Annotated in this window: 57 protein-coding genes, 1 tRNA gene and 1 pseudogene (1 of these 59 only partly in view); 31 read left to right on the top strand and 28 right to left on the bottom strand. The window is 70.9% G+C overall.

Annotation, left to right across the window (positions count from 1 at the left end; genetic code table 11):
• Positions 1-31: 31 nt before the first annotated feature.
• The gene (locus tag ABD346_RS26970; RefSeq protein ID WP_344378375.1) at positions 32-838 is read left to right on the top strand and encodes a trypsin-like serine peptidase; all 807 of its coding nucleotides are present in this window, start codon (positions 32-34) and stop codon (positions 836-838) included.
• Between the two features lie 7 nt (positions 839-845).
• Here the strand turns inward: ABD346_RS26970 and lon are convergent, their stop codons facing one another.
• The 3 genes from lon to ABD346_RS26955 form a co-directional block, all read right to left on the bottom strand.
• Positions 846-3,269, bottom strand: coding sequence for an endopeptidase La (gene lon / locus ABD346_RS26965; RefSeq protein WP_344378373.1), 2,424 nt, complete (start codon positions 3,267-3,269; stop codon positions 846-848).
• Positions 3,270-3,396: 127 nt separating this feature from the next.
• A complete protein-coding gene (locus ABD346_RS26960; protein ID WP_344378372.1) occupies positions 3,397-4,638 on the bottom strand; it encodes an MFS transporter in 1,242 nt (413 codons plus the stop codon).
• A 97-nt stretch (positions 4,639-4,735) separates the two neighbouring features.
• Complete coding sequence (locus ABD346_RS26955) at positions 4,736-5,329, bottom strand: malonic semialdehyde reductase (protein ID WP_344378437.1); 594 nt, start codon at positions 5,327-5,329, stop codon at positions 4,736-4,738.
• Between the two features lie 145 nt (positions 5,330-5,474).
• On the opposite strand from ABD346_RS26955, the gene ABD346_RS26950 reads away from it, so the two are divergent.
• From ABD346_RS26950 to ABD346_RS26940, 3 genes and pseudogenes are all read left to right on the top strand, one after another.
• Positions 5,475-5,981: a MarR family winged helix-turn-helix transcriptional regulator gene (locus tag ABD346_RS26950; protein ID WP_344378371.1), complete on the top strand. Its 507-nt coding sequence runs from the start codon at positions 5,475-5,477 to the stop codon at positions 5,979-5,981.
• Between the two features lie 88 nt (positions 5,982-6,069).
• Positions 6,070-6,741, top strand: a complete 672-nt coding sequence (locus tag ABD346_RS26945) for a GNAT family N-acetyltransferase (protein ID WP_344378370.1) — start codon at positions 6,070-6,072, stop codon at positions 6,739-6,741.
• Positions 6,742-6,825: 84 nt separating this feature from the next.
• Positions 6,826-7,539: pseudogene (locus tag ABD346_RS26940) on the top strand (DUF3626 domain-containing protein); the annotation flags it as partial.
• Between the two features lie 6 nt (positions 7,540-7,545).
• Here the strand turns inward: ABD346_RS26940 and ABD346_RS26935 are convergent.
• Positions 7,546-8,328: a rhomboid-like protein gene (locus ABD346_RS26935; protein WP_344378369.1), complete on the bottom strand. Its 783-nt coding sequence runs from the start codon at positions 8,326-8,328 to the stop codon at positions 7,546-7,548.
• Positions 8,329-8,575: 247 nt separating this feature from the next.
• Here ABD346_RS26935 and ABD346_RS26930 point away from each other — a divergent pair, with 247 nt between their 5' ends.
• From ABD346_RS26930 to ABD346_RS26915, 4 genes are all read left to right on the top strand, one after another.
• Entirely contained in the window at positions 8,576-9,244 is a 669-nt protein-coding gene (locus ABD346_RS26930) for a spermidine synthase family protein (RefSeq protein ID WP_344378367.1), read from the top strand.
• A 90-nt stretch (positions 9,245-9,334) separates the two neighbouring features.
• Complete coding sequence (locus tag ABD346_RS26925; RefSeq protein ID WP_189962669.1) at positions 9,335-10,072, top strand: response regulator transcription factor; 738 nt, start codon at positions 9,335-9,337, stop codon at positions 10,070-10,072.
• Complete coding sequence (locus ABD346_RS26920; RefSeq protein WP_344378366.1) at positions 10,069-11,259, top strand: HAMP domain-containing sensor histidine kinase; 1,191 nt, start codon at positions 10,069-10,071, stop codon at positions 11,257-11,259. The genes ABD346_RS26925 and ABD346_RS26920 overlap by 4 nt, the downstream gene beginning before the upstream one ends.
• 281 nt (positions 11,260-11,540) lie before the next feature.
• Positions 11,541-15,371: a multifunctional oxoglutarate decarboxylase/oxoglutarate dehydrogenase thiamine pyrophosphate-binding subunit/dihydrolipoyllysine-residue succinyltransferase subunit gene (locus ABD346_RS26915; RefSeq protein ID WP_344378364.1), complete on the top strand. Its 3,831-nt coding sequence runs from the start codon at positions 11,541-11,543 to the stop codon at positions 15,369-15,371.
• A 95-nt stretch (positions 15,372-15,466) separates the two neighbouring features.
• On the opposite strand, the gene ABD346_RS26910 is transcribed toward ABD346_RS26915, so the two are convergent.
• From ABD346_RS26910 to ABD346_RS26900, 3 genes are all read right to left on the bottom strand, one after another.
• A complete protein-coding gene (locus ABD346_RS26910; protein WP_344378363.1) occupies positions 15,467-15,667 on the bottom strand; it encodes a DUF6191 domain-containing protein in 201 nt (66 codons plus the stop codon).
• Positions 15,668-15,773: 106 nt separating this feature from the next.
• Complete coding sequence (locus tag ABD346_RS26905) at positions 15,774-16,238, bottom strand: hypothetical protein (RefSeq protein ID WP_344378361.1); 465 nt, start codon at positions 16,236-16,238, stop codon at positions 15,774-15,776.
• 101 nt (positions 16,239-16,339) lie between these two features.
• On the bottom strand, positions 16,340-16,834 hold the full coding sequence (locus tag ABD346_RS26900) for a hypothetical protein (protein ID WP_344378360.1): 495 nt from the start codon (positions 16,832-16,834) through the stop codon (positions 16,340-16,342).
• A gap of 197 nt (positions 16,835-17,031) precedes the next feature.
• On the opposite strand from ABD346_RS26900, the gene ABD346_RS26895 reads away from it, so the two are divergent.
• Positions 17,032-17,214, top strand: coding sequence for a DUF6104 family protein (locus tag ABD346_RS26895; protein ID WP_003961784.1), 183 nt, complete (start codon positions 17,032-17,034; stop codon positions 17,212-17,214).
• A 49-nt stretch (positions 17,215-17,263) separates the two neighbouring features.
• Here ABD346_RS26895 and ABD346_RS26890 read toward each other — a convergent pair whose 3' ends face one another.
• Positions 17,264-18,082, bottom strand: coding sequence for a hypothetical protein (locus ABD346_RS26890; protein ID WP_344378359.1), 819 nt, complete (start codon positions 18,080-18,082; stop codon positions 17,264-17,266).
• A gap of 220 nt (positions 18,083-18,302) precedes the next feature.
• Between ABD346_RS26890 and ABD346_RS26885 the strand changes: the two genes are divergently transcribed.
• Together ABD346_RS26885 and ABD346_RS26880 are read left to right on the top strand one after the other, a co-directional pair.
• On the top strand, positions 18,303-19,346 hold the full coding sequence (locus tag ABD346_RS26885; RefSeq protein ID WP_344378357.1) for a DUF4097 family beta strand repeat-containing protein: 1,044 nt from the start codon (positions 18,303-18,305) through the stop codon (positions 19,344-19,346).
• 1 nt (position 19,347) lies between these two features.
• A complete protein-coding gene (locus tag ABD346_RS26880) occupies positions 19,348-20,385 on the top strand; it encodes a PadR family transcriptional regulator (protein ID WP_344378356.1) in 1,038 nt (345 codons plus the stop codon).
• 313 nt (positions 20,386-20,698) lie between these two features.
• Here ABD346_RS26880 and ABD346_RS26875 read toward each other — a convergent pair whose 3' ends face one another.
• Positions 20,699-21,664: a zinc-binding dehydrogenase gene (locus tag ABD346_RS26875; RefSeq protein WP_344378355.1), complete on the bottom strand. Its 966-nt coding sequence runs from the start codon at positions 21,662-21,664 to the stop codon at positions 20,699-20,701.
• Positions 21,665-21,811: 147 nt separating this feature from the next.
• Positions 21,812-23,017 carry an NAD(P)-dependent malic enzyme gene (locus tag ABD346_RS26870; protein WP_344378354.1) on the bottom strand — a complete coding sequence of 402 codons (1,206 nt, stop codon included), beginning with the start codon at positions 23,015-23,017 and terminating at the stop codon, positions 21,812-21,814.
• 618 nt (positions 23,018-23,635) lie between these two features.
• On the opposite strand from ABD346_RS26870, the gene ABD346_RS26865 reads away from it, so the two are divergent.
• The 3 genes from ABD346_RS26865 to ABD346_RS26855 are packed head-to-tail and all read left to right on the top strand — an operon-like array spanning position 23,636 to position 26,336.
• Complete coding sequence (locus tag ABD346_RS26865) at positions 23,636-24,598, top strand: ABC transporter substrate-binding protein (RefSeq protein WP_344378352.1); 963 nt, start codon at positions 23,636-23,638, stop codon at positions 24,596-24,598.
• Between the two features lie 30 nt (positions 24,599-24,628).
• Positions 24,629-25,564, top strand: a complete 936-nt coding sequence (locus ABD346_RS26860; protein ID WP_344378351.1) for an amino acid ABC transporter permease — start codon at positions 24,629-24,631, stop codon at positions 25,562-25,564.
• A gap of 4 nt (positions 25,565-25,568) precedes the next feature.
• Positions 25,569-26,336: an amino acid ABC transporter ATP-binding protein gene (locus ABD346_RS26855; RefSeq protein WP_053730660.1), complete on the top strand. Its 768-nt coding sequence runs from the start codon at positions 25,569-25,571 to the stop codon at positions 26,334-26,336.
• Between the two features lie 58 nt (positions 26,337-26,394).
• Here ABD346_RS26855 and ABD346_RS26850 read toward each other — a convergent pair whose 3' ends face one another.
• A complete protein-coding gene (locus tag ABD346_RS26850; protein ID WP_344378436.1) occupies positions 26,395-27,084 on the bottom strand; it encodes a class I SAM-dependent methyltransferase in 690 nt (229 codons plus the stop codon).
• 185 nt (positions 27,085-27,269) lie between these two features.
• Here ABD346_RS26850 and ABD346_RS26845 point away from each other — a divergent pair, with 185 nt between their 5' ends.
• Positions 27,270-27,884 (top strand): CGNR zinc finger domain-containing protein, encoded by a 615-nt coding sequence (locus tag ABD346_RS26845; protein WP_344378350.1) that lies wholly within the window; start codon positions 27,270-27,272, stop codon positions 27,882-27,884.
• Here the strand turns inward: ABD346_RS26845 and sodX are convergent.
• Complete coding sequence (gene sodX, locus ABD346_RS26840) at positions 27,803-28,228, bottom strand: nickel-type superoxide dismutase maturation protease (protein WP_344378348.1); 426 nt, start codon at positions 28,226-28,228, stop codon at positions 27,803-27,805. The two genes, ABD346_RS26845 and sodX, sit on opposite strands and share 82 nt — an antisense overlap.
• Positions 28,229-28,403: 175 nt before the next feature.
• Between sodX and sodN the strand changes: the two genes are divergently transcribed.
• Positions 28,404-28,799, top strand: a complete 396-nt coding sequence (sodN, locus tag ABD346_RS26835) for a superoxide dismutase, Ni (RefSeq protein ID WP_053730656.1) — start codon at positions 28,404-28,406, stop codon at positions 28,797-28,799.
• 135 nt (positions 28,800-28,934) lie between these two features.
• Here the strand turns inward: sodN and ABD346_RS26830 are convergent.
• Together ABD346_RS26830 and ABD346_RS26825 are read right to left on the bottom strand one after the other, a co-directional pair.
• Positions 28,935-29,009: transfer RNA gene (locus ABD346_RS26830), tRNA-Asp, on the bottom strand.
• Positions 29,010-29,059: 50 nt separating this feature from the next.
• The gene (locus ABD346_RS26825) at positions 29,060-29,587 is read right to left on the bottom strand and encodes a P-loop NTPase family protein (protein ID WP_344378347.1); all 528 of its coding nucleotides are present in this window, start codon (positions 29,585-29,587) and stop codon (positions 29,060-29,062) included.
• A gap of 79 nt (positions 29,588-29,666) precedes the next feature.
• Between ABD346_RS26825 and cpt the strand changes: the two genes are divergently transcribed.
• The 3 genes from cpt to ABD346_RS26810 are packed head-to-tail and all read left to right on the top strand — an operon-like array spanning position 29,667 to position 31,051.
• Positions 29,667-30,212, top strand: coding sequence for a chloramphenicol phosphotransferase CPT (gene cpt / locus ABD346_RS26820; RefSeq protein WP_344378346.1), 546 nt, complete (start codon positions 29,667-29,669; stop codon positions 30,210-30,212).
• Positions 30,213-30,234: 22 nt separating this feature from the next.
• On the top strand, positions 30,235-30,627 hold the full coding sequence (locus ABD346_RS26815) for a nuclear transport factor 2 family protein (protein ID WP_344378345.1): 393 nt from the start codon (positions 30,235-30,237) through the stop codon (positions 30,625-30,627).
• A 10-nt stretch (positions 30,628-30,637) separates the two neighbouring features.
• Positions 30,638-31,051 (top strand): VOC family protein, encoded by a 414-nt coding sequence (locus ABD346_RS26810; protein ID WP_344378343.1) that lies wholly within the window; start codon positions 30,638-30,640, stop codon positions 31,049-31,051.
• A gap of 8 nt (positions 31,052-31,059) precedes the next feature.
• On the opposite strand, the gene ABD346_RS26805 is transcribed toward ABD346_RS26810, so the two are convergent.
• From ABD346_RS26805 to ABD346_RS26790, 4 genes are all read right to left on the bottom strand, one after another.
• Positions 31,060-31,416 carry a GntR family transcriptional regulator gene (locus ABD346_RS26805; RefSeq protein WP_344378341.1) on the bottom strand — a complete coding sequence of 119 codons (357 nt, stop codon included), beginning with the start codon at positions 31,414-31,416 and terminating at the stop codon, positions 31,060-31,062.
• Between the two features lie 40 nt (positions 31,417-31,456).
• Positions 31,457-32,425 (bottom strand): DUF1648 domain-containing protein, encoded by a 969-nt coding sequence (locus ABD346_RS26800; RefSeq protein ID WP_344378340.1) that lies wholly within the window; start codon positions 32,423-32,425, stop codon positions 31,457-31,459.
• Between the two features lie 177 nt (positions 32,426-32,602).
• Positions 32,603-33,049: a DUF6304 family protein gene (locus ABD346_RS26795; protein WP_344378339.1), complete on the bottom strand. Its 447-nt coding sequence runs from the start codon at positions 33,047-33,049 to the stop codon at positions 32,603-32,605.
• A gap of 57 nt (positions 33,050-33,106) precedes the next feature.
• A complete protein-coding gene (locus ABD346_RS26790) occupies positions 33,107-33,688 on the bottom strand; it encodes a dihydrofolate reductase family protein (RefSeq protein ID WP_344378338.1) in 582 nt (193 codons plus the stop codon).
• Between the two features lie 135 nt (positions 33,689-33,823).
• Here ABD346_RS26790 and ABD346_RS26785 point away from each other — a divergent pair, with 135 nt between their 5' ends.
• Positions 33,824-34,435 (top strand): TetR/AcrR family transcriptional regulator, encoded by a 612-nt coding sequence (locus ABD346_RS26785; RefSeq protein WP_344378337.1) that lies wholly within the window; start codon positions 33,824-33,826, stop codon positions 34,433-34,435.
• 15 nt (positions 34,436-34,450) lie between these two features.
• On the opposite strand, the gene ABD346_RS26780 is transcribed toward ABD346_RS26785, so the two are convergent.
• From ABD346_RS26780 to ABD346_RS26765, 4 genes are all read right to left on the bottom strand, one after another.
• The gene (locus ABD346_RS26780; protein ID WP_344378336.1) at positions 34,451-35,056 is read right to left on the bottom strand and encodes a GNAT family N-acetyltransferase; all 606 of its coding nucleotides are present in this window, start codon (positions 35,054-35,056) and stop codon (positions 34,451-34,453) included.
• 23 nt (positions 35,057-35,079) lie between these two features.
• On the bottom strand, positions 35,080-36,303 hold the full coding sequence (locus tag ABD346_RS26775) for an MFS transporter (protein WP_344378334.1): 1,224 nt from the start codon (positions 36,301-36,303) through the stop codon (positions 35,080-35,082).
• A gap of 92 nt (positions 36,304-36,395) precedes the next feature.
• Positions 36,396-37,427: a family 2 encapsulin nanocompartment cargo protein polyprenyl transferase gene (locus tag ABD346_RS26770; RefSeq protein ID WP_344378435.1), complete on the bottom strand. Its 1,032-nt coding sequence runs from the start codon at positions 37,425-37,427 to the stop codon at positions 36,396-36,398.
• 76 nt (positions 37,428-37,503) lie between these two features.
• Positions 37,504-38,901, bottom strand: a complete 1,398-nt coding sequence (locus ABD346_RS26765) for a family 2B encapsulin nanocompartment shell protein (protein ID WP_344378333.1) — start codon at positions 38,899-38,901, stop codon at positions 37,504-37,506.
• Positions 38,902-39,150: 249 nt separating this feature from the next.
• Between ABD346_RS26765 and ABD346_RS26760 the strand changes: the two genes are divergently transcribed.
• From ABD346_RS26760 to ABD346_RS26745, 4 genes are all read left to right on the top strand, one after another.
• Positions 39,151-39,594: an RrF2 family transcriptional regulator gene (locus ABD346_RS26760; RefSeq protein WP_344378332.1), complete on the top strand. Its 444-nt coding sequence runs from the start codon at positions 39,151-39,153 to the stop codon at positions 39,592-39,594.
• Between the two features lie 116 nt (positions 39,595-39,710).
• The gene (locus ABD346_RS26755; RefSeq protein ID WP_344378331.1) at positions 39,711-40,913 is read left to right on the top strand and encodes a globin domain-containing protein; all 1,203 of its coding nucleotides are present in this window, start codon (positions 39,711-39,713) and stop codon (positions 40,911-40,913) included.
• A 146-nt stretch (positions 40,914-41,059) separates the two neighbouring features.
• Positions 41,060-41,650 (top strand): N-acetylmuramoyl-L-alanine amidase, encoded by a 591-nt coding sequence (locus ABD346_RS26750; protein WP_344378329.1) that lies wholly within the window; start codon positions 41,060-41,062, stop codon positions 41,648-41,650.
• 54 nt (positions 41,651-41,704) lie between these two features.
• The gene (locus ABD346_RS26745; protein WP_344378328.1) at positions 41,705-42,586 is read left to right on the top strand and encodes a 1-aminocyclopropane-1-carboxylate deaminase/D-cysteine desulfhydrase; all 882 of its coding nucleotides are present in this window, start codon (positions 41,705-41,707) and stop codon (positions 42,584-42,586) included.
• Positions 42,587-42,622: 36 nt separating this feature from the next.
• Here the strand turns inward: ABD346_RS26745 and ABD346_RS26740 are convergent, their stop codons facing one another.
• Entirely contained in the window at positions 42,623-44,221 is a 1,599-nt protein-coding gene (locus ABD346_RS26740) for a Na+/H+ antiporter (RefSeq protein WP_344378327.1), read from the bottom strand.
• A gap of 56 nt (positions 44,222-44,277) precedes the next feature.
• Here ABD346_RS26740 and ABD346_RS26735 point away from each other — a divergent pair, with 56 nt between their 5' ends.
• The 3 genes from ABD346_RS26735 (at position 44,278) to ABD346_RS26725 (ending at position 46,189) form a co-directional block, all read left to right on the top strand.
• Positions 44,278-44,538 carry a UBP-type zinc finger domain-containing protein gene (locus ABD346_RS26735; RefSeq protein WP_053729846.1) on the top strand — a complete coding sequence of 87 codons (261 nt, stop codon included), beginning with the start codon at positions 44,278-44,280 and terminating at the stop codon, positions 44,536-44,538.
• 290 nt (positions 44,539-44,828) lie between these two features.
• Entirely contained in the window at positions 44,829-45,242 is a 414-nt protein-coding gene (locus ABD346_RS26730) for an ATP-binding protein (protein WP_344378325.1), read from the top strand.
• Between the two features lie 14 nt (positions 45,243-45,256).
• Positions 45,257-46,189, top strand: coding sequence for an RNA polymerase sigma factor SigF (locus tag ABD346_RS26725; protein WP_344378324.1), 933 nt, complete (start codon positions 45,257-45,259; stop codon positions 46,187-46,189).
• Between the two features lie 37 nt (positions 46,190-46,226).
• Here ABD346_RS26725 and ABD346_RS26720 read toward each other — a convergent pair whose 3' ends face one another.
• On the bottom strand, positions 46,227-46,661 hold the full coding sequence (locus ABD346_RS26720) for a hypothetical protein (RefSeq protein ID WP_344378323.1): 435 nt from the start codon (positions 46,659-46,661) through the stop codon (positions 46,227-46,229).
• Positions 46,662-46,755: 94 nt separating this feature from the next.
• On the opposite strand from ABD346_RS26720, the gene ABD346_RS26715 reads away from it, so the two are divergent.
• Both ABD346_RS26715 and ABD346_RS26710 read left to right on the top strand, forming a co-directional pair.
• Positions 46,756-47,721 carry a diacylglycerol/lipid kinase family protein gene (locus tag ABD346_RS26715; RefSeq protein WP_344378322.1) on the top strand — a complete coding sequence of 322 codons (966 nt, stop codon included), beginning with the start codon at positions 46,756-46,758 and terminating at the stop codon, positions 47,719-47,721.
• A gap of 320 nt (positions 47,722-48,041) precedes the next feature.
• Complete coding sequence (locus ABD346_RS26710) at positions 48,042-48,299, top strand: WhiB family transcriptional regulator (RefSeq protein WP_004937597.1); 258 nt, start codon at positions 48,042-48,044, stop codon at positions 48,297-48,299.
• A gap of 152 nt (positions 48,300-48,451) precedes the next feature.
• On the opposite strand, the gene ABD346_RS26705 is transcribed toward ABD346_RS26710, so the two are convergent.
• Together ABD346_RS26705 and ABD346_RS26700 are read right to left on the bottom strand one after the other, a co-directional pair.
• Positions 48,452-49,918 carry a sensor histidine kinase gene (locus ABD346_RS26705; RefSeq protein WP_053729851.1) on the bottom strand — a complete coding sequence of 489 codons (1,467 nt, stop codon included), beginning with the start codon at positions 49,916-49,918 and terminating at the stop codon, positions 48,452-48,454.
• A 305-nt stretch (positions 49,919-50,223) separates the two neighbouring features.
• Positions 50,224-50,826: a TetR/AcrR family transcriptional regulator gene (locus tag ABD346_RS26700; protein ID WP_344378321.1), complete on the bottom strand. Its 603-nt coding sequence runs from the start codon at positions 50,824-50,826 to the stop codon at positions 50,224-50,226.
• A gap of 104 nt (positions 50,827-50,930) precedes the next feature.
• Here ABD346_RS26700 and ABD346_RS26695 point away from each other — a divergent pair, with 104 nt between their 5' ends.
• A complete protein-coding gene (locus ABD346_RS26695; protein WP_344378320.1) occupies positions 50,931-51,683 on the top strand; it encodes an SDR family oxidoreductase in 753 nt (250 codons plus the stop codon).
• A 322-nt stretch (positions 51,684-52,005) separates the two neighbouring features.
• Positions 52,006-52,791 carry a glucosamine-6-phosphate deaminase gene (gene nagB, locus ABD346_RS26690; protein WP_344378319.1) on the top strand — a complete coding sequence of 262 codons (786 nt, stop codon included), beginning with the start codon at positions 52,006-52,008 and terminating at the stop codon, positions 52,789-52,791.
• A gap of 368 nt (positions 52,792-53,159) precedes the next feature.
• On the opposite strand, the gene ABD346_RS26685 is transcribed toward nagB, so the two are convergent.
• Both ABD346_RS26685 and ABD346_RS26680 read right to left on the bottom strand, forming a co-directional pair.
• Positions 53,160-54,359: an MFS transporter gene (locus ABD346_RS26685; protein ID WP_344378318.1), complete on the bottom strand. Its 1,200-nt coding sequence runs from the start codon at positions 54,357-54,359 to the stop codon at positions 53,160-53,162.
• Positions 54,360-54,365: 6 nt separating this feature from the next.
• On the bottom strand, positions 54,366-54,386 hold the final stretch of the coding sequence (locus ABD346_RS26680) for a GNAT family N-acetyltransferase (protein WP_344378317.1). The gene runs 498 nt beyond the window's last position; the window shows 21 of its 519 coding nt (coding positions 499-519); its start codon lies beyond the right edge, outside the window; its stop codon occupies positions 54,366-54,368.

Genomic DNA, 54,386 nt, shown 5'->3' with positions numbered 1-54,386 from the left:
CTCGCGCGCGGCATGCGTAAGGATGGGGGGCATGCGCAGGTTGGGAGTGGTGTTCCGGGCGGTGGCCCTGGCCGCGGTCGTCGCGGCCGCCGGTACGGGGTGCGGCGGGCCCGCGGCCTCGGAACCGCAGCCGGAGAGTTCCCCGAGCGCCGCCCCGCAGGCCGCGCAGCCCGGCACCCAGACCACCGCCGTCCCGGCCGCGAAAGTGGCGTCGGTCGGCGTGCTGGTCAACAGCGACGGCCACTACTGCACGGCCAGCGTCGTGGACAGCCCGCGCGGCAACGTCATCGCCACCGCCGCGCACTGCACGGCCGGCGAGCCGCTCGACTCCCTGGAGTTCGCGCCGGGCTTCTCGGGGGCGGCCAAGGGGACGTATCCGTATGGGAAGTGGAAGGTGCGGGCCGTCCAGGTCGACGACCGGTGGACCGCGGAGCAGAGCGACGCGGTGGACTACGCCTTCCTCACGGTCGCACCGGACGCGCAGGGCCGCAGCGTGCAGAGCGTGGTCGGCGCCTCGACGCCCGAGTGGGGCGCGGGCCCCGACCAGCGGGTGACCGTCGTCGGTTATCCGGAGGAGAACCACAACCCCGACAACCGGCCGGTCATGTGCACCACCGACGTCCACCGGGATACCGACGAGCCCGCGATGATGCGCATGGAGTGCGGCGGCTTCTGGACCGGCACGAGCGGCAGCCCCTGGCTGACCGGCTACCGGTCACCGGACCGACTCGGCCGGATCATCGGCGTGTTGAGCGGCGGAGACACGGACGACGAGTCGACGGCGGCCCTGTTCGACGCGAAGGCCCGCTCGGTGTACGAGCGGGCCACCACGGCGTAGCTGTCACTCAGGCGGCTGCGGCGACCGCCACCTCCGCCGGCGAGAGGGCGATCTCCAGGACCTGGCGGACGTCCGTCACGGGGTGGACCTCCAGCTTCTCCAGGACCTCGGCGGGCACGTCGTCCAGGTCCGCCTCGTTCCGCTTGGGGATCACCACGGTCGTGATCCCGGCCCGGTGCGCGGCGAGCAGCTTCTGCTTGAGGCCGCCGATCGGCAGGACACGCCCGGTCAGCGACACCTCACCGGTCATCGCCACGTCGGTGCGGACCTGCCGCCCCGAAAGCAGCGACGACAGCGCGGTGACCAGGGTGATGCCGGCGCTCGGACCGTCCTTGGGGACCGCGCCCGCCGGGAAGTGGACGTGCACGCCCCGGTCCTTCAAGTCCCCCACCGGGAGCTCCAGTTCGGCCCCGTGCGAGCGCAGGAAGCTCAGCGCGATCTGCGCGGACTCCTTCATCACGTCGCCGAGCTGACCGGTGAGGGTCAGGCCCGCGGCGCCCGTCTCCGGGTCGGCGAGGGAGGCCTCGACGAACAGGACGTCGCCGCCGGCCCCGGTGACGGCGAGGCCGGTCGCCACGCCCGGCACCGCGGTGCGCCGCTCGGCCGGGTCCTGGGCCGACTCGGGCACGTGGTGCGGGCGCCCGATCAGGCTCCGCAGCTCGTCCGGGGTGATGGTGAACGGGAGTTCCTGCTGGTCCAGTTCGTGCTGGGCGGCCACCTTGCGCAGCAGCCGGGCGATCGAGCGCTCCAGGTTCCGTACGCCCGCCTCCCGGGTGTACTCCCCCGCGAGCTTGCGCAGCGAGGCGTCTTCGAGGACGACCTCGCCGGGCTCCAGACCGGCCCGCTCCAGCTGGCGCGGCAGCAGGTGGTCCCGGGCGATGACGACCTTCTCGTCCTCGGTGTAGCCGTCGAGCCGGACCAGCTCCATGCGGTCGAGCAGCGCCTCGGGGATGGCTTCGAGGACGTTGGCGGTGGCGAGGAACACCACGTCGCTCAGGTCGAGCTCGACCTCCAGGTAGTGGTCGCGGAAGGTGTGGTTCTGCGCCGGGTCGAGGACTTCGAGCAGGGCGGCCGCCGGGTCGCCCCGGAAGTCGGAGCCCACCTTGTCGATCTCGTCGAGCAGCACGACCGGGTTCATGGACCCGGCTTCCTTGATGGCCCGTACGATCCGGCCGGGCAGGGCGCCGACGTAGGTGCGCCGGTGGCCGCGGATCTCGGCCTCGTCGCGTACGCCGCCGAGCGCCACGCGGACGAACTTGCGGCCCATGGCGTGGGCCACGGACTCGCCGAGCGAGGTCTTGCCGACGCCGGGAGGGCCGACGAGCGCCAGGACCGCGCCCCCGCGCCGCCCGCCGACGACGCCGAGGCCCCGGTCGGCGCGGCGCTTGCGCACGGCCAGGTATTCGGTGATGCGCTCCTTCACGTCCTTGAGGCCGGCGTGCTCGGCGTCGAGGATCGCACGGGCGCCTCGGATGTCGTAGACGTCCTCGGTGGTCTCGTTCCAGGGCAGTTCGAGGACGGTGTCGAGCCAGGTGCGGATCCAGGAGCCCTCGGGCGACTGGTCGCTGGAACGCTCCAGCTTGTCGACCTCCTTGAGGGCGGCCTCGCGGACCTTCTCGGGCAGGTCGGCGGCCTCGACGCGGGCGCGGTAGTCGTCGCTCTCGTCCTCCTCACCGCCTTCCCCGTTGAGCTCGCGCAGCTCCTTGCGTACGGCATCGAGCTGGCGGCGCAGCAGGAACTCGCGCTGCTGCTTGTCGACGCCTTCCTGTACGTCCTTGGCGATGGACTCGGCGACGTCCTGCTCGGCGAGGTGCTCGCGGAGCTGCTCGGTGGCGAGCTTGAGGCGGGCGACCGGGTCGCTGGTCTCCAGGAGCTCGACCTTCTGGGCGGTCGTGAGGAACGGCGAGTACCCGGAGTTGTCGGCGAGCGCGGAGACGCCCTCGATCTGCTGGACGCGGTCGACGACCTGCCAGGCCCCGCGCTTCTTCAGCCAGTCGGTGGCGAGCGCCTTGTACTCCTTGACCAGCTCGGTCACCTGGCCCGGCAGCGGCTCGGGCAGGGTCTCCTCGACCCTCGTGCCCTCCACCCACAGGGCGGCGCCGGGCCCGGTGGTGCCGGCCCCGATCCGCACGCGGTGGCGGCCCCGGATGAGGGCGCCCGGGTCGCCGTCGGAAAGCCGGCCCACCTGCTCGACGGTCCCGAGCACACCGGTCCCGGCGTACGTTCCGTCGATCCGCGGCACGAGCAGCACCTGCGGCTTTCCCTGGCCGGACCGCGCGGCGGCCTGCGCGGCCTCGACGGCGGCCCGCACCTCGGCATCGGACAGGTCCAGCGGAACGACCATGCCGGGCAGCACGACCTCGTCGTCGAGCGGCAGCACGGGCAGGTCGGTCGGTGTGTACGCCGGGTACCCCGTGGACTCAGCAGCCATGATCTCCCCTTCGGCAGTCAAGTTGAGCTATGCCGACTCAATGCATGTGAGTCTGGGAATGTTCCCCGAGGCGTGTTCGCTCTGAGCGATCACGCGGGGCGGCCCCCGTGACCAGGCCCGAAACCCTTCAGCCGCCCAGGGCGACGGCCGCCGCGATCGCCGGGCCGAAGGCGCCGCCGAGCTGGTAGCAGAGGTTGAACAGACCGATCGCGGTGGAGCGCTGGGCGGCGGGCGCGGCCGTGGTGGCGTACACCGAGAGGGCGGCCTGGCCCGTGCTGGTGGCGAGCAGGGCCAGCGTCGCGACCAGCAGGAGCAGCGGCGCCCAGGGGGTCAGGACCGCGGTGAGCGGGGCGAGTGCTCCGACGGTGAGCAGGATCGCCACGACCCGGGGGCGGCTCATGCGGGCCGAGGCCGCGGCGAGCGCCATGGCGAGCGCGGAGCCGGCGAGCAGGGCGACCAGCTGGCCGGTCCCGATGGTGGCGGCCGACCAGTCGGTGCGCTCCCGCAGCAGCTGCGGGACGGTGAAGAGCAGCGCGAAGTACGAGGTCGCGAGCGTGCAGGCGAGTACGGCGGAGAGGACGAAGGCGCGGGTGCGCAGCAGGGTCACGGGCACGCAGCCGGTGGGGTGGGACCGGATGTGCAGAGCGAGCAGCGCGGCCGTCGCCAGCGAGGCGGCCACCGCCGGGAGGGGGTAGCGCGGCACGAGCACGAGGGCCGTCACCGTCAGGACGAGCAGGGCGGCGCCCCGGCCGTCGAAGGGGGCACTGTTCGGCGGCGCGGACAGGTCGGCGCGGCGCATGACGGCGGGCAGGGCGAGCAGGGCGACCGCGCCGACGGCCAGGGAGAGCCGCCAGGAAGCGGCGTCCGCGAGCACGGAGCCGAGCAGCGGGCCGACCGCGCCGAGGGCGCCGAAGCCCGCCGCGATCACGCCCATCCGGCGGACCGAGCCCGCCAGGCTCATGGCCGCGGCGATGAGGCCCGCGGCGCCCGCGGCCTGGGCAGCCCGGCCCGCCATGGCCAGCGGCAGCCAGGGCGCCACCGCGAGGACGGCGGTGCCGGCCGCGATCAGGGCGGCGCTCAGCTTGAGCATCGCGCCGAGGCCGCGGCGCCGCAGCAGGCCCGCCATCAGCGGGGTGCCCACCGCCATGGCCCAGGCGAAGACGGTGACGAGCCAGGTAGCGCCGGCCGGGGAGACGCCCAGTGAGCGGGCCATGGCCGGGAGGATCAGGACGGGTCCGTTGGCGCTCGCGGCGGCCGGAGTGGCCAGCAGCGCCAGCCACAGGGCAGGGACTTGGCGCGGTGCGGGGGCCGCGGACGGTATCGCCGGGGTGATGGTGCGGGGGCGGGCCGGGGTGTGCACAACAGACATGGCGGACAGCTCCAGAACGTGGCGCGGCAGGGGCGGTGGGACCCGGGGGCGGCCCGGGCGATTCGGGCTGGGGACGGCCAGGGCCGGTCAGGCGGGTTCAGACCGTGGTGACGACCTGGTCGTAGGCGAGCCGGGGCGAGCGCGGGTACCAGGCGTCCGGGCCCGGGCGGCCCATGTTCACGACCATCAGCGGGGTGTGGTCGTCGTCGAGGAACTCCTTCTGGACCCCGGGGAAGTCGAACCCGGTCATCGGCCCCGCGGCAAGGCCCGCGGCCCGCACGCCGAGGACGAAGTACGCCGCCTGGAGCGTCGCGTTGAGCAGCGCGGATTCCTCCCGGACCGTGCGGTCGGCGAACAAGAGGTCCTTGGCCTGCGGGAAGTGCGGGAGCAGCGACGGGAGTTCCTCGTGGAACTCGTTGTCGGCGGCGAGGATCGCGACCAGCGGGGCGGCCTCGGTCTTCGGCCGGTTGCCCGCGTCCATGAGCTCCACGAGCCGCCCGCGCGCCTCGGCGGACCGGACCAGGACGACCCGCAGCGGCGACTGGTTGTACGCGGTGGGGGCGTACTTGACCAGGTCGTACACCGCCTGGACCTGCTCTTCGGTCACCGGCTCGGCGGTGAACGTGCTGGCGGTGCGCGCCTCGCGGAAGAGGAGGTCCTGGGCGGCGGGGTGGAGGGACAGCTCGGACATCGGGTGCTCCAGTCGTTCGGGCTCGGCCATCTCGGTAGTGAGATAAAAGCATCCGACACTCTTAAAATCAAGTATCTCGAAACTAAGAGAACCAGCACTGGTATGGTTTTGACCGAAAGAGTCGGAATCGAGAGGAGTGGTGGCCGTGAGCGACATCGTGGACAAGATCGTCGAGCAGTGGAGCGAGGAGCGCCCCGAGGTGGTGGACGACCTCTGGTCGGTGCAGTTCGTCGGGCGCGTGCAGCGGCTGGCCCTGGCCACCGAGAGGTCGATCAAGGCGACAGCGGCCCGACACGGCCTGGACATCGGCGAGTTCGACATCCTCACGACACTGAAGCGCTCCGGCCCGCCCTACGCCCTCACCGCCGGGACGTTCCTCAAGGCGTCGATGGTGTCGTCCGGCACGATCACCAACCGCGTCGACAAGATGGAGGCCAAGGGCCTGGTGGAGCGGGTGCGCGACGGCGAGGACCGGCGCACCGTCAAGATCCGCCTCACCGACCACGGGCACGAGGTCACCCGAGCCGCCTTCGACGACCACCTGGCGAGCCACGCACGCCTGCTCGCCGACGTGGACCGCGACCTGATCGAGAAGGCCTCCGACAGCCTGCGCGAGGTACTGGAGGCCCTCGGCGACACCAGCATTACGTAGCAAAGCCCGTCGGGGCGAGACAAGGGCGAGCGGGATCGGTAATGTTCCCTCTACAGGTTCACCTATTACCAACCGCCAAGGGGCAGCCATGACGTCGACGGTGACGACAGCACCGGATCAAGCCACGATCGGCACATGGGTACGGGCCTGGATCGACGGCTGGATCGTGTCGCGCGGGACCTCCGACCCGACCGACCGGCCATGGGGCTGGACGATCGACGCGGGACAGGCCAACCACGTGTCGCGCCACGTGCTCCCCGCGCCCGCCGAGGCGGATGTCCGCGCCCTTGCGGCCGCCACGAGCGCGCCCGGAACGTGGCTGAAGCTGTTCACCGACGACGACACCGTGCGGCCGTGGCTCACCGAGGGCTGGCAGTTCGACCAGCCCGGCTACCTGATGACGATCCCGCTGACCGCGGAGCGCCCCGAGGTCCCGGCCGGCTACACCCTCACGACCTGGACCCGGGGCGGCGTGACCCGTGTCCTGATCCGCACCGCGGAGGGCCACTTCGCGGCCCGCGGCCAGATCGCCCCGACGGGCCCGACAGCAGTGGCCGACCAGATAGAAACCGCCCCCACCCACCAACGCCGAGGCCTGGGCAGCCTGGTGATGCGCACCCTGCAGAACACGGCATACGAGGCAGGCGCAAGAACAGGAATCCTGGTCGGCACCCCGGAGGGCCAGTCCCTGTACTCGACCCTGGGCTGGGAGACGCGTTCGCCGATGGCGAGTCTGTATTTCAAGCCGACGGAGGAGTGAGAGCCCGCGGCCCCCGAAAACCCCGGGCGAGTGCCTGGGTGCCTCGCCTGGATTCGGTGGGCATGAGTCTCATCCGCGTTCCCCGGCGGGGCGCGGGACGAATGGGAGCGGGATCTGTTCGGCGGCGCCTATCACGCCGACGGCGTACGGCCCGAGGAGCGGCCCAAGTACGGGGCACTCAATCTGCTCGGCCATGCGGACGGCGCCGCGCCCCGCTTCGGTTCCTGCCATGTGCGGCTGCGCGCCGAGGTGAACCGGAGGGCCACTTTCTGCCACGGCGACAGCCATCTGGGGCCGAAGGACGTGGGCACCGCGGACGCCTTCGCATCCGTTCTGGCGGGCCTCGCCGAGGCCGGCACCGATGTCCGCCGGACGCCTTCGGGTGAGCACGGGCGCGCGTTGGACGGCTATGTCGAGGCGCAGGTGCACGGCCCGGTCGTGCTGGCGACGGACGCGGAGGCGCTGGTGCTCGACCCGTCGTTCCGGGGCACGGCGACCGTCCGGCTGCTCGCCTCGACCGGGGTGCCGATCGAGTGGCACCGGGGGTTCGTGCTCGCGCCGCACGAGGTGGACGCCGAGTTCCGCGGGCCCGTCATGATCCCGCTGGCCGCCAGGGTCTCCCGCGAGTACTCCAGGGACGGCCTGCTCGATGCCGAGGTGCTCGGACGTGCGGCCGCGTCCGTCGTGCGGGAACCGCACGCATGGGCCGAGTGGGGCACCCGGGACGAAGTGCTCCAGTACGTGAAGCAGTTGTGGCACGTGCTCGCCTGGTTCGGGCGGGCCGACGAACGAAGCTGAGACCCCTTACCCCGCCGCCCCCGCGTTCCGTGCCCGCCGTACCGCCGGCCAGCAGGCCACGCCCACCAGGAGGGCCACCGGGTGGCCCCAGGCTGCCAGGGGTTCTGCCATGTCCAGCAGGTCTTCCAACAGCAGCGCCGCCACCACCGTCAGGGTCGTCCAGCGGAAGAGGGGGGCCAGCAGCCCCGACAGGGCGCCCACCGTTGCCATCAGGCCGAAGCTGATGCCGTAGTCCAGGCGGTGCAGGGAGCTCTCGGGGAGGTGGCCCGCCAGGACCGACAGGGCCACCGGGATCTCCGTGGCCAGGGTCGCCACCACATGGCCGAGCAGGAAGACACCCGCCGTGCGCCGGCCGCCGATCCGGCGTTCCAGCGCGGCCAGGACGAAGATGAAGACCACCGCGTACGGGGAGTCGATGCCTCCCGCTATCCACAGGGCGCTTCCGAAGATCGCCAGGACCGGTGTCGTCGACAGGTGGGCCACGTCCGTGCTCGACGCCTGGAGCAGGGTGTCCACCGTGTCCGGATCGCCGTACTCCGTGTAGATCGAGGTCACCAGGAGCAGCACCGCGTAGCCGAAGGCGAACGGTGTGGAGGCTGGGGAGGGAAGCAGCCGGGCGGCTCGGGTGAGCCGGCCTCGTATGCCCGAGGTACTCGGGACCGGAGCGGTCGCGGGCTCGGGCTTCGGGCGCTGGGCCGGTATCGCGTCCAGCTGCGCGGGTATCGCGCCGAGAGCCGTCGGCAGGGGGCCTTCCGCCGTCGCGGGGCGGCGGGTTTCGAGCGGGTGCACCGGGTGAGGCCCCTTCCCCGGAGCGCGGAAAGCGCGCCCCGAATCAAGCCACGCCCGCGTTCTTCGGCCGTGTTCCGTGGTTCGTACTCGCTGATACCTCTCTACAACGGCTCACCTTCCGTGAACGACTCCTGCCCCGTCTATGGCGTGCGCCACATGGGACAACCTTTGACGTTTCCCGAGCGTCGGGGGCCGGCGGCCCGCAACTCGCGTGCGCCTCACCGCCGAACCCGGCATCCTCTGCGGCATGGACGACATCGCCACCCTCGACCGGCGCCAGGGACCCCACGGGGAAGTCGTGCTGCGGCAGCGCGGGGCGCATTTCGAGATCATCGCCAACGGGTGCTTCCTCATGGACACTTCGGACGGCCGCTCGGAACGCCTTCTCATCGATGCGGCGTACGACACACTTCCGCCAGCCGCCACCCGGCCCTCCGTTCTCATCGGCGGACTCGGCGTCGGCTTCTCGCTCGCACATGCGGCGCGAGACCCCCGCTGGGGCCAAATCGCCGTGGTGGAGAGGGAACAGGCCATCATCGACTGGCACCGGTCAGGTCCACTTGGCGCCATTTCCGGCCCGGCTCTGTCCGATTCCCGTACCCGGATCATCCCTGCCGATCTGGTCGATTACGTACGTACCGCACAGGACACCTTCGACGCGCTCTGCCTGGACATCGACAACGGGCCCGGCTGGACCGTCACGGAGGGCAACGGCGGGCTGTACTCGGCGGCCGGACTCGCCCACTGCGCACGGCGGTTGAACCCCGGCGGGGTGCTCGCCGTGTGGTCCGCGCAGCCGTCCAGCGCCTTTGAACAAGCTCTCCGTAATGCCGGATTCACTGGGGTACATACCGAAGAGATCCGAGTTGCCCGGGGCGTCCCTGACGTGGTCCATCTCGGCGTTCGCCCTGCGTAGCCGAGACACGGAAAGTGCCTCTAGTCTCTGACCGACACAGGGGATCACCCCACGGATCCCCGGGCGAGCACAGTCAAGGCGGGGCAACCGATGGAGCAGACACACACCGGCAACAACGGCGTCGCGGCGACCCCCGGCGCCCAGCGCAGGGTGCTGGTCGTCGAGGACGACACGACGATCGTCGACGCCATCGCGGCCCGTCTGCGGGCCGAGGGCTTCCAGGTGCAAACGGCCGTCGACGGCCCCGCCGCCGTCGACACGGCCGAGGCCTGGCAGCCGGACCTGATGGTCCTCGACATCATGCTGCCGGGCTTCGACGGCCTGGAGGTCTGCCGCCGGGTCCAGGCCCGGCGGCCCGTGCCGGTCCTCATGCTGACGGCCCGCGACGACGAGACGGACATGCTCGTCGGGCTCGGCGTCGGCGCGGACGACTACATGACCAAGCCCTTCTCGATGCGCGAGCTGGCGGCCCGGGTGCACGTCCTGCTGCGCCGGGTGGAGCGGGCCGCGCTTGCCGCGACCACGCCGCGCACGGGCATACTGCGCCTCGGCGAGCTGGAGATCGACCACGCGCAGCGCCGGGTACGGGTGCGCGGCGAGGACGTCCACCTGACGCCGACCGAGTTCGACCTGCTCAGCTGCCTGGCGAACACGCCGCGTGCCGTGCTGTCCCGCGAGCAGCTGCTCGCCGAGGTGTGGGACTGGGCCGACGCGTCCGGCACCCGCACCGTGGACAGCCACATCAAGGCGCTGCGCCGGAAGATCGGGGCCGAGCGCATCCGTACGGTCCACGGCGTCGGCTACGCGCTGGAGACCCCGGCGCCATGAGCCGGGCCGGAGACCGGGCCCGGCAGCTGCGCGGCAGCGGCGAGCGGCCCGGCTGGGACGAGCCGGCCAGGCGCGGCCGATGGGCCAGGGCCAGGCGCGTACTGCGCGGCCAGGTCGTGGCGGGGCTCCGGTCGGTCTCCATATCGATCAAGACCAAGCTCGGCACGCTGGTCGTGGTCTCCGTCTTCATCACGACCGGGCTGCTCATGGTGGCCCTGCAGACCCGCACCGAGCTCCGCTTCATCACCGTCTTCTCGGTGATAGCCACGCTGCTGATCACCCAGTTCGTCGCCCACGGGCTCACCGCCCCGCTGGACGAGATGAACACCGTCGCCCGCGCCATCTCGCACGGGGACTACACGCGCCGGGTGCGCGGCGCCGACCGCCGCGACGAGCTCGGCGACCTCGCGGGCACGATCAACCGCATGGCGGACGATCTGGAGGCCGTGGACCGGCACCGCAAGGAACTCGTGGCAAATGTCTCGCACGAGCTGCGCACGCCCATCGCGGCACTGCGCGCGGTCCTGGAGAACGTCGTGGACGGCGTCTCCGCGGCCGACCCGGAGACGATGCGTACGGCGCTCAAGCAGACCGAGCGCCTGGGCCGCCTGGTCGAGACGCTGCTCGACCTCTCCCGTCTGGACAACGGCGTGGTGACGCTGCGGGCCCACCGCTTCGAGGTCTGGCCGTATCTGTCGGGCGTCCTCAAGGAAGCCAACCTGGCGGCCGCCCAGCGCAAGCTGTCCTCCGGCTCGGGCAACCACCAGCGCGCCGACGTCCACCTCCACCTGGACGTCTCGCCGCCCGAGCTGACCGCGCACGCGGACGCCGAGCGGCTGCACCAGGTAGTGGCGAATCTCATCGACAACGCCGTCAAGCACTCCCCTCCGCACGGCCGCGTGACGGTACGGGCCCGCCGCGGCCCTCAGCCCGAGTCGCTGGATCTGGAGGTCCTGGACGAGGGTCCGGGCATCCCGCAGTCCGAGTGGCACCGGGTCTTCGAGCGCTTCAACCGCGGCGCGGCGCCCTCCCCGCACGGCCCCGGCAGCGACGGCGGTACGGGGCTCGGCCTCGCGATCGCGCGCTGGGCGGTGGATCTTCACGGTGGCCGGATCGGCGTGGCCGAATCCGCACGTGGCTGCCGGATCCAGGTCACCCTCCCGGGCACCCCGCGCCAGCAAAGTTGACGTAAAGTTCGAACCGGAAGCAGCCGTTCTGCGTGGTCACCAGCAGAAGTGGTCGTTCAGGGGTGCGGGCCGGGGGGCCGTAGCCGCACTGTCGCGTACCCGAACTGGCTCGCGCAGCAGCGGAACCACGCTTGTTTCCCGCCATTTCACGCCCCGAAACCCGGGTTCCGGTGTGACTTACACGACTGTGGCATGCCCGGCCTGCACGTCCCGGCCAGGGAGGCGTAGCCTTTATTTCCGCTGTCCATCACCTTGTGAAGCGGAAGAGGGCGGTTACCGCCGTGTCGTCTCAGTCCCCCAGTAATTCGAGCGTCTCGACCGACCAAGACGGGCAGGGCAAGAACCCTGCGGCCGGCTTTGGTGCCAATGAGTGGCTTGTCGACGAGATCTATCAGCAGTACCTCCAGGACCCCAATTCGGTCGACCGCGCCTGGTGGGACTTCTTCGCCGACTACAAGCCGGGTGCCACCGGCACGGCGGACAAGCCCTCCGGTGCAGGCACCGGCTCCACCGGAGCGGCTGACGCCGCGCGAGTGTCGGCCCCTGCCGCAGCCGCGGGGGCTGCGGTAGCCGCGCCTGCGGCCGCTGCCCCGGCCGCACCCGCCGCGCCGGCCCAGGCCGCCCCGGCACCGGCCAAGGCTGCGGCTCCGGCCGCTGCCCCCGCTCCCGCGAAGCCCGCGGCGGCTGCCGCGCCCGCCGCCAAGCCGGCCGCCAAGGCAGCCGAGGCCACCGAAGCCCCGGCCGGTCCTGAATACGTGACGCTGCGCGGCCCCGCCGCCGCGGTCGCCAAGAACATGAACGCCTCGCTGGAGATGCCGACGGCCACGTCCGTCCGCGCCGTCCCGGTGAAGCTGCTGTTCGACAACCGCATCGTCATCAACAACCACCTCAAGCGCGCCCGGGGCGGGAAGGTCTCCTTCACCCACCTCATCGGGTACGCGATGGTGCAGGCGATCAAGGCCATGCCGTCGATGAACTACGCGTTCGTCGAGAAGGACGGCAAGCCGACCCTGGTCAAGCCGGAGCACGTGAACTTCGGCCTCGCCATCGACCTGGTGAAGCCCAACGGTGACCGCCAGCTCGTCGTCGCCGGCATCAAGAAGGCCGAGACGCTCAACTTCTTCGAGTTCTGGCAGGCGTACGAGGACATCGTCCGCCGGGCCCGGAACAACAAGCTGACGATGGACGACTTCACGGGCGTCACCGTCTCGCTGACCAACCCCGGCGGCCTCGGCACCGTGCACTCCGTGCCGCGTCTGATGCCCGGTCAGTCGGTCATCATGGGCGTCGGCTCGATGGACTACCCGGCCGAGTTCCAGGGCACCTCGCAGGACACCCTGAACAAGCTGGGCATCTCGAAGGTGATGACCCTCACCTCGACGTACGACCACCGCGTCATCCAGGGTGCCGCCTCGGGCGAGTTCCTGCGCATCGTCGCCAACCTGCTGCTGGGCGACAGCGACTTCTACGACGACATCTTCGAGGCGCTGCGCATCCCCTACGAGCCGGTCCGCTGGCTCAAGGACATCGACGCCTCGCACGACGACGACGTCACGAAGGCCGCCCGCGTCTTCGAGCTGATCCACTCCTACCGGGTCCGCGGCCACGTCATGGCCGACACCGACCCGCTGGAGTACCGCCAGCGCAAGCACCCCGACCTGGACATCACCGAGCACGGCCTCACCCTGTGGGACCTGGAGCGGGAGTTCGCGGTCGGCGGGTTCGCCGGCAAGTCCCTGATGAAGCTGCGCGACGTCCTCGGCGTCCTGCGCGACTCGTACTGCCGCACCACCGGCATCGAGTTCATGCACATCCAGGACCCCAAGCAGCGCAAGTGGATCCAGGACCGCGTCGAGCGCTCGCACTCCAAGCCGGAGCGCGAGGAGCAGCTGCGCATCCTGCGCCGCCTGAACGCGGCCGAGGCGTTCGAGACGTTCCTGCAGACCAAGTACGTCGGCCAGAAGCGCTTCTCGCTCGAAGGCGGCGAGTCGGTCATCCCGCTGCTCGACGCCGTCATCGACAGCGCCGCCGAGTCGCGCCTGGACGAGGTCGTCATCGGCATGGCCCACCGCGGCCGCCTGAACGTGCTCGCCAACATCGTCGGCAAGTCGTACGCGCAGATCTTCCGCGAGTTCGAGGGCAACCTCGACCCGAAGTCGATGCACGGCTCCGGCGACGTGAAGTACCACCTGGGCGCCTCCGGCACCTTCACCGGTCTCGACGGCGAGCAGATCAAGGTCTCGCTCGTCGCGAACCCCTCGCACCTGGAGGCCGTCGACCCGGTCCTCGAAGGTGTCGCCCGCGCCAAGCAGGACGTCATCAACAAGGGCGGCACGGACTTCACGGTCCTGCCGGTCGCCCTGCACGGTGACGCGGCCTTCGCCGGCCAGGGTGTCGTCGCCGAGACCCTGAACATGTCGCAGCTGCGCGGCTACCGCACCGGCGGCACCGTGCACATCGTCATCAACAACCAGGTCGGCTTCACCGCCGCCCCGGAGTCGTCGCGCTCGTCCATGTACGCCACCGACGTGGCCCGCATGATCGAGGCGCCGATCATCCACGTGAACGGCGACGACCCGGAGGCCGTGGTCCGCGTCGCGCGGCTCGCCTTCGAGTTCCGCCAGACGTTCAACAAGGACGTCGTGATCGACCTCATCTGCTACCGCCGCCGCGGTCACAACGAGGGCGACAACCCGCAGTTCACCAACCCGCAGATGTACAACCTGATCGACAAGAAGCGCTCGGTGCGCAAGCTCTACACCGAGTCGCTCATCGGTCGCGGCGACATCACCCTGGAAGAGGCCGAGCAGGCCCTGCAGGACTTCCAGGGCCAGCTGGAGAAGGTGTTCGCGGAGGTCCGCGAGGCCACCACCTCGGCGCCGGGCGAGATCCACTCGACCGACCCGCAGGCCCAGTTCCCGGTCGCGGTCACCACGGCGGTCTCCCAGGAGATCGTCAAGCGCATCGCCGAGTCGCAGGTGAACATCCCGGAGCGGATCACCGTCCACCCGCGTCTGATGCCGCAGATGCAGCGCCGCGCCGCCTCGGTCGAGGACGGCACGATCGACTGGGGCATGGGCGAGACCCTGGCCATCGGCTCGCTGCTCATGGAGGGCGTCCCGGTCCGTCTTTCCGGCCAGGACACCCGCCGCGGCACCTTCGGCCAGCGCCACGCGGTCCTGGTCGACCAGGTCACGGGCGAGGACTACACGCCGCTGATGTACCTCTCCGAGGACCAGGCGCGCTACAACGTCTACGACTCGCTGCTCTCCGAGTACGCGGCGATGGGCTTCGAGTACGGCTACTCGCTGGCCCGTCCCGAGTCCCTGGTGATGTGGGAGGCGCAGTTCGGCGACTTCGTCAACGGCGCCCAGACGGTGGTCGACGAGTTCATCTCGTCGGCGGAGCAGAAGTGGGGCCAGACCTCCGGCGTCACCCTGCTGCTCCCGCACGGCTACGAGGGCCAGGGCCCGGACCACTCGTCCGCCCGCCCGGAGCGCTTCCTCCAGATGTGCGCGCAGAACAACATGACGGTCGCCATGCCGACGCTGCCGTCGAACTACTTCCACCTGCTGCGCTGGCAGGTCCACAACCCGCACCACAAGCCGCTCATCGTCTTCACCCCGAAGTCGATGCTGCGTCTGAAGGCGGCGGCGTCGAAGGCCGAGGAGTTCACCAACGGCGGCTTCCGCCCGGTGATCGGCGACGAGCACGTGGACCCGGCCGCCGTCCGCAAGGTCGTCTTCTGCGCGGGCAAGGTCTACTACGACCTGGCCGCCGAGCGCGAGAAGCGCGGCGCGAACGACACGGCGATCATCCGCATCGAGCGCCTGTACCCGCTGCCGGGTGCCGAGCTCCAGGCGGAGATCGCCAAGTTCCCGAATGCCGAGAAGTACCTGTGGGCCCAGGAGGAGCCGGCGAACCAGGGTGCCTGGCCGTTCATCGCGCTCAACCTGATCGACCACCTGGACCTGGCCGTCGGCGCGGACGTGCCGCACGGCGAGCGCCTGCGCCGCATCTCGCGCCCGCACGGCTCGTCCCCGGCGGTGGGCTCGAAGAAGCGCCACGAGCAGGAGCAGGAGCAGCTGGTGAACGAGGTCTTCGAGGCCTAGGCCCCGAAGAGCCGTTCCGCCCCTGTAGTACGCAGCCGAAGGGCCCGGCATCCCGAGTTGGTGGGGATGCCGGGCCCTTCGGGCGAATACCGCGCCTAATGCTCTTCTTCTTCGTCCTCGTGGCCGGCGCCCCTGGCCGGGGGCACACGTATGACCACGCTGCCGCTGGCCAGGTCTATCGGGCCGCGCCCGGGGTCGGAGTCACCGACCTCGTCGAGCGTGATCTCCTGCCGTCGGCGCTCCTCTTCTGTGTGCCGTCGCGCGGGCGCGAAGAGCTCGTCGAGCCCACCGAACATCCGAAGCCTCCTCCGTCAGCCGTCCCGTACTCACACAACGCTGTGCGGCGCCTGTCAGATCCCGATCATGGCTGCCGGATCCGCCCGGGTGGGCCCGAGGGGCGGCTCACATGGTCGGCACGGCGAGTCCGGACGCAAGGTCGGGGTGCTGGCGCCGCAGTTCGGCGACGAGCCGCTGGAGCGGGGAATCGGCGCTCACGTTGGCGACGGTGGCCCGGGCCGGCAGCATGATGCCGTCCCCGGACCGCAGGGTCAGCCGCACACCCCGCATCTCCATCTCCTTCTGCGTCCCGAAGGTCCGCACGGTCGTCTTTTCCCTGACCACGGCCGCCGCGACCACGTCCCCCACGGCCACCGTTCCGGACGCCGGCAGCCCGTTCTTCACGCCGGCCCGCGACGTCTTCCAGGTGATGGCCTGGGCGTCGACCCGCACCCACACCTGGAAGGGCAGCGCGAGGAACCGGACGATCATGATCAGCGCGGCGGCCCCGATCACCGCCTGGAGGACGACGGATGACAGGCTGATGGCGATGGCGAACAGGACGCCACCCACGAAAACGGACGCGCTCACCGCTTGGCGCGTCGTGAATACCTGGACCTTCAAGACCAACCCCGGAACATGAGAAGAAAGCCGCCCGCGAGAATGCGGACGGCACAATGGCCGGGCCGCCGCTAGACGGCGACGCTCAGCCCTTGCGCGAACTCCGGCCGCCGACGCCGCAGTTCATCGAGGAGCTGCGAGAACGGCGACCCGGCGACGAGATGCACGGCCAGTCCCCGGATCGGCAGCACAACGCGCTCGCCGCTCCTCAACTCCAGCCGGACCGACCGCATTTCGACCTGGCGCCGGCTCCACAGCACCCGCGAGGTGGGGTGCTGCACGATCACGGCCGCGGACACGACGTCGTCGAGAGCCACCGTCCCGGACGGCGAAACCTCCTGCGCGATCAGCGACTTGTGGGTCCGCCACGACAGCGAGCCTTCGTCGAAGCGCACCCACACCTTCGAGGGCAGCAGCAGACAGCGCTGCACCACGAAGACCGCGGCGGCCCCGAGGATCGCGTACACCACATAGGAGACGACCGAGCCGGCGTCCTCGGCTTTGGCGGACTCGTGGACGCCGGTCCAGCCGAGAAGTGCGACGGCACCGGTACTGATCAGCACCATGTGCCGCATTTTGAACAGCTGAATCTTCACCGAATCCCCCACCCCGGAACGCAAAACGATCGGAAGCTACCAGCAACCGGCCGATGATCGACCCATGGGGCTTCAAAGCGGTCGCAAAGGACCGGGAGCAGGAGTGCTCCCCGGCGGCCGCCGGATACGCTGAAGGGCGAACATCCGGTACGTCCCAGGAGCAAGTTGTGTACTTCACCGACCGCGGCATCGAGGAGCTGGAGAAGCGGCGCGGCGAGGAGGAGGTCACCTTCGAGTGGCTCGCCGAGCAGTTGCGTACCTTCGTCGACCTGAACCCCGACTTCGAGGTTCCGGTCGAGCGGCTCGCCACGTGGCTGGCGCGGCTCGACGACGAGGACGAGGACGAGTGAGCTGAGCGGCGCCGGAGTTCGACGGGCGGGCCGCAACGCGTAATACGCGTCAGTCGCCGGGCCGGGCGCGCATCCGGTCGTAGGCGAGGCTCAGCACCCCGTGAGCGATCAGGATCGCGCCCGCTGCCGTCCACCCGCCGCTGCGGCGCTTCAGGCCCCAGGCCGTGAGCGGGAGGCCCGCGGCGAGTTGGGCGGCACCCAGGAGGCGGGCCTTGGGGCCGCGGACCCAGGGGCCGAGCGGGCTTTCCTCGACCGCGTCGAGTTCGGCGCGTACCGCGTCGCGCCAGCCGGACCACTCGATCGTCTCGGCGCCCTGCGCGGCGGCCACCGAACGCAGGCGGTCGGTCGGTTCGCCCGGGGTGAGTCCGGCGGGCAGGGCGACGCCGGTGCGGGCCAGGATCGCGATCAGGCCGAGGAGCCGGGCCCGGGCATCGGCGGCCGAATCGGGCCGGGTCAGACCGTCCAGCGCCTCCACGTCCAGTACGGGGTCGAGCCCCAGCCGGGCCGCGAAGGTGCGCATCGCCTCGCCCTCGCCGACCGGGGTTCCGTCGGCGAGCCAGACGTAGCCGACCGTACGGCGAAAGCCCGAGGCCAGGGTGTAGCCCGACCGGGCGTCGTCCCACCACAGCGCGATCGCCGGCCAGCCGGCGCCGACCGTGAGCGCGCCCGCCCAGCCCGCGAGCACCCGGTCGACGGGGTCGGTGCCGGTCAGCCAGGGTTTGGCCGCGGGGACAAGCACGCTCCAGCCGTCACCCGCCGGGGCGAGGAGCATCCGCTCGCGCAGCAGATGGGCGACCGGGCGGACGGCCGGGGGTTCGGCGCGGCAGAGGAGCAGGGCTCCGGGGGCAGCGGGAGGAGCGACGCGCATGATCCATACGCTAGGGCATGCACGGCCCGATTTCGCCATATCCGTACATATACGCACAGACGTGGAGCCCCATCGAACCACTGGGAGCCGCCCCTTGACTTTCCCCAAGCGCGATATATCGTGTCTAACGAGAGACGCGATATGTTGCGTCTTGGAGTACCCGCTCTTCGCGGTACGCACGTGTCGCAGTACCCACTCGCAGCGCCCAGGAGGTCAGCACATGTCCGAGTCCACGTGGGCCGTCCCAGACTCGCGGAAGCTCACCTTCGACGAGGCCGGCGGGCCGGTGACGAAGCTCCATGTGCGCGTCGTCAACGGAACAGTGAACGTCGTGGGCACCGAGGAAAGTTCCGCCCGCCTGGAGATCTCCTCCGTCGAGGGGCCACCGCTGATCGTGACGCGGAACGGGTCCACGCTCACCGTCGCCTACGAGGACCTGCCCTGGCGCGGCTTGTTCAAGTGGCTCGACCGCAAGGGCTGGAACCGCAGCGCGGTGGTCTCGCTCGCGGTACCGGCCGACGCGGACGTCGAGGTCGGCATGATCGGCGCGGGCGCCGTGGTCTCCGGGATCCGGGGGCGTACGGAGGTGCGCGGCGTCAGCGGTGACACCACCCTCGTCAAGCTCGCGGGGCCGGTCCGCGCCGAGAGCGTCACCGGCAACCTGGAGGCCCAGGCGGTCACCGGCGAGCTCCGCTTCAAGTCGGTCTCCGGCGATCTGACGGTCATCGAGGGGGCCGGGGGCTGTGTGGCGGCGGAGTCGGTCAGCGGCGACATGCTGCTCGATCTCGACCCGGGCGCGAAGGCCGCCGACATCCGGCTGACCACGGTGTCCGGCGAGGTCGCCATCCGGCTGCCGCACCCGGCCGACGCGCACGTCGAGGCGAACACCGCGAGCGGGGCCGTGTCCAGTGCCTTCGAGGACCTGCGGATCAGCGGGCAGTGGGGCACGAAGAAGATCACCGGCACGCTGGGGGCGGGCAACGGCACGCTCAGGGCGACGACGGTCTCCGGGTCGATAGCGCTCCTGCGCAGGCCGGCGGACGAGGAGCCGCCGTTCGAGGACGCGGGTCCGGGGCCGGAGGCCGCGGGGCCCGACACCTCGGGGCCGGATGCCTCCGCGCCGGTTGCTTCTGCACCGGACCCCTCTGCCCCGGATCCTTCTGCGCCCGAGGACGCGGCGCCCGAGGGCTCGGGTCCTGCCGCCACATCCTCCGCCGCCGACGACCAGTCCGGCTCGGCCGGCTCGACCAAGAAGGTGCTCTGACATGCCCCCCGTCTTCGCCCACGGCCGCCTCCGCCTCTACCTCCTCAAGCTGCTCGACGAGGCCCCGCGCCACGGGTACGAGGTGATCCGGCTGCTTGAGGAGCGCTTCCAGGGGCTGTACGCGCCCAGCGCCGGCACCGTCTACCCGCGGCTCGCCAAGCTGGAGGCCGAGGGGCTCGTCACGCACACCACCGAGGGCGGCCGCAAGGTCTACTCGATCACCGACGCGGGCCGCGCGGAGTTGGCGGGCCGGGGCGGTGAACTGGCTGATCTGGAGCTGGAGATCCGCGAGTCCGTCTCCGAACTCGCCGCCGAGATCCGCGACGACGTACGCGGCGCGGCGGGCAGCCTCCGCGACGACATGCGCCGCGCGGCCCGCGAAGCCCGTACGGGCCAGGCGTCCGCGGGCACCGGCCGGGGCGCCCGGAAGGGGTTCCCCGAGGCCTCCGACTTCTTCGACAGCGCGTGGGGCGACGGCGAGGCCTGGCAGCAGGCCAAGGAGGAGTTCAAGCGCGCGAAGCAGGAGTGGAAGGAGCAGGCGCGCCGGGCGAAGGACGAGTCCCGGCGGGCCCGCGACGAGGCCCAGCAGGCCCGCCGCCAGGCGAAGGAGGCCCAGGACAAGGCGCGCGAGGAGATGCAGCGCGTCGCCCGGGACGTCCAGCGCCAGGTCCAGGAGCATTTCGCGCGGGGCGACTGGCCGACGGGTGTACGCGAGGGGCTCGCGGAGATCACCAAGGAGCTGGGCCGTTTCGGGTTCGGCCAGCCGCCGGCGTCGTCGCCGGAGGCGGACGTCACGGCCGAGCGGGTGGACCTGGCGAAGCCGGATGCCGAGGCCGGTCCCGAGCCGGAGTGGGCGCGGGAGGAGCCGTCCGGTGACCCGGCGCGAGACCTCGACCGGCTGCTCGACCGCTTCCGGGACGACATCAGGGATGCGGCCCGGGACCACGGGGTGACGTCCCCCCAACTGGCCGAGGCCCGCGCCCACTTGGCCCGGGCGGCGACCCACATCGCAGCGACCCTGCGCCCGCGCCGGCACTAGCGGGGTGGGGTGGGCACCCGTCCCGCCTGGGGCTCCGCCCCAGACCCCGGGGGTCCTGCCCACCCACCCGCACAGCCAAGTCGAATGGTTCACCCCCTCCGGGGCTCCGCCCCGGCCCCGCCTTCACCCGCGGGCCGCGAGTGGCTGGTCGCGCAGTTCCCCGCGCCCCTGTAGGGCGCCCAGCACTCCCAGTCGCGCCCACGCGGCGGAGCCGCACGTGTCACAGCCCCGCGCCTGCGCACTCGTACACCCAGTACGCCTCGTACACGCGGAACCGCGGCCGTCAGCCCCCGTTCACACCCCCGGCCGCGCCTCACTCCATGGTGAGGACCACCTTCCCGAACAGGTCTCCCGACGCCACCTTCTCGAAGCCCTCGCGCGCCCGGTCCAGCGGGAGCACCTCGTCGATGACGGGACGTACGCCCGTCGCCGAGCAGAACGCGAGCAGGTCCTCCAGCTCGTCCTTCGTGCCCATCGTCGAGCCGACGACCTTGAGCTCCAGGAAGAAGATGCGGGTCAGTTCGGCGTGCGCCGGGCGGTCGCCGCTGGTGGCGCCCGAGATGACCAGAGTGCCGCCGGGACGCAGGGACTTGACCGAGTGGGACCAGGTCGCGGCCCCCACCGTCTCGATGACCGCGTCGACCCGCTGCGGCAGCCGCGCACCGGGCTCGTACGCCTCGACCGCGCCCAGTTCCACGGCCCGCCTGCGCTTGGCCTCGTCGCGGCTGGTGGCGAAGACCCGCAGGCCCGCCGCCTTGCCGAGGACGATCGCGGCGGTGGCGACGCCGCCTCCCGCGCCCTGCACGAGGACCGAATCCCCGGGCCGCACCCCGGCGTTGGTGAACAGCATCCGGTACGCGGTCAGCCAGGCGGTCGGCATGCAGGCCGCTTCCGCGAAGCTCAGGTCCTTCGGCTTCGGCAGGACGTTCCAGGTGGGGACGGCGACCTGCTCGGCGAAGGTGCCCTGGTACTTCTCGGTGAGGATCGAGCGGCCCTCGGCGGGGCCGACGCCGTGGCCGGTCTGGCCGATCACCGAGTGCAGGACGACCTCGTTGCCGTCCTGGTCGACCCCGGCCGCGTCGCAGCCCAGGATCATCGGCAGCTTGTCCTCGGTGAGTCCGACCCCGCGCAGCGACCAGACGTCATGGTGGTTGAGGGAGGCGGCCCGTACGTCGACGAGCGTCCAGCCGGGGCGTACCTCGGGGGCCGGCCGCTCCCCCAACTCGAGGCCGCTGAGCGGCTGGTCACGGTCGATGCGGGCGGCGTAGGCGGCGAACATGGCCCTGACCCTAGAGCGCGCGGCCCGGCCGCCGGAACCTCCCACGGCTGTGACACCCCGCACGCTGCGGACAGCCACGAAAAAGCCGTGCCGGGCTCCCCCGAGGGAAAGCCCGGCACGGCTCCGCAAGCGGACCTCCGGAACGTACTACCGGCGCGCCACGCCCTCGGCGCGGGCGGCGGCAGCGACCGCCGCCGTGACGGCCGGGGCGACCCGCTCGTCGAACGGGGACGGGATGACGTAGTCGGCGGCGAGCTGGTCGCCCACGACGTCGGCCAGCGCGTTCGCCGCGGCGATCTTCATGCCCTCGGTGATCCGGGAGGCCCGGACCTGGAGGGCGCCCGCGAAGATGCCGGGGAAGGCGAGCACGTTGTTGATCTGGTTCGGGTAGTCCGAGCGCCCGGTGGCCACGACGGACGCGTACTTGTGCGCGATGTCGGGGTGCACCTCGGGGTTCGGGTTGGCCATCGCGAAGACGAAGGCACCCGGTGCCATGGAGGCGACCGCGGGCTCGGGCACCGTACCGCCGGAGACGCCGATGAACACGTCGGCGCCGGCCAGCGCGGTCTCCAGGGAGCCGGTCAGGCCCGCCTTGTTGGTGAGCTCGGCGAGCTCGCGCTTGACGTCCGTGAGGTCCGTCCGGTCGCTGCTGACGATGCCCTTGCGGTCCGCGACCGCCACATCGCCGAGGCCCGCTTCGAGCAGGAACTTGGCGATGGCGACACCGGCCGCGCCCGCGCCGGAGATCACCGCGCGCAGGTCGCCGAGGGTGCGTCCGGTGAGCTTGGCGGCGTTGCGCAGGGCGGCCAGGGTGACGACGGCCGTGCCGTGCTGGTCGTCGTGGAAGACCGGAATGTCCAGGGCTTCCTGCAGCCGGCGCTCGATCTCGAAGCAGCGCGGGGCGGAGATGTCCTCCAGGTTCACCCCACCGAAGGACGGGGCAAGCCGGACCACGGTCTCGATGATCTCGTCCGTGTCGGTGGTCGCGAGCGCGATCGGAACCGCGTCGACGCCGCCGAACTGCTTGAAGAGGATCGCCTTGCCCTCCATCACGGGAAGGGAGGCCTCCGGGCCGATGTCACCGAGCCCGAGCACCGCCGTACCGTCCGTCACGACGGCGACCACCTGAGACTTCCAGGTGTAGTCGTGGACCAGCTCCGGGTTCTCCGCGATCGCGCTGCACACCTTGGCGACGCCCGGCGTGTAGGCGAGGGACAGGTCGTCCTTGTCACGGATCGGCACGGTGGCCTGCACGGCCATCTTGCCGCCCCGGTGGAGCGCGAAGGCCGGGTCGAAGGGCTCGTCCGAACCCTCCGTGCTGTCGCTGCGAGGATTGACGATCTCCGCTGCCATTGTGTTTGACCCCTTAAGTCTTCATCAGTTGAGGGTGGCCACTCCTTGTTGAGGAGGGGTGGGCGGACCCGCGTACGTTCCCCGCTGAGGGCGGTTGGCCCGCCCCGCGGGGTGGAGGTACGTACGCGCGGGCGCGCCGCACACGCGCCCTGAGCCCCGGATGAGGGGTGTAAGGATCCTTCTTACCGGACATCGACGTCCGCCGACGAGTCCATATTGGCCCAGCGCCGACGCTGCGTCGCAAGCGGCCTCCGTACCGTGACACGACTCTTGGTGCGATGTCACGACAAGTCGCATACGCGGCATGAAACATGTCCACAACGCGAGATGAACCGGAGAATCTGCGGTCCCTGCGGACACTTCCCGCACATGGTCCGGCCAAGTGGGCCTTGGTGTAGCGGCTTGTTGCGGTTCGGGGGGTGACCCGTTATCCGATTTTGACATGGCTGCGACCCTGATTTCCGGGGTCCGAATGGCAAGATGCGACTTCACACGCGGTTCACACCGCGGTCGCGACACCCGAGGATGCGTGCACGACCACCGCCCAGGACCTGTGCGTCGTCGTTTCGTACGCACTCCATGGCCACTCCACTCAACATCTGCCGGAGGAACCCGACCATGACCGCAAGCACCACCCGCCGTACGACCGCCTCCAAGTCCCGGATTGCCGCGGTCGGCGCGATCGCGGTCGCGGGCGCCCTGCTGGTCACCGGCTGCGGTGACCAGACGAAGAAGGGCTCGGCCCCCGAGTCCTCGGGCGGGGCCTCGAAGTCCGCCCCGCTCTTCTCCAAGCTGCCCGCGAACATTCAGAAGGCCGGCGTCATCAAGGTCGGGACCGACGCCACTTACGCCCCCATGGAGTTCAAGCAGGGCGAGAAGATCGTCGGTATCGACCCCGACATCGCCGACGCCCTCGGCAAGCAGCTCGGCGTGAAGTTCGAGTTCACCAGCGGCACCTTCGACACCCTCCTGGGCGCGCTGCCGACCGGCCGCTACGACGCGGTCATGTCCTCGGTGAGCGACACCAAGGCCCGCCAGCAGGGCCTCGACAAGGACGGCAAGAAGACCGGTACGGGCGTCGACTTCGTCGACTACTACACGGCGAGCACCGGCATCCTGGTCAAGAAGGGCAACCCGGAGGGCATCAAGTCCACCGACGACCTGTGCGGCAAGAAGATCGCCGTGCAGCGCGGCACCACGTACGAGCAGGCCGCCAAGGACCTCGCCGCCAAGTGCAAGGCGGACGGCAAGGGCGAGCTGGCCTTCGAGCCGTACGCCACCGACGCCGAGGCGCAGACCCGCGTCAAGGCCGGCGGTGCGGTCGCCGACCTCAACGACTCCCCCGTCGCCGCGTACATCGCGCAGACCGCGGGCGGCGGCGCCGACTTCGAGGCGGTCGCCAACAAGTCGGACGCGGGCCCCTTCGGCATCGCGGTGGACAAGAAGAACACCCAGCTGCGCGACGCCCTCGCGGCCGCGCTGGACGCGGTCATCGCGGACGGCACGTACAAGACGGCGATCGACAAGTGGGGCGGCGCGCAGGGCGCCGTCACCAAGGCAGCCATCAACGGCGGCTCCTGACCCCCCGCGCACCACTGAAGGGCAGTCGCTGTGACTGACAAGCTCGACAAGACCCCCTCCGGTCCGGCGGACGCCGCCCCGGAGCAGGTCCCGCCGGACATCATCCGTGCCATCCCGGTACGCCACTACGGCCGCTGGATCAGCGCCGTGGTCGTCGTCGCCGTACTCGGCGCGCTCGGGTACGCGTTCGCCCAGGGCAATGTGCGCTGGGCCACCGTCACGGACAAGCTGTTCGACTCCAGCATCCTGACCGGCCTGTGGCACACCGTGCTCATCAGCGTCGTCTCCATGGCCGTGGGCCTGGCGCTCGGCGTGCTGTTCGCCGTGATGCGGCTCTCGAAGAACCCGGTGACCAGCTCGGTCGCCTGGCTGTACATCTGGTTCTTCCGCGGCACCCCGGTCTACGTACAGCTCCTCATCTGGTTCAACCTGGCGCTGATCTTCCCGATCCTGAACCTCGGGTTCTACAAGGACTACATGACCGCGGTCATGACTCCGTTCCTCGCCGCCCTGCTCGGCCTCGGCCTGAACGAGGGCGCGTACATGGCGGAGATCGTCCGGGCCGGCATCCAGTCGGTGGACGAGGGCCAGACCGAGGCCTCGCACGCGCTCGGCATGACGCAGATGCAGACCATGCGCCGCGTGGTGCTGCCCCAGTCGATGCGGGTGATCATCCCGCCGACGGGCAACGAGTTCATCAACATGCTCAAGACCTCGTCACTGGTCGTGGCCGTCCAGTACCAGGATCTGCTGCGCAGTGCCCAGGACGTCGCCGCGACCTCGTTCGCGGTGATGGAGATGCTCTTCGTCGCCTCGATCTGGTACCTGGCCCTGACCAGCGTGTTCAGCGTCGGCCAGTACTACCTGGAGCGCCGTTTCGCACGCGGTTCGCTGCGCGCCCTGCCGCCCACGCCGCTGGAGCGCATCAAGTCGAACCTGCTCTCCCTCTCCAACTGGCGGCGGTGATCCCATGACTGCACAACCGATGGTCAAGGCGGAGGGCGTCCACAAGTCGTTCGGCCCCGCCCACATCCTCAAGGGCATCGACCTGGAGGTGGCCGAGGGCGAGGTGTTCTGCCTGATCGGCCCGTCCGGCTCCGGCAAGTCGACGTTCCTGCGGTGCATCAACCACCTGGAGCAGATCAACGCCGGGCGCCTGTACGTCGACGGCGACCTGGTCGGATACCGGCAGAAGGGGGACAAGCTGTACGAGCTGAAGGACAGCGAAGTCGCCCTGAAGCGCCGGGACATCGGCATGGTCTTCCAGCGCTTCAACCTGTTCCCGCACATGACGGCCGTGGAGAACGTCATGGAGGCGCCGGTCCAGGTCAAGCGGGAGTCGAAGGCGGTGGCCCGCGAGCGGGCCCTGAAGCTGCTCGACCGCGTCGGCCTCGCCGACAAGGCGGGCAACTACCCCTCGCAGCTCTCCGGCGGCCAGCAGCAGCGCGTGGCGATCGCCCGGGCGCTGGCGATGCAGCCGAAGCTGATGCTGTTCGACGAGCCGACCTCGGCGCTCGACCCCGAGCTGGTGGGCGACGTCCTGGACGTCATGCGCGGGCTCGCCGAGGACGGCATGACCATGATCGTGGTCACCCACGAGATGGGCTTCGCCCGTGAGGTCGGCGACTCGCTGGTCTTCATGGACGACGGCGTGGTGGTCGAAGCGGGCAACCCGCGTGATGTCCTGACGAACCCTCAGCACGACCGGACGAAGTCGTTCCTGTCGAAGGTGCTGTAACGCCTCGCAAGGAAAGGGGGGTTATGGGCAGGCGCCCATAACCCCCCTTTCGCGTCTGCTACTTCAGGGCGAGGAGCAGGGTGTCCGAGGGCGAGGCCCATACGGGTCGGGCCTCGGCGAAGCCGGCGGCACGCAGGGTTTCGGCGTGCCAGGCGGCCGGGGGCATGTCGCCGTCGGCGTGCTCGCCGTAGATCTCGTACCGCTTGGCGGTCGGCCCGGCGAGGACCGGGTCCTCGGCGGCCAGCGCCCACCAGTCGGCCCAGTCGAGGGCACCGGCGGCCTTGGCGCGGTCCATCCGGGCGTGCCGGTGGGCGCGTTCGGCGGCGTTGATGCGGGGGGTGGCGGGGTCGATCATGTGGTCGGCGTTCATGAACACGCCGCCGTCCCGGACGAGCCCGGCGACCTGCCCGTAGAGCGCGGCGAGCGGCTCACTGTGCAGCCAGTGCAGGGCAGTGGCCGTGAGAACGGCGTCGTAGGAGTCGTACGGAAGCGACCGGACCCACTCGGGGTCCTTGAGATCGGCGGTCACGAAGGTGACACGCGGGTCCCCGGCGAAGGTGCCCTCGGCGATGGCGAGGAGCGCGGGGTCGAGATCCACCCCCGTACTGACCGCGTCCGGGAACCTCTTGAGGAGCCGGTCCGTAATACTCCCCGTACCGCACGCGAGGTCGAGCACGCGCGGCGCGGGACCGACGCAGGCCTCGACCATGTCGAGCATGACCCGGAAGCGCTCCTCGCGGTCCGGCATGTACCACTCCTGCTGCCGGTCCCAGCTGTTCTGCCAGCCTTGCCAGTCGGTGCCCGTACCGGCCCCAGTGACAGTCTCCGACACCGCGATCCCTCCTACGAAGCCACTCTGTAATACCCTCGAAGGGTACCCAGCCGTTACCTGTGAACACTCCAGACCATAGACCGCCACCGTAAGGACTACAAGTGGAACTGGCCTATTACTCGGACTACGCCGTGCGCCTGGTCAACACCGAGGAGCCGGCCCGCAGCAAGGACTCGCTGACGTCGGTCGACGCGGTGCGCGAACTGTTCGGCGGGAACAAGTCGGCGGCGCGCCGGGCGACGGACGCGGACGTGACGCGCTTCCGTTCGGTAAGGGCCCGCCTGCGGGCGGTCTTCGAGGCGGCGGACGCGGGCGAGGAGGTCCAGGCGGTGGACCTGCTCAACTCGCTGCTCCTGGAGTTCCCGGTCAGTCCGCAGGTGTCGGGCCACGAGCACCGGGACGAGGACGACCGCCCGCTGTGGCACATGCACCTCGCCGACCACCCGTCGAACGCGACGGCGGGCTATGCGGCGATCGCCTCCATGGGCCTGGCCTTCCACCTCACGGAGTACGGGGTCGACCGGCTGGGCCTGTGCCAGGCGGCGCCGTGCCGCAACGCCTACCTGGACACCTCGACCAACCGCTCGCGCCGCTACTGCTCGGACCGCTGCGCGACCCGGGCGAACGTGGCCGCCTACCGGGCCCGCAAGCGCCTGGAGACCGAGCGGTCGGAGAGCACCGGCCTGACCGACGAGACGAGCCAGGACGCCAGGTAGCCGACGGTGCGGCGGCGTCCGGCCGTCATCGGCCGGTACCGCCCGCGCACCCGGCCGAGCACGAGCTCGACGGGCACGGCGCCGAACGCCCTGCTGTCCACGACCTCGTCGTCCCCGTTGTCCCCGAGCACCCACCAGCCGCTCTCGCGCAGCTCCATGAGCCGCTTGACGATGAGCAGATCCTGCTGCAAGGGGTGCCGCAGCACGGCCACATCACCCACCCTCAGCTCGGCCCCGTAGTGCACGAGCAGCTGATCCCCGTGCAACAGCGTGGGAACCATCGAGGTCCCCAGGACCTCGGCGATCCCCAGCGGCACCCTCGGCTCCCGCCCCTCATCCGTCATACGTCACCCACCTCCCGGCCACCGGCACCCCGCCGCCACTCCCACGGTACGTTCCGCCACGAGTCCCATGGTGACCCTGGACTTTTGACCTAAGCCCATGGGGGCACCCGCGAAATCCCGTCTCTCACCGAGTAATGTCCCACCTGAGAAGACGATCACGAGGAAGGACAGCTCAATGCTTTCCCGCCTGTTTGCCCCCAAGGTGAAGGTCAGCGCGCACTGCGACCTGCCCTGCGGTGTGTACGACCCTGCCCAGGCCCGCATCGAGGCGGAGTCGGTCAAGGCCGTACAGGAGAAGTTCCAGGCCAACGAGGACGCGCACTTCCGTGCCCGTGCCGTGGTCATCAAGGAACAGCGCGCGGAGCTCGCCAAGCACCACGTGTCGGTGCTGTGGAGCGACTACTTCAAGCCGCCGCACTTCGAGAAGTACCCGGAGCTGCACCAGCTGGTCAACGACACCCTGAAGGCCCTCTCGGCCGCCAAGGCGTCGACCGACCCGGCGACCGGCCAGAAGGCGCTCGACCTCATCGCCGAGATCGACCGCATCTTCTGGGAGACCAAGAAGGCCTGACACCGGGCCAAGTCCGCGAAGCCGTACGCGTTCGGCGAACGCGCAGGTGGAAGCGGACGCAGAAAAGGCCCGACCGGGTTCACCGGCCGGGCCTTTTCGCTGCCGTCGCACGACCTGACGGAGCGTTGGTAGAGGGGCGGGGCGGCCGGATTCGAACCGGCGTCCTCCTCCATGATGTGTAGGCGCACTACCTCTGTGCTACGACCCCGCCTTGATCAACATCGTACGGGAGTGCGGTGCCGGCCGGGAAGGGGGCTGGGCTACAGGCCCTCCAGCGTGCGCAGCCACCTCTCCGTTTCCTTCGGTGTCGTGAAGTGCAGGGTCCTCAGCGGGGCGAACCTCGCATCCCCGGCCCGTGCTTCGATCTCCGCTCCGCGGGCTGCATGCTGGGTCCAGGACGTGCGGGCCGGGTGGTCCGGGGTGAACCAGTCCGCCAGCTTTTCGCGGTTGCCGTTGAAGACTCGTTCTCGCAGCACCGTTCTGCGCAATGAGCGGCGCAGAACCCGGGGCATGACCACCCGCCTCGGGTAGTCCAGCCACACCACCGTGTCCGCCCGCTCCCACAGCAGGTCGCGCACCTCCGGGTAGCCGAATGAGTCGAATATCCAGGTCGGGGAGGAGGCTATTTCCCTTGTCCGGGTGGCGAATTGCGGGTTCGGCGTCCAGGCCGGTCCGCCGAAGTACAGCTCGTCCATTTCGTGGTACGGGATCTCCAGGCGCCTGCTCACCGCGCGCGCCAGGGTTGATTTGCCGGATCCCGTCACCCCGGCCACCAGGATTCGCCGCATCCGCGCAGGCTAGGCGGAAATCGGTTGGCCGGGGAAGGGGCGGCCGCTTACGTTGGCGCCCGTGATGGATCAAACAGGCATGCCGCGGTGTCAGGTGATCGTGCTCAACGGCGGGTCCAGTTCCGGGAAGTCCGGGATCGCCCGGTGTCTGCAAGCCGTGCTGCCCGGGGCCTGGCTGATGTTCGGGGTCGACTCCGTGGACGCGGCCATGCCCGCCTCGCTCCGCGACGGCGAGGGCGGGCTCGGCATCGGGGCCGACGGCACGGTGACCGTGGGGCCCGAGTACCGGCGGCTCTCGGACGCCTGGCGGCACGGGGTCGCCGCCATGGTGCGGGCCGGCGCCCGGGTCATTCTCGACGAGGTGTTCCTCGACGGCGCCGACGGGCAGAAGCGCTGGCTCCACGCCCTCGACGGGCTCGACGTGCTCTGGGTCGCGGTGCGCTGCGACCCCGACACCGCGGCCGGGCGCGAGACCGCCCGCGGCGACCGCGTCCCCGGCATGGCCCGCGGCCAGGCCGACTCCGTACACCTCGGGGTGCGGTACGACGTCGAGGTCGACTCGGCGACGGCCGAATCCATGGCCTGCGCCCTGCTGATCGCCGAGCAGCACGCCCTCCGGGGCTGAGCGCGGAGGGATACTCGACGGCATGGGCAGCCTCGATCTCGCCGACGCCGCGCGGCGATTCGTCTCCACCTGGGAAGCCGGCTGGGCCCGGCACGACGTCGACGCCATCCTGGAGCTCTACGCCGACGACATCGTCCACACCTCCATGCCGTTCCGGCCTCCGCACCGGGGGCGGGCCGAGCTCGCCGACTATCTGCGCCGGTCGTTCGAGGGGGAACGGGTCCAGGAGGTGCGGTTCGGTGAACCGGTGGTCGGCCGAGGCCGGCTCGCCGTCGCCGAGTTCCGGGTGCTCGCCTTCGAGGGCGAGGCACCCGTCACCCTCGCGGGCTGCGTGTTCGTACGCTTCGGTTCGGACGGGCTCGCGGTCGAGACGCGTGACTACTGGCACACCACGGAAGGTCATCTTCCGGGTTAGGTTCGGGGGCATGGAATCTCTGGAGCCTCCGTACCCCCGGCTTCTTGTCGATCGCTACGAATCTTCATTCCACTTCTACGATGCCGTGCTGCCCGGGCTCACCGGCTGCACCCTCGCCCGGGGCAACTCGGCCTCCGGCTATGCCAGTTGGGACGCCGCCGACGGGCGTACCGCGCTCGCCCTGTTCACCCGGTCCGCGATGGCCGCCTCGCTCGGCGAGGACGTCACGCCTCGCGGGGGCGGGTCGTCGCTGGTCGTTCACGTGGCGTCGAGGGATGCCCTCGACGCCGCGGTCTCGCTCTGCGAGGCGGCGGGGGGTGTCGTCGCGGCTCCGGCCCGCGACATGCCCGCGTGGGGGCCCGGGTTGCGCGCTGCGCACGTGCTCGATCCGGACGGGAATCTGGTCGAGCTCCAGACGTATTGAGGTGCCCCTCACGCCAGCCCCTCCCTCACCAGCCCCACAACCTCCTCCTCCGTGAGCCCCAACTCCCTTGCCTGATCGACGAGTTCGCGCACTCTCAGCATCAGGGACGCCCGGCCGCGCGCGGACGTGTCGTCCACGACGACGGCGCCCCGGCCCCGGCGGAGTTCGATCAGGCCCTCCTCCCTCAGGCGCTGGTACCCCCTCAGCACCGTATGGAGGTTGACGCCCAGCGAGTCCGCCAGGGCGCGGGCCGCGGGGAGGCGTTCGCCTGGGGTCACCTTGCCCTCGGCGATCGCCCGGCGCACCGATGCCGCGATCTGGTCGCCCAGCGGCTGCGGCGACGCGGGGTCCACCCGGAACAGCATCAGCGCCTCCCGGTCCCTCGGCAGGCGGGCTTGAGCGGCATCAGCGCTTCGCCCCCTCGCGGTCGGCCAGCGTATTGAGCAGCGCGGCGGCCGTCGCCGAGTCGTCCACCGTCACCGCGAACTCGCGGCCGCCCGCGCGCCGCACGACGAGCGCCTCGCCCGAGCGCAGCATCAGACCCGTCCTGCCCGGACGCATCCGATAGCCCCAACCCCCGTACTCCGCGAGGATTTTGACCTCGCGGCTGACCGCCCGCTCGACGTCGGACAGCGGCACCCGGATCCGCGGCCAGGGCAGTACGGTCGGCCGCGCGGTCAGGCCGTGGCGGTCGACGGTGACGTACGGACAGGAGAACGCGAGGCAGATCAGCGCGCCGCCGAGCGCGATGAGCGCGTGGCGCGTTCCGCCCGCGTACAGCAGGACGATCCCCGTGGCGATCAGCGCGAGCCCCGCCCCGAGCAGCACCCGCGAGGGTGCCCGGCGCATCCAGCCCGCCACCTCGCCCTCGGCGAGGTCGAGCCGCTCCGGCTCGCCGGGGCCGGGCGACGGCACAGGGGCGGGCATCGACACGGTCAGCAGGAGCAGCCAGCCGATCCCCGCCGCGAGCGCGCCGCAGCCCGCCCCGATGACGAGCTGCCACGGCGGCATCCGCACCCGCCCGGGGTCGGTCGCGTCGGCGTTGGCGATCAGGACGGCGACCATCAGATAGCCGACGAGGCCGGCGACCGCGTACCCGACCCAGACCATCCACCGCAGCCCCCGCACGGCCGCGTCCCCGGTCCGTGCGACGACGGCCCACAGCGCGGCGAGCCCGATGTGCGTCACGAGGACGAGGACCAGGTACGAGGTGTGGCTCTGAGTGTCGTCGGAACGGCCGCTCGCGGTGAAGTGGCTGGCCAGCCGGTCGGGCAGCCGGTCACGAAGGAGCGCGAACGCCGTCAGGTCGACGGCCGTGGCGAGCAGGAACGGCAGCACGGCAATGGCCACCAGGCGGTACCGGACACGATCCATCGAAGCCTCCTTGTTCGCATAGTAGTAGAACAATGTGAGGTGGGGAAGGCTCGGTCCGCGGGGCAGGGCCCCCGCCGCGGGCCCGCCCGGAAACAACAAGGCGGCCGCCCCGCACCACGGAGTCCCGAGGACTCCCCGATGCGCAGCGGCCGCGGGAGGAACAGCGGAGGAAGGGGATCAGATGGCGTCCAGTGCGGACGGCTGGAGGCCCCAGCCGTACGGGAGTTGGCGCCGGATGTCGTCGAGGACCGAGCCGAAGTCGAGCTCGGCGCGCCCGCTGGCGTACACCGCTCCCCCGAAGTGCAGGGCGACCCCGAGGTCGGGCTCCGGCGGTTTCAGGGAGAGCAGGCAGCTGAGGGTGGCCTGCTGGACGGCGCCGTCGTCCGAGGCGACGGGCACGGGCATGTCCCATTCCATTACGAAGTCACGAAGGTTCCCGCCGTCGAGCGCGAAAGTGCCGCTCTCCGTCGGTATCCCCGGTACCGGGCCGAGCGAGTCAAAGCTCGCTCCGGCGAAATCGACCCCCCTGATCCGGGTCCGCAGTTGCGTCCCGTCAGTGGTGATCGTCAGCGCTTCGGATCCTAGGCGGTCCCGGTACCAACCCGCCCATGACTGTGGTGTCATGGGCGGAGATTAGCGGCGCACCCTGCTGTTCGTCACAGGGGGTGACCGAAATGAGCGTTACCGCTTCCTTGTGTACTTCGAGACGACCGCACCATTGTCGAAGGTTCGGGAGCCCGTCAACTCGTACTGGCGGGGGCTGAATTCACCCGACACGACCCGGATTCCCTCACCCGCGAGTACTGGGTACGTCTTGATGACCAGCTCATCGATCTCGTCCGCCAGCTGACCGGCGAGGTTGCCGCCGCCGCACAGCCAGATGCCGAGGCCGCCCTGTCGCTTGAGCTCGCGCACCTTGGCGACCGGGTCGCCCGCCACCAACTCGACTGCGGGGTGCGGGGATTCGGCGAGGCTGCGCGAGAAGACATAGGTCTTGAGGTGGGCGTACGGGTCGGGCAGGCCCTCCTTGAGCCCCGGCTCGTAGGTCGCCCGGCCCATCAGGACGGTGTCGAAGTGGGTGTTCTCGGCGTCGTCGCAGCCGAAGTGCCGTCGGCCGGCGGTCGCCAGCGTCTCCGGCCACTCCGTCTTCAGGTAATCGAGGTACGCCGGGGACAGCTGGTCCAACAGGAACTGGATCTCGTCATCGGGACCCGCGATGAAGCCGTCGAGGGACATGCCGATGAAGTACGAGAGCTTGCGCAAACCGGCCTCTTGGGTCTCGGGGGTGTGGCCCTTTCCTGCCGACCACGACAGCTATAGTGCTTCAGGTGTAGTGGTTGCGCAACCCCCCTTTTTTCCGCACCTGCCATGAGGCAGATCCATCAGGAGGATTCCCGCGTGGTGAGAAACCCCGAACGCAGAACCGCGCTGGTCGACGCGGCGATCGAAGTGCTCGCGCGCGAAGGAGCGCGCGGGCTGACGTTTCGCGCCGTGGACGCGGAGGCGGGCGTGCCCGCGGGCACCTCGTCCAACTACTTCGCCAGCAGGGACGACCTGTTCACCCAGGCCGGCCGGCACATCCACGTACGCATGGCACCGGACCCGGACGAGGTCGCCGAGGTGATGCGGCCCGGGCCGTCGCGCGAGCTGATCGCCTCCCTGATGCACTGGGTGGTGCGGCGGATGACCGCCGAGCGAACCGGGTACCTCGCCATGCTGGAACTGCGTCTCGAAGCCACCCGGCGGCCCGCACTGCGGACCGAGCTGACCCGGGCGATCCGCGCGGACCTGGAGGCGAACATCCGCTTCCACGTGGACTCCGGGCTGCCCGGCGACCCCGACACCGTCCGGCTGCTCCACTTCGCGGTCAACGGGCTGCTCGTCGAGGTCTTCACGCTGCCGGGGGTGTTCGGCGACGATCCCGGACAGAGCGCCCACGCGCGGGAGTCGGCCGACGAGGAGACCTCCCGGCTCGTCGACCTCATCGTCTCCCGCATCGTCCCGGGCTGAGCCCCCGCCAGAACCTCAGGCCTTCGGCTCGCGCCACATCGGGTGGACCAGCGGCCCGTCCGGCAGCCGCACCGGCTCGCCGAGCGGGGCGAAGCCGAGGCGCCGGTACAGGTGGGGGCTGCGCTCGCTGCTCGCCTCCAGATAGGCGGGCAGGCCCTCCCGGTCGCACCGCTCCAGTACGGAAGTGATCAGCGCGGCGCCCAGGCCCTCGCCCTGCCGGTCCGGAACCACCCCGACCATCCACAGGTACGCGTGGGCGCGGCCCTGCGGATGGATACCGGCCATCAGATGCGCGATCTGCTCGACCCGCTCGTTGTCGGGGTCGACGAAGGCCCGCAGCTGCGCGGGCCCGTCGTCGCCGTCCTCCGGTTCATGCGGCTCGGCCGGGACGTCGATCCACAGCGCGACCGCCGCGCCGTCCTCGGTGATGTCCACATGCCCCTCGGCGAAGGAGAGCCGGCAGAAGGCCTCCATCAGGCGGTGGTGCACCTCGCGCCGCCGCGCCGCGTCGGGCAGCACCCAGCTGCTCACCGGGTCGTCGATGAACGCCGCGTCGAGGATGCGTACCGCCGCCGCCTCGTCGCTCCGCTCCGCCCGCCTGATCCGTACGTCCCTGCCCATCGCTCCCACCCCGTCCGGCCGCCTCAACCAACCAGCGCCATCCTAGAGTTGGACCGCTCGGCCCAGCGGACCGCGGGCCCGAGCGCGAGGCCCGCTCCGAGGAACAGGGCGCCGAGCAGCAGCCAGCCGGGCACACCCCAGTCGACGACGAGCGCGGTGAGCAGCAACGGGCCGAGCATCCTGGCCAGCGGCACACCCATGCCGAAGAAGCCCTGGTACTCGCCCTGCTGGTCGGCCGGTGCGAGATCGAAGCCGATCTGCCAGGCGCCCGCGGACTGCATCATCTCGCCCGCCACCTGGAGCCCGCCCGCGACCAGCAGCACGGCCGCGGCGGCCCAGGCGGACGCCCCGGCGGCGCTGAGCGCGAACGCCGCGCAGGAGGCGAGCATCAGCACCCCGCCGCGCGCCACGGTCCGCCTCGCGCTGGGCAGATCGCGGACGGCCGAGGCGGTACGGACCTGGAAGAGCATCACCGCGCCGGTGTTGAGCACGAGCAGCGCGGACACCAGCCACCCCGGGGCGTCGGTGCGGGTGACGGTCCACAGCGGGACGGCGAGGCTGATCAGCGGCATCCGCAGCAGGAGCAGGGTGTTGAGGAGGGTGATCACGGCGTAGGGGCGGTCGCGCAGCACGGCGAACCGCGGGCCCGCGCCGGGCGCGACGGCCTTGGCCGGCACCCGGGGCAGCCGGAGCAGGGCGAGCGCGCAGAGCAGGAAGGCCGCCGCGTCCAGGGCGAACACGGCGAGATAGGCGGTGCGGGTGCCGTAGTGCAGGGCGACCCCGCCGATCGCGGCGCCGACGGCGAGCCCGGCGTTCAGGGTGGACTGGAGGTGCGCGAGGACGTGGGTGCGGTCCCGGCGGTCGACGAGGGCCGCGAGGAGCGCCTGGCGGGCGGCGGAGAGCCCGGTCTGCGCGGTCGCGTAGCAGCAGGCGGCCAGGACGAAGGGGAGGAAGCCGCGGACGAACAGGAAGGCCGCGACCGAGGCCCCCGTGGCGGCGGCGAGCAGGACGGCGACGCCGCGCGGGCCGCGCCGGTCGGCGAGCCGGCCGAGCGGCACCCCGGCGAGCGCGCCGACCGCCCAGGCGAGGGTCAGGCCGAGGCCTATGCGGGTGGCCGGGAGGCCGACCACGCGGCTGAAGTACAGCGCCGAGGTGACCAGGAAGGCGCCGTCGCCCAGGGAGTTGACGAGCTGGGCGGCGGCGAGGCCGCGGGCGGGGCCGGCGGGCGGCAGGAGTCGGGGCGTCATGTGCCCATCAAATCAAGCTGAATGGCCCAGCGTTGGGGCCATTCGGCTTCGAATTGACTGGGCCACTCCAGGCATCCGCACCGCCCGGCGGTTCAGCTGGTGCGGCGGGTCACGAACTCGGCCAGGGCGAGGAGGTCACCGGCCGCGGTGGGGTCGGGGACGGCGCGCGAGAGGTGGTCGACCGCGCGGGCCATGCGGTCGGCGGCATGGATCTGGGCCCAGTCGCGGCCGCCGGCCAGATCGACCGCCTCGGCGGCCCGGCGGACCGCGGCGGCACCCATCGGGGCCCGGTACAGCTCGGCGAGATCGGCCGCCGCGGGGGTGCCCGAGCCGAGCGCGGCGACGACGGGCAGCGACTTCTTGTGCGCCGCGAGGTCGGCGCCGACGGGCTTCCCGGTGCGCCCCGGGTCGCCCCAGATGCCGATCAGGTCGTCGATGAGCTGGAAGGCCAGCCCGGCCTCGCGGCCGAACGCGTCCATGGCGGCGACCTCCTCCTCGCCCGCGCCCGCGTACAGCGCGCCGAGTGCGCAGGCACAGCCGAGCAGTGCCCCGGTCTTGGCCATCGCCATGTCGAGGCACTCGTCGAGCGAGACGTCCTGCGGGCCCCGGTGCTCGAAGGCGCAGTCGGCCTGCTGGCCCGCGCACAGTTCGATGACGCAGGCGGCGAGCCGGGCGGAGGCCGCGGAGGACGCGGGGTGGTCGTCGTCGGCGATCAGGCGCAGGGCGAGGGCGAGCAGCGCGTCGCCGACGACGATGGCGTCCGGGGTGCCGAAGACGGTCCAGGCGGTGGGGCGGTGGCGCCGGGTCGCGTCCTCGTCGATGACGTCGTCGTGGAGCAGCGTGAAGTTGTGCACGAGTTCGACGGCGGCCGCCGCCTGTACCGCGGTTTCGGGGCGGCCGCCGAGCGCCGTGGCGGCGGCGAGGACGAGGGCGGGGCGGATCGCCTTGCCCGCCTGTCCGCCGGCCGGGGTGCCGTCCGCGTGTTCCCAGCCGAAGTGGTACATCGCGACCCGCCGCATGGAGCCGGGCAATGACTCGACGGTGGAGCGCAGTCGGGGGTTGACGACGGTACGGGTCCGCTCGAGCAGCTCGACCGCCTCGCGGCCCTCCACGGCTTCCGGCATTGCCAACTGGGGTGACCTTTCTCGGAGTTGACGGCGGCACCGGGCGCGCGTCATAGGGCGCGCCCGGACCGGAAGCTCACCGCCAGCGGCTGACCTCGACGTTCTCCAGGACGCCGAGCGCGTCGGGCACCAGGATCGCCGCCGAGTAGTACGCGGTGACGAGGTACGAGATGATCGCCTGCTCGTCGATGCCCATGAAGCGGACCGACAGGCTCGGCTCGATCTCGTCCGGGATGCCGGCCTGCTGGAGCCCGATGACGCCCTGTTCGGCCTCGCCGGTACGCATGCAGATGATCGAGGTCGTACGGGCCTCGCTCACCGGGATCTTGTTGCACGGGAAGATCGGCACGCCGCGCCAGGCGGGCACGTGGTGGCCGCCCACCTCCACGGACTCGGGCACCAGGCCGCGCTTGTTGCACTCGCGCCCGAAGGCGGCGATCGCACGCGGGTGGGCGAGGAACAGCTTGGAGCCGCGGCGCCGGGAGAGCAGCTCGTCCATGTCGTCGGGGCTGGGCACCCCGTCGTGCGGCTGGAGGCGCTGGCCGTAGTCGCAGTTGGTCAGGAGGCCGAACTCGCGGTTGTTGACGAGCTCGTGCTCCTGGCGCTCGCGCAGCGCCTCGACGGTGAGCCGCAACTGCTGCTCGGTCTGGTTCATCGGCTGGTTGTAGAGGTCGGCGACGCGGCTGTGGACCTTCAGCACGGTCTGGGCGACGGAGAGTTCGTACTCGCGGGGCGAGCCCTCGTAGTCGACGTAGGTGTGCGGAATGATCGCTTCGCCGACGTGGCCGGCGGAGAGGTCGATCGCCGCTTCGCCGTAGTTGTTGGTGCGCTGGTCGGGCACCACCGAGGCGGTCGCGAGGTGGGCGTGCAGCGACTCGGAGCGCTCCGCCAGGTTGAGCACGTCGGCCCGGGTCAGGATCAGGACGGTGCAGGCGGTGGTGGCGCGGAAGGTGCACTCCCAGACGGCGTCGCCGGAGACCAGCGCCTGCTCGCCGAAGTGCGCCCCGTCCGCGAGGAAGCCGAGTTCCGTCTCGTCGCCGTAGTGGCCCGTGCCGATCTTCTCGACGCGGCCGTGCGCGAGCAGGAACACCCGGTCGGTGACGTCGCCCGCGGTGGCGATGACCTCGCCCGCCGCGAATTCGCGCTGCTCGCAGCGGTTGGCCAGCTCGGTGAGGGCGGTCTCGTCCTCGTAGTCGCGCAGCGCGGGCAGCTCGCCCAGTTCGGCGGGGATGACGGCGACCCGCTCGCCGGTCTGGACGAAGGTGATCCGCCCGTCTCCCACCGAGTAGCTGAGCCGTCGGTTGACCCGGTATGTGCCACCTTGCACCTGGACCCATGGCAGCATCCGCAGCAGCCAACGGGAGGTGATCTCCTGCATCTGCGGCGCGGACTTGGTGGTGGTCGCCAAGTTCCGCGCGGCGGCTGTGCCGAGACTCTGCTGGGCGCGGTTCTCGGGACCTGCCTCGACCGACATGTGACTCCTTATGAGCTCTTACGATCTTGAAGCTGGACTTCGCTGAGAAGACTTTCAGCACGGAGAGTCCCCGCGCCATTACTCAAATGAGTGGGATTAGAACAACAGCGGTCCGGGCAGCCGCCGCGAAGCGCTCGAACGCGCCCCGCACGCCCCCCACTTCACGCACCCCGAAGACACCCGCCGATAACCGACACATGGACCAAGCTTTAATTTGCACACAAGATGCAAGTTACTTACGGTGCTCCCATGCGGCTGACGAGATTCACCGACCTGGCGCTGCGGGTGCTGATGCGGCTCGCGGTCATCGAGAGTGCGGACGACCAGGCCCCGCCCACCACGCGGGAGGTGGCGGACGCGATGCACATCCCGTACACGCACACCGCGAAGGTCGTCGCCCGCCTCCAGCACCTCGGTCTCGTCGAGGCGCGGCGCGGCCGGGGCGGCGGGCTCGCGCTCACCCCGGCGGGCCGCCTCGCCTCCGTGGGCGGCCTGGTGCGCGAGCTCGAAGGGCCGGGCGACGTCGTGGAGTGCGAGGGGGCGGCACCATGCCCGCTCGCCGCGGCCTGCCGCCTCCGCCGGGCGCTGCACCGCGCGCAGGAGGCGTTCTACGACTCCCTCGACGAGGTCACGGTGGACGACCTGGTGGCCTCGCCGACCGGCCCTCTCCTGATCGGCCTGACCACCCGCTGACACTCCGTCAGCCTGCCCCGCCTCCTTGGGCCCCTCGGCCTCCCCCTTGGACCCTTCGGGTTGTTTCCGCACACTCTTAAATACGCATTCCACATGCCAATTAAAGGAGCCAGTAGATGCTGTCCGAGAAGTCGACCGCGACCGTACGCGCCACCCTGCCCGCAGTCGGGGCGGCCATCGGCACCATCACCGAGCGCTTCTACGAGCGGCTCTTCGCCGCCCACCCCGAGCTGCTGCGGGACCTGTTCAACCGGGGCAACCAGGCCGCCGGCCTCCAGAAGCAGGCGCTCGCCGGCTCCATGGCCGCGTTCGCGACGCACCTGGTGGACCGCCCCGAGGACCGCCCGGAGGTGATGCTGACCCGCATCGCGAACAAGCACGCCTCCCTCGGCGTGACCGCGGACCAGTACAAGGTCGTCCACCGGCACCTCTTCGCCGCGATCGCCGAGGTGCTCGGCGAGGCCGCGACCCCGGAGGCCACCGAGGCATGGGACGAGGTGTACTGGCTGATGGCGAACGCGCTGATCGCCTTCGAGGCCCGCCTCTACGAGGAGCAGGGCGTGCTCGCCGGGGACGTCTGGCGGGAGTGGACGGTGGCCGGCCGCATCGAGGAGACCGCCGACTGCGCCACCTTCCGGCTGCGCCCCGCCGACGGCGCGCCCACCCCCGTCTTCCGGGCCGGCCAGTACGTCTCCGTCCAGGTCGAACTCGCCGACTGCGCCCGCCAGATACGCCAGTACAGCCTGAGTTCGGCGCCCGGCAGCGAGCTCCGCTCGATCACCGTCAAGCGTGTCCAGGGCGACCCGGACGGAGAGGTTTCCGGCCATCTGCACGCCCACGTCCGCGAGGGAGACCGGCTGCGCGTCTCGGCCCCGTACGGCGATCTCGTCCTCGATACGTCTCGCGACGCGGGCGGGGCTCCGCTGCTGCTCGCCTCCGCGGGCATCGGCTGCACGCCGATGCTCTCCCTGCTGGAGCAGCTCGCGGCGACCGGTCACCGCGCCCCGGTGACCGTGGTGCACGCCGACCGCTCCCCCGCCGAACACCCGCTGCGCGACGACCATGCGGCGCTCACCGCCAAACTCCCCGACGCGGCGGCCCACTTCTGGTACGAGACCCCGGAACCGGGCCACCCGGCCGACCGCACGGGCCTGGTCGACCTGACGACCCTGCCGGTCCCGCCGGGCACCCGCGCCTACCTGTGCGGCCCGCTCCCGTTCATGCGCGCGGTCCGCACCCAGCTGCTGGCCAAGGGGGTGGCGGCGGCCGACATCCACTACGAGGTGTTCGGCCCGGACCTGTGGCTGCCCCAGGACTGACGGGCCCCGTTCGGCTCCGGTGTCCGGATCGGCTCGCTCACCAAACCGAACAGTTCACACCATAGCGGTCAAATAACTCCTTCCCGGGGCGAGTTGGGATACAAGCGGTACGAGTCACATCCGTACCGCTCTGGAAGGAGGCGGCCATGGCCCCTCCCCTGTCCGCAGACCAGTTCCTCGCCGCGCTGCGTGCCGAGGGCCTCACCGTCGTCGAGGTCGACGGGTGGCGCACCCACAACCGGGCCGGCCACGGCGACTGGGGCCCGGTCAACGGCGTCGTCATCCACCACACCGCGACCGGCGGCGCCGCCGCGACGGTCCGCATCTGTTACGACGGCTACGACGCCCTGCCGGGCCCGCTCTGCCACGGCGTGATCACCAAGGACGGCACGGTGCACCTCGTCGGCAACGGCCGCGCCAACCACGCGGGCGCGGGCGACGGCGACGTGCTGCGCGCCGTCATCGCCGAGAAACGGCTGCCTCCGCCGGAGGACAACGACACCGACGGAAACACGCACTTCTACGGTTTCGAATGCGAAAACCTGGGAGATGGCGAGGACCCGTGGCCCGAGGCCCAGCTCGACGCGATCGAGAAGGCGGCCGCGGCCGTGTGCCGCCACTACGGCTGGACCGCACAGTCGGTCATCGGCCACAAGGAGTGGCAGGTCGGCAAGGTGGACCCACGCGGCTTCACGATGGACTGGCTGCGGGAGCGGGTACGCGATCGGCTGAAGTGACACGTGGGGCACCGTGCGAGATGCCGCCTGCCATGACCACGTGACAATGGACGCATGACCCCCGAAGCGCTCGCCCCTCGTCTCCCCTCACCTCTGGAGGAGGCGGAGGACGAGCGTTTCGCACGTCACGGCGTACGCCTGCTCCTGAAGCGGGACGATCTGATCCACCCGGATCTGGTCGGCAACAAATGGCGCAAGCTGGTGCTGAACCTGGAGGCCGCCGCCGGCCGCCCCGTCCTCACGTTCGGCGGCGCCTACTCCAACCACCTCCGGGCGACGGCCGCCGCCGGGCGCCTGCTCGGCTTCCCGACGATCGGCGTCGTACGGGGCGACGAGCTGGCGGGCCGCCCGCTCAACCCGTCCCTCGCGCAGTGCGCGGCGGACGGCATGCGGCTGCACTTCCTGGACCGCTCGACGTACCGCCGCAAGTCCTCGCCGGACGTCCTCGCGGGCCTCCTGGAGTCGCTCTGCCCCGATGCGTACGTCGTACCGGAGGGAGGCAGCAACTCCCTTGCGGTGCAGGGCTGTACGGCGCTCGGCGAGGAGCTGCGCGGGGCGGCGGACGTGGTGGGCGTGGCCTGCGGCACGGGCGGCACCCTGGCGGGCCTGGCGGCGGGCCTCGCCCCCGGCCGGCGGGCAATCGGCGTGCCGGTCCTGAAGGGCGGCTTCCTCGAAGCGGAGATACGCGCCCTCCAGCGGACGGCGTTCGGCGAGGTGCGGGGGGACTGGACCCTGGACGACCGCTTCCACTTCGGGGGCTACGCCCGCGTACCCGCCGAACTGGAGGCCTTCGCGCGGGACTTCGAGGAGCGGCATGGGGTGGGGGTGGAGCGGGTGTATGTGGCGAAGCTGCTGTACGCGCTGCTGAGGCTGGCGCAGGAGGGGGCGTTCGAACGGGGATCGAGGGTGGCCGCGGTGATCACGGGCCGGCCCTGACTCCCCGCCCCCGGGGCCTGCGGGCCCAGCGCGCCCCTACCCCTCGCCCTCGCGATACGCCGCCGCCTCCTCCAGGTCCAGCCTCCGCAGCAACGTCCGCATCATCTCGTCGTCGATACGGCGATCATCCCGCAGGGCCACAAAAACCTGCCGCTCCGCGTCGATCATCGCCCGCGACAGCCGCCGGTACGTGTCGTCCGCCGACTCCCCCGTCACCTCGTTCACCGCCCCCAGCCGCTCCCACACCGCATTCCGCCGCCGTTCGAGCACCGTCCGCAACCGGTCGGCCAGCGGCGGCGGCAACGCGTTGCGCGAGTCGGCGAGGAGCTCGTCGAGGCGGGCCTCGGCGGCCCGGGACGCCTCGCTCTGGGCCTGCGCCTCGGCCAGCGTCTCGGCCTGCGCGTCCCGCCCGGGAAGCTTGAGCAGCCGGATCAGCGGCGGCAGCGTCAGCCCCTGCACCACCAGCGTGCCGATCACCGTCGTGAACGTGAGGAACAGGACCAGGTTGCGGGCCGGGAAGGGGCGCCCGTCCTCCATCGTCAGCGGGATCGAGAACGCGATGGCCAGCGAGACCACGCCCCGCATCCCCGCCCACCCCACGATCACCGGCGCCGTCCAGTCGACCTCCGGCTCGCGGCGGCGGATCTTCTCGGACAGCGTGCGCGGCAGGAACGTGGCCGGGAAGACCCAGACGAAGCGGGCCGCCACCACCAGGACGAACACCCCCACCGCATACCAGACCGCCTCGCCGACCCCGTACTCCCCGAGCCCCTTGAGCACCACCGGCATCTGCAGTCCGATCAGCGCGAACACGGCCGATTCGAGGACGAAGGCGACCATCTTCCAGACCGCCTCCTCCTGGAGCCGCGTCGCGAAGTCCACCTGCCAGGAGTGATGGCCGAGATAGAGGGCCACGACCACGACCGCCAGTACGCCCGACGCTCCCACCTGCTCCGCCGCCGCGTACGCCACGAACGGGATGAGCAGCGACAACGTGTTCTGGAGCAGCGCCTCGTGGAGATGGCGGCGCAGCCAGTGGATCGGCAGCATCAGGACGAGGCCCACCCCGATCCCGCCGACCGACGCGAGCGCGAACTCCTTGAGGCCGCCGCCCCAGGTCGCCCCGGCCCCGACGGCCGCGGCCAGGGCCACTTTGTACGCGGTGATCGCGGTCGCATCGTTCACCAGGGACTCGCCCTGGAGGATCGTGGTGATGCGGTTGGGGAGCCGTAGCCGGCGGGCGATCGATGTCGCCGCCACCGCGTCCGGCGGCGCGATCACCGCGCCGAGCACCAGCGCCGCGGTCAACGGGAGATCGGGCACGAGCAGATACGCGAGAGCGCCGACCACCACCGTCGCGAACAGCGTGTAGCCGACCGAAAGCAGCGCCACCGGCCGGAGGTTGGCGCGCAGATCGAGGTACGAGCTCTCCAGGGCGGCCGTGTGCAGCAGCGGCGGCAGCACCAGGGGCAGCACGACGTGCGGGTCGAGCGTGTAGTCCGGAACGCCCGGCACGTACGCCCCGATCAGCCCCACCGCCACCAGGAGCAGCGGCGCGGGCACCGGCGTCCTGCGGGCGGCCCCCGCGACCGCCGCGCTCGCCGCGATCAGCGCCACCAGCGGCAATGCATCCATCAGAACCGTCCGTCCCCACTCACCCGTGCCGTGTTCTTGGTCGTAACCTGGCCATCATGAGCGAGTGCCCGCACGTTGCAGAACTGCCGCGCCCCGAGCCGGCCCCGCTGAGCGACACCTGTCCGGAGTGTCTGAAGGACGGCACGCACCCCGTGCAACTGCGCCTGTGTCTGGTCTGCGGGCACGTGGGGTGCTGCGACTCGTCGCCGCACCAGCACGCGACCGGCCACTTCAAGGAGACCGGGCACGCGGTGATGCGGACCTTCGAGCCCGGCGAAAGCTGGCGCTGGTGTTTCGTGGACGGCCTGCTGGTGTGAGAGTGGCACCCCGCACGCTTCGTCCAGGGCGTGAGGAAAGGTTCGAAGCCCTCGACGCCTGGGTACGTCAACCCGGGCTCGGTTCACAGCAATTGGGCACTGCAAACCTCTAGCCACTGTCCGTACTCATAGGCTTACCATGAGTGACAGCCGTCGGGAGAGCTTCCGGCGACAGGGCACCATGGATCGCGATAGCGTCGCCAGTCCAGGTACGGACCCCCGTACCCACGGCCCCGGGACCTCCCCTCTCCCCGGGCCCCGATAGAGCTTGTGCCACCTTGGAGGTGAGGGTGTCCCAGATCGCAGGCGAGCCCGGGAATCAGGACTTCGTGGAAGTCCGGCTGCCGGCTGCGGGTGCCTACCTGTCGGTGCTGCGTACGGCCACAGCCGGACTCGCGGCACGTTTGGACTTCACCCTCGACGAGATCGAGGACCTGCGCATCGCCGTCGACGAGGCCTGCGCGATCCTGCTCCAGCAGGCCCTTCCGGGTTCCGTACTGAGCTGCGTGTTCCGCCTCGTCGACGACTCGCTGGAGGTCACCGTCTCGGCGCCGACCACCGACGGCCGGGCCCCGGAGCGCGACACCTTCGCGTGGACGGTGCTCTCCGCCCTGGCCGGCAAGGTCGACTCCACGGTGGCCGAGGACCGTACGGTCTCCATCAGCCTGTACAAACAGCGCGGCGCGGGACCCGGACCGGCGTGAGCGAGGAGGGTCCGGTGCGGGACGACAAGCGCATCCCCGAAGCGGTGCGCTCCGCGGGCATCCCGGAGCAGCAGGCCCGGCCGCACCCGGTGGACAGCCCTGTGGATGGCCCAGATGGCGTTTTGTACGCGGCGGAGCAGGCAGAGCGGGCGGCCCTTATGAGCGAGCACATCGAGCACAGGCAGCACGATCCACACGATCGCAGCGGGGCGCGGGCGATGTTCATCGAGCTGCGCAAGCTGCCGGATGGATCGCCGGAGAAGTCCGAGCTGCGCAATCAGCTGGTACGGATGCACCTGCCGCTGGTCGAGCACCTGGCGCGGCGCTTCCGCAATCGTGGCGAGCCCCTCGACGATCTGACCCAGGTCGCCACGATCGGTCTGATCAAATCGGTGGACCGCTTCGACCCCGAGCGGGGCGTGGAGTTCTCGACGTACGCGACGCCCACCGTCGTCGGCGAGATCAAACGGCACTTCCGCGACAAGGGCTGGGCGGTGCGGGTGCCGCGCCGGCTCCAGGAGCTGCGGCTCGCGCTCACCACGGCGACGGCGGAGCTGTCCCAGCAGCACGGCCGCTCGCCGACGGTGCACGAGCTGGCCGAGCGGCTCGGCATTTCGGAGGAGGAGGTCCTGGAGGGCCTGGAGTCGGCGAACGCCTATTCCACGCTGTCCCTGGACGTGCCGGACACGGACGACGAGTCGCCTGCCGTGGCGGACACCCTGGGTGCGGAGGACGAGGCACTCGAAGGTGTCGAGTACCGCGAGTCCCTCAAGCCGCTCCTCGAAGACCTCCCGCCGCGGGAGAAGCGGATCCTGCTGCTGCGTTTCTTCGGCAACATGACCCAGTCGCAGATCGCGCAGGAGGTCGGCATCTCGCAGATGCACGTCTCGCGCCTGCTGGCCCGCACACTGGCCCAGCTCCGCGAGAAGCTGCTCGTCGAGGAGTAGCCGGGGTCCGGGGGCGCTGCCTCCGGGCCCCTTTCGGTCACGCGTCGCGCATCGGCCCGCGAATCCCGAGCGCCTTGGTCGTGGACGGGTTCACCAGGAGTACGAGGCCGGTGACGGCCACCGCGGCCAGCGCGATGCCCGCCGGAATCCACGGGGCGCCGTCGGAGTTCAGGAACATCCAGGCGACCGGAAGCGCCATGATCTGGGTGATCATCGCGGGGCCCCGGCTCCAGCTGCGGCGGCGCAGCAGGCCGCGGGCGGCGATGAGCGGGATCAGGCCGAGGACCACCAGGGTCAGGCCGCCCGTTTCGGCCTGGGTGGGCCGGTCGGGCTTGCCGGTCAGGCCCATCACGAGCATGTAGAGGCCACCGGCGACCAGGGCGAGGCCTTCCAGCGCGGACAGCGCCGCCGCGGCGGTCAGACGGCCGGGGCGCGGTCCGGCGGGGGCTTCGGGGGTCTGCTCAGTACTCACCCGGCCAGGGTAGCCCGCGGCCGGCGCCCGGCCAGGGCCCGGGCGGTCCGGCCCGAGTACGCTCCAATACCACCCGGTAGGTAGTCTGGCGCCCATGCGTGCACTTCTCGTGGTCAATCCGGCGGCTACCACCACCAGTGCGCGCACGCGTGACGTCCTCATTCATGCCCTCGCCAGCGAGATGAAGCTGGAGGCCGTGACCACCGAGTACCGCGGCCATGCCAGGGACCTCGGGCGGCGGGCGGCCGAGAGCAACGACATCGACCTCGTGGTGGCGCTCGGCGGTGACGGCACGGTCAACGAGGTCGTGAACGGTCTGCTGCACAACGGGCCGAACCCCGAGCTTCCCGAATTCGCGGTGGTTCCCGGCGGCTCGACGAATGTGTTCGCGCGGGCGCTCGGCCTGCCCAATGACGCTGTGGAGTCGACCGGTGTCATTCTCGACGCGCTGCGCGAGAACCGGCACCGCACCGTGAGCCTGGGCCTCGCCTCCGGAGTGCCGGGCAGCGTGGACGAAGGCGTTCCCGAGCGCTGGTTCACTTTCTGTGCCGGGTTCGGATTCGACGCGGGTGTGGTCGGCCGGGTCGAACAGCAGCGGGAGCGCGGAAAGCGCTCGACGCACGCGCTCTATTTGCGCCAGGTGGCGCGCCAGTTCTTCGGCGAGCCCCATCGCAGACACGGCCAGATCACGCTGGAACAGCCCGGCGCCGAGCCCGTCGAGAACCTCGTCCTGTCCATAGTCTGCAACACCTCCCCCTACACCTACCTGGGGAATCGTCCGCTGTACTCGTCCCCGGAGGCCTCCTTCGAGGCGGGCCTGGACGTACTCGCGCTCACCAAGATGACCGCGCCCTCGGCGACCCGCTACGCGACCCAGCTGCTCACTTCGACCCCCGACCGGGGTCCGCGCGGCAAGCACGCCGTATCACTGCACGACCTGACGGACTTCACCTTGCATTCCAAGGCCCCGCTCCCCTTCCAGATGGACGGCGACCACCTGGGCCTGCGTACCAGCGTCGCGTTCACAGGCGTACGCCATGCACTGCGTGTGATTGTGTGAGTGGAAGGGCCCAAAGTCCTTTCACTCGAACGTTTAGGCTGGCATCCACCCCATGGAAGTACGACTGTGACCCAGTCGACACCGAGGAATCCAAAAAAACTTTCCTGAAGGGGTTGTATCCGCCGCCGAGGTTTGCGAATCTCTACATGGCGATCGGGACGGCCCGCAACACCGGCCTCCACTGAAAGCCAGAACCCCTCCTCAAACCAGGACCACCACCAGTCCAACTGGAAGATGGCCCTTCCCTTGTTGAGGGATTCGTGAAAGCGTTCACATTCACAAGCACCCCCCTGCACGTAACACCAAGAGAGGTAGCAGCCATGGACTGGCGTCACAACGCCGTTTGTCGTGAGGAAGACCCCGAGCTGTTCTTCCCCATCGGCAACACCGGTCCTGCGCTGCTGCAGATCGAGGAAGCCAAGGCCGTCTGCCGCCGCTGCCCCGTCATGGAGCAGTGCCTGCAGTGGGCGCTCGAGTCCGGCCAGGACTCCGGCGTCTGGGGTGGCCTCAGCGAGGACGAGCGCCGCGCGATGAAGCGCCGTGCCGCTCGCAACCGGGCGCGCAACGCGACCGCCTGAGCCCCCACTTCCTGCCTTAGCCCCGCGCGGCGCGTACAGAGCGTACGCACTCACCGCCCCCCGAGCCGCAGCGCGCAGCAGTAACCCACAGCATTCGAGCCCCGAACCGTGTCTCACGGTTCGGGGCTCGCTGCTGTTGCGGGACGGACGCCCTACTTCTCGGGGCCCACCGGGATGTCGAGCACGACCTTCGTGCCGCGCTCGGGCGCCGGCACCATGTCGAAGCCGCCGCCCAACTCGCCCTCCACCAGCGTCCGTACGATCTGCAGGCCCAGGTTTCCGGTGCGCTGCGGGTCGAAGCCCTCGGGCAGGCCCCGGCCGTCGTCCCGCACCGTGATCAGCAGCCGGGCGTCCTCGCGGGTGCCGCCGCGCAGCGCCGCGACCTCCACCGAACCCTGCTCCCCCGGCGCGAACGCGTGCTCAAGCGCGTTCTGCAGCACCTCGGTCAGGACCATGGACAGCGGGGTGGCGACCTCGGCGTCGAGGATCCCGAAGCGGCCGGTGCGGCGGCAGTTGACCTTGCCGGGTGAGATCTCGGCGACCATCGCGAGCACCCGGTCGGCGATCTCGTCGAACTCGACGCGCTCGTCCAGGTTCTGGGACAGCGTCTCGTGCACGATCGCGATCGAACCGACGCGCCGGACCGCCTCGTTGAGCGCCTCACGGCCCTGGTCGGAGTCCATCCGGCGGGCCTGGAGCCTGAGCAGCGCCGCGACCGTCTGGAGGTTGTTCTTCACCCGGTGGTGGATCTCCCGGATGGTGGCGTCCTTGGTGATCAACTCCCGCTCGCGGCGGCGCAGTTCGGTCACGTCGCGCAGCAGGACGAGCGAGCCGATGCGCGTGCCCTTCGGCTTGAGCGGGATGGCGCGCAGCTGGATCACCCCGTCGTTGCCCTCGACTTCGGCCTCCCTCGGCGCGTAGCCGCTGGCGAGCTTGGCCAGGGACTCGTCCACCGGGCCGCGCGGCGGCGCGAGGTCGGCGGTCAGCTGGCCCAGGTGCTGGCCGACCAGGTCGGAGGCGAGCCCGAGCCGGTGGTAGGCGGAGAGTGCGTTGGGCGAGGCGTACTGGACGATGCCGTCGGCGTCGAGCCTGATCAGGCCGTCGCCGGCGCGCGGGGAGGCGTCCATGTCGACCTGCTGGCCGGGGAAGGGGAAGGACCCGGCGGCGATCATCTGGGCGAGGTCGGACGCGGACTGGAGGTAGGTGAGTTCGAGCCGCGAGGGTGTACGCACCGTGAGCAGGTTCGTGTTCCGGGCGATCACGCCCAGGACGCGGCCTTCGCGGCGTACCGGAATGGACTCGACGCGGACCGGGACCTCCTCGCGCCACTCCGGGTCGCCCTCGCGCACGATGCGGCCCTCGTCGAGCGCGGCGTCGAGCAGCGGGCGCCGGCCGCGCGGGACCAGGTGGCCGACCATGTCGTCCTGGTACGAGGTGGGGCCGGTGTTGGGCCGCATCTGCGCGACCGACACATAGCGCGTGCCGTCCAGGGTGGGAACCCAGAGCACCAGGTCGGCGAAGGACAGGTCGGAGAGCAGCTGCCACTCCGAGACCAGCAGATGGAGCCACTCGAGGTCGGACTCACTCAGAGCGGTGTGCTGGCGTACGAGGTCGTTCATGGAGGGCACGTGGTCGAGCGTACCTGCGGGCGGTGACAGAAAATGACTGCGGGCCGCGGCGCCTGGACGGGACCCTCAGCCCGCCCGGGCACCGCAGCCCGGTTGCCGGCCGACGGGTGTGCGGTCCCCTCGGCCTTCAAGGGAGGTCGCGGCGCGGTCAGGGCAGAAAGCGCCGGGGCCTCGGTTCCGCCCGCCTGTGCGGGGTGGGCGGAAGTTCTGTTGTGTGCATTGTGGACTAGACCATTCTGCCATGTCCATCCATGCGCACGGCACAATCTTCCGCGTCGACACGGCGACCGCAACCCTTAGCGGCCGTCCGGGGGCCAGGCCAGCATGGCCGCCTCGGCGACGGCTTCGAGCTCGGCGCGGGTGGCGCCGTCGCGGGCCTGCTGGGACATGCCCTGGAAGACCGCGCCGCTGAGGCGGGCAAGCACGCCGGAGTCGGTGCCCTCGGGGAGGCGGCCGGCCGCGATGTCCGCGGCGATCCGGCTCTCGATGGCGGCGAGGCCGGCGTTGCGCCGATCGCGCAGCGTGGTGCTGACGCACTCGCTGGTGCAGTTGGCCGCGGCGCTGATCACCAGGCAGCCGTAGGGGTGCGCCGGGTCGGTGAACTCGGACGCGGCCTCGTGCAGCAGCCGGGTGACGGCCGCGCGCGCGGTCGGCTCCTCGGCCAGCGCCCGCGTCGAGAAGGCGCCGTAGGTCGCGCCGTACGTGCGCAGGACCTCCTCGAAGAGGGCCCGCTTGTCGCCGAAGGCGGCGTAGAGGCTGGGCGCGCCGATCCCCATGACCCGGGTCAGATCGGCCACGGACGTGACCTCGTAGCCCCGGCGCCAGAACTCCATCGTGGCCTGCTCAAGGGCCTTGTCCCGGTCGAAGGAGCGGGGGCGGCCGCGCTGTTTCGTCGCCATGGCTCCGAGTCTACAGGGAGTTCTGTAGCGGCCATTAGAGAATGTGTTACGTTCTTTCCGTAGCGACCGCTACAGAAATATTCGGGGTGGAAGGGGGCGCAGCCATGGGCGCGCTCGACGGGAAGACGGCGCTGGTCACGGGCGGCAGCAGGGGCATCGGGCGGGGCATCGCCGAGCGGCTCGGCAGGGACGGGGCGAGGGTCGCCGTGCACTACGGCGCGAACGGGACGGCGGCCAAGGAGACGGTCGCGGCCATCGAGGCGGCGGGCGGCTCGGCGTTCACCGTCGGCCAGGAACTGGGGGTTCCGGGGGACGCGGCCGCCCTGTGGGAGGCCTTCGACCTTCAGGCCGACGGGCTCGACATCCTGGTGAACAACGCGGGTGTCGGGAACGCGATGCCGTTCGGCGAGGTCTCCGAGGAGGCGTACGACCGGTTCTTCGCCGTCAACTCCAAGGCGCCGTTCTTCGTGACCCAGCACGGCCTGACCCGGCTGCGCGACGGCGGGCGGGTCATCAACATCTCCAGCGGGCTCTCGCACGCCGCGGTGATGCCGGAGCACCTCACCTACGCCATGACCAAGGGCGCGCTCGACGTGTTCACGCGGAACCTGTCCAAGGTGCTCGGGCCGCGCGGGATCACGGTCAACGCCGTGGCGCCCGGGATCATCGACACCGACATCAACGCGAGCTGGCTGCGTGCCAGCGACGAGGCCTGGGCGGGGGCGGCCGCGATGTCGGCGCTCGGCCGGGTCGGCGAGCCCTCCGACATCGCGGACGTGGTGGCGTTCCTGGCCTCCGACGACGGGCGCTGGATCACGGGCCAGTGGCTGGACGCGACGGGCGGCTCGCTCGCGTAGGGCTCTGCTCGGCGCACCTCCGCCACCCCGGCCGGGCGCATCCGGGTCCCGGCCTCGGGGTCGGTCACCTCCCGGATGCGCCGCGCGACGGACGGCCGCTCGGCCATCTCGCCGGACATCGTCCGGCCCGGCCGCCCGCTCGGAGAGAAATGCGGCGGCGCCATGTTCCATGCCTCCGAATGGCCGCCTCCGTATGCGTTCCGGCAACCCGTCCGGTCGACCATGGGAGCTGGTACGACCACCCGCCGAGGGGCCGCAGCTCTGCTAGATTGGTCTATACCACGCCCGTTGTAGTTTCACGTCTCCAGATCGGCAGGCCCACGTGGAAGTTGTCATCGTCCCGGACGCCAAGGCAGGCGGCGAGCTCATCGCGGAGTCGATCGCCGCCCTGTGGCGCCGCAAGCCCGACGCACTGCTCGGCGTGGCCACCGGCTCGACCCCGATCCCGATCTACGACGCGCTGACCGCGAAGGTCGCCGCCGGTGACGTGGACGTCTCGCGGGCCCGTGTCTGCCAGCTCGACGAGTACGTCGGGCTGCCCGCCGGGCACCCCGAGTCCTACCGCGCCACCGTCATCCGCCAGGTCGTCGAGCCGCTCGGGCTCGGTGCGGACTCCTTCATAGGGCCCGACGGCTCCGCCGAGGACGTCCAGGCCGCGTGCGAGGCCTACGACCTGGCGCTGGCCTCGGCCGGCGGCGTGGACCTCCAGATCCTGGGCATCGGCACCGACGGGCACATCGGCTTCAACGAGCCCTGCTCCTCGCTCGCCTCGCGCACCCGGATCAAGACGCTCACCGAGCAGACCCGCATCGACAACGCGCGCTTCTTCGACGACGACATCGACCAGGTGCCGCACCATGTGATCACCCAGGGCATCGGCACGATTCTGGAGGCCCGGCACCTGGTGTTGCTCGCCACCGGCGAGGGCAAGGCCGAGGCGGTCGCCCAGACCGTCGAGGGTCCGGTCGCCGCGGTCGTGCCGGCGTCGGCGCTCCAGCTCCACCAGCACGCGACGGTCGTCGTGGACGAGGCCGCGGCGTCCAAGCTGAAGCTTGCGCCGTACTTCCGGCACACCTTCGCCAACAAGCCTGTCTGGCAGGGGCTTTAGCTCCGCGAGGGGGCGGGTTTCGGGGCGCGGTCCAGAGTCGCCTGTTCGCGCAGTTCCCCGCGCCCCCAACCCGCTTTCGCCCTCGCACTGCGCGTGGTCGCTCGCGCAGTTCCCCGCGCCCCTAAAACCTCCTTCGGCCGCGGACCGTACCCGGTTGCTCGCGCCGTTCCCCGCGCCCCCACCAGGATGTGGTGCGCCTCCCCCGGACTGCGGCCCGAACCTCCAACCCGCCTTCGGCCGCGGACCGTACGTGGCACTCGCGCCGTTCCCCGCGCCCCTTCAGGGCGCTGAGCAGCTCGGCGCTGGCCGGCCGGAACTTCCCAGGGGCGCGGGGAATCGCGCGGATGGGCGGCCGCCGCCCGCAAGGGCTACGCGTCTGCCAAGGACGGGAAGCGGATTCTGGTGCTGCACGCGGACACCACCAGGGCCGAGACGGCCACCGCCCCCATCCCCCACACCAGACTCGTGCCGTTGGCTATGAAGCCGATCGCCGCCGGGCCGGCAAGGAGGCCCGTCGTGCCCATCGCCGCCACGAGGGCCAGCGCGTCCGAACCCTGGCGGGCGGCCGCGACGTACACGCATGGGGTCACCGCCGCGATGCCGAGTCCGACGCAGGCGAACCCGAGCAGCGCCGGGACCACCCCTCCGGCCAGCAGGGCGACCGCAAGCCCCGCGCCGGCCAGCGCGCTGCCGGCCCGCACGATGCGCTCGTCGCCCCACTTCGTACGCCACCCGTCGGCGAAGAGGCGGGCAAGCACCATCATCACCGAGACGACGGCGATGCCCAGCGGCGCCAGTTCCGCCGCCGCGCCCGCGCTGTCCTTCAGGTAGAGCGCCGACCAGTCGTTCATGGCCCCCTCCGTCACGGTGCCGAACGCCATCGCCAGGCCCATCCAGATCGTCACCCGGGTCGGGAGGGTCAGCCCCCGGCGACCCTGCTTCCCGGAAGACTCGGAAGGCTCGGAGGGATCGGAGGGATCGGAGGGGCCCGCTGCCTTCCGGTCCTCCGCCAGGAGCCCCGGGCGCGCGGCCAGTACCACGACCGCCACCAGGACCGTCGCCGTCCCGAAGTGGGCCGGGAGGGCCGAGGAGAACGAGGTCACGCCCGACGCGAGCAGTGCCGCGAACAGCGAACCCGCGCTGAACGTCGCGTGCATCCTCGCCATCGTGGTCCGCCGGTACCTGACCTCAAGGGCAGCCGCCTGCGCGTTCATCGCGACGTTCAGACAGCCCACCGCCACCCCGTCGAAGAACACGATGAGCAGCGTCACCGGGTAGCTCGGCGTGACCGACAGGGCGATGAGAACCGCGGCCAGGGCCAGCGCCGAGAGGACGGACAGGCGCCGCGAGCCGAGCCGCTTCGTCAGGATCGCCACCAGCGGGAACGAGACCGCCGCGCCCGCCCCGCAGACCATCAGGAGCAGGCCGAGTTCCGCCTCGGACAGGTCGAGCCTCGTTTTCAGCGCGGGAATCCGCGAGACCCACGTGGCGTACTGGAATCCGAGGCAACAGAACAGTGCCGCGATCGCCACTTGTGATCGGCGGTATTCATCACGAACACCAGACATGCGAAGTCAGCCTACTTTCATGGACAT

Origin of the sequence: Streptomyces mauvecolor (genome assembly GCF_039532965.1) — a bacterium.
Taxonomy (GTDB): Bacteria; Actinomycetota; Actinomycetes; order Streptomycetales; family Streptomycetaceae; genus Streptomyces; species Streptomyces violascens.
Note: the sequence above shows the minus strand (reverse complement) of the source record. Positions and strands in the feature narration are given on the sequence as shown.

Coding starts and splice junctions, on each gene's coding strand:
- ABD346_RS26850 (WP_344378436.1), bottom strand. CDS start 27,084: ATGCCGGACCGCGAGGAGCGCTTCCGGGTCATGCTCGACATGGTCGAG.
- ABD346_RS26800 (WP_344378340.1), bottom strand. CDS start 32,425: ATGGATCGTGTCCGGTACCGCCTGGTGGCCATTGCCGTGCTGCCGTTC.
- ABD346_RS26960 (WP_344378372.1), bottom strand. CDS start 4,638: ATGTCTGTTGTGCACACCCCGGCCCGCCCCCGCACCATCACCCCGGCG.
- ABD346_RS26770 (WP_344378435.1), bottom strand. CDS start 37,427: ATGCCGGAAGCCGTGGAGGGCCGCGAGGCGGTCGAGCTGCTCGAGCGG.
- ABD346_RS26780 (WP_344378336.1), bottom strand. CDS start 35,056: ATGGGCAGGGACGTACGGATCAGGCGGGCGGAGCGGAGCGACGAGGCG.
- ABD346_RS26825 (WP_344378347.1), bottom strand. CDS start 29,587: ATGCGGCGAATCCTGGTGGCCGGGGTGACGGGATCCGGCAAATCAACC.
- sodX (WP_344378348.1), bottom strand. CDS start 28,228: ATGACGGATGAGGGGCGGGAGCCGAGGGTGCCGCTGGGGATCGCCGAG.
- ABD346_RS26890 (WP_344378359.1), bottom strand. CDS start 18,082: ATGCGCGTCGCTCCTCCCGCTGCCCCCGGAGCCCTGCTCCTCTGCCGC.
- ABD346_RS26705 (WP_053729851.1), bottom strand. CDS start 49,918: ATGAACGACCTCGTACGCCAGCACACCGCTCTGAGTGAGTCCGACCTC.
- ABD346_RS26755 (WP_344378331.1), top strand. CDS start 39,711: ATGCTGTCCGAGAAGTCGACCGCGACCGTACGCGCCACCCTGCCCGCA.
- ABD346_RS26885 (WP_344378357.1), top strand. CDS start 18,303: ATGTCCGAGTCCACGTGGGCCGTCCCAGACTCGCGGAAGCTCACCTTC.
- ABD346_RS26900 (WP_344378360.1), bottom strand. CDS start 16,834: ATGGTGCTGATCAGTACCGGTGCCGTCGCACTTCTCGGCTGGACCGGC.
- ABD346_RS26920 (WP_344378366.1), top strand. CDS start 10,069: ATGAGCCGGGCCGGAGACCGGGCCCGGCAGCTGCGCGGCAGCGGCGAG.
- ABD346_RS26700 (WP_344378321.1), bottom strand. CDS start 50,826: ATGGCGACGAAACAGCGCGGCCGCCCCCGCTCCTTCGACCGGGACAAG.
- ABD346_RS26970 (WP_344378375.1), top strand. CDS start 32: ATGCGCAGGTTGGGAGTGGTGTTCCGGGCGGTGGCCCTGGCCGCGGTC.
- ABD346_RS26735 (WP_053729846.1), top strand. CDS start 44,278: ATGAGCGAGTGCCCGCACGTTGCAGAACTGCCGCGCCCCGAGCCGGCC.
- ABD346_RS26765 (WP_344378333.1), bottom strand. CDS start 38,901: ATGTCGGTCGAGGCAGGTCCCGAGAACCGCGCCCAGCAGAGTCTCGGC.
- ABD346_RS26880 (WP_344378356.1), top strand. CDS start 19,348: ATGCCCCCCGTCTTCGCCCACGGCCGCCTCCGCCTCTACCTCCTCAAG.
- ABD346_RS26695 (WP_344378320.1), top strand. CDS start 50,931: ATGGGCGCGCTCGACGGGAAGACGGCGCTGGTCACGGGCGGCAGCAGG.
- ABD346_RS26925 (WP_189962669.1), top strand. CDS start 9,335: ATGGAGCAGACACACACCGGCAACAACGGCGTCGCGGCGACCCCCGGC.
- lon (WP_344378373.1), bottom strand. CDS start 3,269: ATGGCTGCTGAGTCCACGGGGTACCCGGCGTACACACCGACCGACCTG.
- ABD346_RS26760 (WP_344378332.1), top strand. CDS start 39,151: ATGCGGCTGACGAGATTCACCGACCTGGCGCTGCGGGTGCTGATGCGG.
- ABD346_RS26865 (WP_344378352.1), top strand. CDS start 23,636: ATGACCGCAAGCACCACCCGCCGTACGACCGCCTCCAAGTCCCGGATT.
- ABD346_RS26685 (WP_344378318.1), bottom strand. CDS start 54,359: ATGTCTGGTGTTCGTGATGAATACCGCCGATCACAAGTGGCGATCGCG.
- ABD346_RS26740 (WP_344378327.1), bottom strand. CDS start 44,221: ATGGATGCATTGCCGCTGGTGGCGCTGATCGCGGCGAGCGCGGCGGTC.
- ABD346_RS26750 (WP_344378329.1), top strand. CDS start 41,060: ATGGCCCCTCCCCTGTCCGCAGACCAGTTCCTCGCCGCGCTGCGTGCC.
- cpt (WP_344378346.1), top strand. CDS start 29,667: ATGCCGCGGTGTCAGGTGATCGTGCTCAACGGCGGGTCCAGTTCCGGG.
- ABD346_RS26870 (WP_344378354.1), bottom strand. CDS start 23,017: ATGGCAGCGGAGATCGTCAATCCTCGCAGCGACAGCACGGAGGGTTCG.
- ABD346_RS26715 (WP_344378322.1), top strand. CDS start 46,756: ATGCGTGCACTTCTCGTGGTCAATCCGGCGGCTACCACCACCAGTGCG.
- ABD346_RS26930 (WP_344378367.1), top strand. CDS start 8,576: ATGGACGACATCGCCACCCTCGACCGGCGCCAGGGACCCCACGGGGAA.
- ABD346_RS26810 (WP_344378343.1), top strand. CDS start 30,638: ATGGAATCTCTGGAGCCTCCGTACCCCCGGCTTCTTGTCGATCGCTAC.
- ABD346_RS26745 (WP_344378328.1), top strand. CDS start 41,705: ATGACCCCCGAAGCGCTCGCCCCTCGTCTCCCCTCACCTCTGGAGGAG.
- ABD346_RS26875 (WP_344378355.1), bottom strand. CDS start 21,664: ATGTTCGCCGCCTACGCCGCCCGCATCGACCGTGACCAGCCGCTCAGC.
- ABD346_RS26955 (WP_344378437.1), bottom strand. CDS start 5,329: ATGTCCGAGCTGTCCCTCCACCCCGCCGCCCAGGACCTCCTCTTCCGC.
- ABD346_RS26945 (WP_344378370.1), top strand. CDS start 6,070: ATGACGTCGACGGTGACGACAGCACCGGATCAAGCCACGATCGGCACA.
- ABD346_RS26795 (WP_344378339.1), bottom strand. CDS start 33,049: ATGACACCACAGTCATGGGCGGGTTGGTACCGGGACCGCCTAGGATCC.
- ABD346_RS26710 (WP_004937597.1), top strand. CDS start 48,042: ATGGACTGGCGTCACAACGCCGTTTGTCGTGAGGAAGACCCCGAGCTG.
- ABD346_RS26910 (WP_344378363.1), bottom strand. CDS start 15,667: ATGTTCGGTGGGCTCGACGAGCTCTTCGCGCCCGCGCGACGGCACACA.
- ABD346_RS26815 (WP_344378345.1), top strand. CDS start 30,235: ATGGGCAGCCTCGATCTCGCCGACGCCGCGCGGCGATTCGTCTCCACC.
- ABD346_RS26775 (WP_344378334.1), bottom strand. CDS start 36,303: ATGACGCCCCGACTCCTGCCGCCCGCCGGCCCCGCCCGCGGCCTCGCC.
- ABD346_RS26855 (WP_053730660.1), top strand. CDS start 25,569: ATGACTGCACAACCGATGGTCAAGGCGGAGGGCGTCCACAAGTCGTTC.
- sodN (WP_053730656.1), top strand. CDS start 28,404: ATGCTTTCCCGCCTGTTTGCCCCCAAGGTGAAGGTCAGCGCGCACTGC.
- ABD346_RS26805 (WP_344378341.1), bottom strand. CDS start 31,416: ATGCTGTTCCGGGTGGACCCCGCGTCGCCGCAGCCGCTGGGCGACCAG.